This window comes from Clostridium novyi NT, assembly GCF_000014125.1.
Classification (GTDB): Bacteria; Bacillota; Clostridia; order Clostridiales; family Clostridiaceae; genus Clostridium_H; species Clostridium_H novyi.
Genome location: NC_008593.1, coordinates 2,018,000 through 2,075,670, shown reverse-complemented (window position 1 = coordinate 2,075,670; position 57,671 = coordinate 2,018,000). Strand labels below are relative to the sequence as shown.

The window sequence follows — 57,671 nt, the reverse complement described above, 5'->3', positions numbered from 1 at the left end:
CCAGAATCTCAAAGCAGATATAGTCAAATTTTATTTAACTCTAAAAATTGTACAGATTGTCATAGATGTGAAGTTGTTTGCAGGGAGAATGCTATAGATTTTAATAATAAATATAGGATATTAAGAGATAAATGTAATGAATGTGGAGAGTGTGTAGAGAACTGTTATCCAGGGGCAATTGTAAAAGTAGGAGAAGAAAAAAGTGTAAAAGAAGTTATTGATAATGTAAAAAAGGATTTTGTTCAATTTAGACGTTCAGGTGGAGGTGTTACCTTATCGGGGGGAGAACCACTAATGCAACCGTCTTTTGCATTAAATCTTCTTAAAGGATTTAAAGAATTAGGCATAAATACTGCTATTGAAACCACTTCATATACAAGCAAAGATATAATAGATGAAACAATGGAATGGATAGACTTAGTTCTATTAGATATAAAAACAGTAGATACACAAAAACACTTAGAATATACAGGAGTTAAAAATGATATTATATTAGAAAATGCAAAAAGAATATCTGAATTAGGAGTTAAAACAATTGTGAGAGTTCCTGTAATACCTGGTTTTAATGCAGATGAAAAAAGTATAGAGGATATAGCAAAGTTTGCTACAACTTTAAAGATGGTAGATGAAATTCATCTTCTGCCTTACCATAAACTTGGAGTAAACAAGTATGAATGTCTAGGAAAAGAATATAAAATAAGTGATGAAATTAAAACTCCTACTAATGAGTATATGGAAAAATTAAAGTCTGTAGTAGAAAATATAGGATTAAAATGCAACATTGGAGCAGTTTAGAAGTTATAAAGTTAAGCAGACTATATGTTATTTATATTACACATAGTCTGTTTTTAAATTAAAAAATAATATATTTATTTTTTATTAAATACATTGGGAACATTTATCGGTTATAAAATTTAGAGGGGTATAGAGTAGTTATGTTTTATTGACATATACAATAAAAAGTGTTACTATTATAGAAAAATAAAAGAAATTTACTAAAGTCCTTTAAGGTAGTCCGAGAGACTAATAAGGTGCTTATATTTATAATTTTAATATAGTTATGATATGGTATCCTTCTGTCTTAAAGCAGAAGTTTTTTTATACGGAAAAATAGAATATTAACCTTTAATTTAGTCCAGAGAGATTAGAAAGGTGGTACTTAGAGTGTGGATATTTACTATGCTATAAGTATGACGTTTATAATGATGGTAAATTTAAAAACCTTCTGCTCTGTGGCAGAAGGTTTTTTTATTATATTGACATGAAAAAATTAAGGTGATAATCTATGTATAAATATGAAATTTAATGTATAAAAATTCAAAGGGCTATTAAGAAGTTATAAATACGAGGGGGTAATAAAGAATGAATGGAATATTGTATCTTGAAGATGGAACGGTTTATAGTGGGAGATGTTTTGGAAAACATGGAACAGCTGTAGGAGAATTAGTTTTTAATACTTCAATGACTGGATATGGAGAAATTCTTACGGATCCATCTTACGCAGGTCAAATAATAAATATGACATATCCGTTAATAGGAAACTATGGAGTAAATGAAAAACATTTAGAATCAAAAAAAATATACGCTAGAGGACTTGTGGTTAGATCTATTTGCATGAACCCTTCAAATTATACATCAGAAGAAACTGTAAGTAGTATGCTTGAAGAAATGAACATCATAGGAATAGAGGCTGTAGATACAAGAAGTATTACAAAAAAAATAAGAAATAAGGGAACTATGAGATGTGTTATTACTAGCGAGGATTTAACAGTAAGACAACTTCAAAGTTACTTTGAAAATATAGAATATCCAAATAAATTTGTACAAAAAGTAAGTACAAAAGAAAGCTATCACATAGAAGGAAAAGGACATAAAGTTGTTTTAATGGACTTTGGTGCTAAAAAGAACATAGTTGAATGTTTAAAAGCTAAAGGTTGTGATATCACTGTAGTACCATACAATACAACTTTTGAAGAAATAATGAAAATAAATCCAGATGGAGTAATGCTAAGCAATGGACCTGGAGACCCAAAGGATGTTCCAGAAGTAGTAGAAACGGTTAAAAAAATAGTTAAAGTTAAACCTACATTTGGAATATGTCTTGGACATCAAATTTTAGCACTTGCATTTGGCGGAGACACATACAAAATGAAATTTGGACATAGAGGCGGAAATCATGGAGTTTATGATATAGAAAGAGATAGAGCATTTATAACATCTCAAAATCATGGCTATGCAGTAAATGAAAATAGCATAAAAGATAAAGATTTAAGCATCACTCATATAAATCTAAATGATAAAACTGTTGAAGGAATGAAACATAAAACTTTACCAGTATTTTCAGTTCAATTTCACCCAGAAGGTGCACCTGGACCTTGGGATACAGAATATTTATTTGATAAATTCATGGAAATTATGTAGAGATTATAGGAGGTAATTGTATGTCATTAGATAAAAGTTTAAAAAAGGTATTAATTTTAGGTTCAGGTCCAATAATAATAGGTCAAGCAGCGGAATTTGATTATTCAGGAACTCAAGCTTGTAAATCAATAAAAGAAGAAGGAATAGAAACTGTACTTGTAAATAGTAATCCAGCTACAATTATGACGGATTTAAACATAGCAGATAAAGTTTATATAGAACCATTAAAAATTGAGGCTGTAGAAAAAATAATAGAAAAAGAAAAGCCAAACGGAATACTTGCTGGATTTGGGGGGCAAACAGCTCTCAACATAGCTATGGAACTTCAAGAAAAAGGAGTATTAGAAAAGAATAATGTAAAACTTCTTGGAATAAATGGAGAATCCATAAAAAAGGCAGAAGATAGAGAAGAATTTAAAGAACTTATGCTTGAAATAGGAGAACCAATACCAGAGAGTACAATAGCTGTAAATATGGAAGAATGTAAAGCATTCGTAGAAAGACATGGATTACCTATAATAATAAGACCAGCCTATACATTAGGGGGAACTGGTGGTGGTATTGCAGAAACTATGGAACAATACCTTGATATTTGTGAGCTTGGATTAAAGATGAGTCCAATACATCAAATATTACTTGAACAAAGCGTTGCGGGATGGAAAGAACTTGAGTATGAAGTCATAAGAGATAAAAAGGACAACTGTATTATAATATGTAACATGGAAAATATAGATCCGGTTGGAGTACACACAGGAGATAGTATAGTAGTTGCACCTTCTCAAACTCTTACAGATAAAGAACACCAAATGTTGAGAAATTCAGCACTTAAAATAATTAGAAGTTTAAAAATTGAGGGTGGATGCAATATACAGTTTGCACTAGATCCTATAAGTAATAAATATATAGTTATAGAAGTAAATCCAAGAGTTAGTCGTTCAAGTGCTTTAGCATCAAAAGCAGCAGGTTATCCAATAGCTAAAATAGCATCTAAAATAGCAATAGGATATAGTCTTGATGAACTTAAAAACTATGTAACAGAAACATCAAGTGCTTGTTTTGAACCAGCTCTTGATTATATAGTAGTAAAAATGCCAAAATGGCCTTTTGATAAATTCAATACAGCAGAGAGAAGACTTGGAACACAAATGAAAGCAACTGGAGAAGTTATGGCAATCGATAGAAACTTTGAAAGTGCATTTTTAAAGGCTGTAACATGTCTTGAAAGTAAGATAATTGGATTAAAACTTCAAAATGGTGATGAGCTAACAGACGAAGAACTTATAAACAAAATTAATATGCAAGATGATGAGAGAATATTTGCCATAGGAGAAGCATTTAGAAGAGATTTTACAATAGACTTTATACATGATTTAACTAAGATTGATAAATGGTTCTTAAGCAAAATATACAACATCGTAAAAATAGAAAAAAGACTAGAGAGCAAAAATATAGATAATGAATTAATATGTGATGCAAGTACACTTGGGTTTACAGATGAGCAAATAAGTAAACTATCTAATATGGACGTAAAGAAAATACAAATAGTAAAAAAATTAAAAAATATATATCCAGTTTATAAAATGGTTGATACTTGTAGTGGAGAGTTTGAAGCTAAAACACCTTATTACTACTCATGCTATGAAAAAGAAGACGAAAATATAGTTACAGATAAAGAAAAGATAATGGTAATTGGTTCTGGTCCAATTAGGATAGGCCAAGGTATAGAATTTGATTACTGTTGTGTGCATGGTTCTTGGGCAATTAATAATGCTGGATACGAATCAATAATGGTAAATAACAACCCAGAAACAGTAAGTACAGACTTTGATACATCAGATAAACTATATTTTGAATCATTATTTATAGATGATGTTATGAATGTAGTAAGAAAAGAAAATCCAAAGGGAGTAATACTACAATTTGGCGGACAAACTTCTGTAAATTTAGCTGAAAAACTATCACAAAGGGGAGTAAACATACTAGGAACTAAGTTTGAATCAATAGATTTAGCGGAAGATAGAGAAAAATTTAGAGAATTACTTGAAGAATTAAATATAAAAACACCTACTGGAAATGCTGTAACTTCAATAGAAGAAGCATATAAAGTAGTTGAAAATCTAGGATATCCAGTAATAGTTAGACCATCATATGTGATTGGTGGTAGAGCTATGGAAGTTATATATGACGACAAAGCCTTAGAAAAATATATGAAAGAAGCTGTAAGTTTAAGCAGTGAACACACAATAATAGTAGATAAATATGTAAGAGGAACTGAAATTGAAGTAGATGCAATATGTGATGGAGAAGACATATTAATGCCTGGAATAATGGAGCATATTGAAAGAACAGGGGTACACTCAGGGGATAGTATAACAGTATATCCTTACATGACATTAAGTGAAGACACTGTAAAAAAATTAGTTGAAAACACTAAAAAAATAGCCACAGCATTAAATATAGTGGGACTTGTAAACATTCAATATGTCTTTGATGGAAAGGATATCTATGTAATAGAAGTTAATCCAAGAGCATCAAGAACAGTACCTATATTAAGTAAAGTAACAGGAGTACCTATGGTTAATATAGGAGTACAAACTATGCTTGGAGCTAAATTAAAAGATTTAGAATATGGAACAGGACTTTTGAAGTGGAGCGGATTACATGCTGTTAAAGTTCCAGTATTTTCTAATGAAAAATTAGCAGATGTAGATACTTATCTAGGACCTGAAATGAAGTCCACAGGAGAAGTTCTAGGAGTTGATTATGAACTGGATAAAGCTATATACAAAGGATTTATAGCAGCTGGAATAAACATAGAAACTAAAGGATCAATCTATGTATCACTTAAAGATGTGGATAAAGAAGAAGGAAGCGCTATAATTAAAAAATACTATGATTTAGGATTTAAGATATACAGTTCAGAAGGAACAGGAAAAATTCTCAGTGAAAATGGAATAAAAAATACAACTATAACTTTAGAGGAAGTATTTAAACTTATAAGTAATTCTGATATAAATTTAATTATAAATACACCCACAAAGGGAAATAATAGTGCTAGTACAGGATTTAAAATAAGAAGAAAAGCATCAGAATACAAAATACCAGTATTTACTTGCATAGATACAGCAAGAGTATTCCTAAAGACTATAGAATTAGTTAAACATAATAAAAATGTAGAATACAGATCTTTAAATGAGTATTTTGAAAAATAAAAACAAACAAAACATATAAATAGTAAAAAAAATCCTAAGAATGAAAAAAATCTTAGGATTTTTTTCATAATATATTTGGTAAAAAGGAGATAATATATTATAATTGTATTGTGTTGTTATAATAAATGTAGATATTAAAAATTTGTAAAAATGTATAGTTTTGGTTGGAGGTGAGAAAATGCCAAAGCCTAGTATTTTTAGTAACAACTACGATAAGCAAATGAAAAAACGAAGAAGAATTATAATAATGATAATAGTAGCTATAGTGATTGTTCTGGGAATTATAGTTAGTGGAGCATTTAAAAAATTATCCTCTAGGAATAAATCATCCAATAAAGAAAATATTAATAAAAATGTTGAAACTAATGAAAGTAAAAAAGTTGATGATACAAAAAAAGTTATTCCTAACAAGGAGCAAAATAACAATAAAAACTATACTGTAAAACTTTCTAATGGAACAGAAATTAAGTTACTATATAATATAGTAAATAATGAAAAAGAATATATAAAGGTTGAACCTAAAGATATAAAATATACAATTAGTCCATCTAAAAAGTATATATGTTTAGTAGAAAAAGAAACTCAAAAAATGATTCTATTTGATACTAATGGAAATCAAAAGGATATAACTAAAAATGAGTATGTATCTAGTAGTGGGCAATCGTTTATTAAAGATAATATATTAAAATCAAATTCAAATTATATATGGTGTGAAAATCCTATATTTTTAAATGATGATAACATAATATATGTTTCTCAGTTACCTTGGTTTAATAAAGCAGATATTAAATATGTATGGAAATATACTATTAGTTCAAATAACCATGTCAATAATTTTGATTCTGTAGGAGAAATCTTAGGTAAAGATATTCAATATGGAAATCTTACACAAGATGGATTAAAGATTACAGTTGATGGAGTAGAAAAAAATTTAACAATTCCAAAATAGAAATTTTGTGATATTTATATAAATACACTTAATTTTATTTTTAGTACCATATGTAGTTTATTAAATAACTAAAATGGTGCTTTTATTTTTATAAATATATTCAAAATGATTTTAAAGTTTAATTATTTTATAAAGCTATTAATTTACTAATATGAGGAGTAAGAGTATGATTTTAATGATAGATAATTATGATTCATTTACATATAATTTAGTTCAATATTTAAAATGTTTAAAAGAAGATGTGTTAATTTATAGAAATGATTCTATTACTTTAGATGAGATAGAGAAATTGAATCCTGATATGATAGTGCTTTCTCCAGGTCCTTGCACACCTAAAGAATCTGGGATATGCAAAGATATTATAAAAAGCTTTAAAACAATTCCTATACTTGGTATATGCCTTGGACATCAAACCATAGGATATTGCTTTGGTGCTAATGTTGTCAAAGCTAATGAACCTGTACATGGTAAAGTTTCACCTATAATTCATAAAAATACAGGAGTATTTAGAAATCTTCCTAATCCATTAAAAGTAACAAGATACCACTCTCTTATAATAGAAAGGGAATCTCTTCCGGATTTTCTGGAAGTAACTGCTGAAACGGATAAAGGTGAGATTATGGGAATTAGACATAAGGAATATTTAATAGAAGGGGTTCAATTTCATCCAGAATCTATATTAAGTGAGTGTGGCATGGACATATTAAAAAATTTTTTAATGGAAGCAAAAATTAAAGGTAAGAGGTTGGAAAAATGTTAATTAAAAGGATAAATACTAATTTAAATAGTCTTGAATTATATTCTCTTTTTAAGGATGAAGAGTATAGTTTTTTTTTAGATAGTTCAATGAATAATAATAAACTTGGACAATATTCTTTTATTGGATTTGATCCATTTTTAATATTTAAAAGTAAAGATGATAAAGTGACTATTTTAGATAAAGGTGTTCTTTCAGTTTATAAGAGTAATCCTTTTAATAAGTTAAAAGAGACATTAGATAATTATAAAATGGATTATAATACAAAAATCCCATTTATAGGAGGTGCTGTAGGTTATTTTGGATATGATTTATGTCATCATATAGAAAATATTACGAGAACAGCAGTGGATGATGTTAATATTCCAGATTGTTATTTTGGAATATATGATGGTGTAATAATTATAGATCATCAAAATAATGAAGTATTTATTGCAGCTTTAGGCATAAAAGATAAATCAGAAACTATTATAAAAAATATTGAAAATAAAATTTGTTTATGTGAAAAAAAATATACCAAAATAAATATATCAAAGAACGTTAATGTATCTAATATAACATCTAATTTTAGTAAAGAACAATACATAAATGCCATTGAAAAAATTAGACAATACGTTAAGGAAGGGGATATATATCAAGCAAATATGACACAAAGATTTGAGTGTAGTACGGATAAAAATCCATTTGATATTTATTCACAACTTAGAGAAATAAGTCCAGCACCTTTTGGAGGATTTATAGATTTTGGAGAAGGATATATTATTAGTAATTCACCTGAAAGATTTATAAAAATAAGAAATAGATACATTGAAACAAGACCTATTAAAGGTACTGCACCAAGAGGAAAAAATCATGTAGAAGATTTAAAAAATAAACAAATGTTATTAAATAGTGAAAAAGATAAGGCTGAGTTATTGATGATAGTAGATTTAGAGCGTAATGACATAGGGAAAATATCTAAACCTGGTACGGTAAAAGTAACTGAACTTTTTAAGTTGGAAACCTATTCAAATGTGCATCATTTAGTTTCTACAGTTACAGGAGAAATAGATAATGAGTATGATTCCATTGATTGTATAAAAGAAATGTTTCCGGGAGGATCTATAACAGGAGCACCGAAAATAAGAGCAATGGAGATAATTGATGAACTAGAGCCTACTCAAAGAAATATATATACAGGTTCAATGGGGTATATAGGGTTTAATGGTGATGTTGATTTAAATATAGTAATAAGAACTATAGTGTTTAAGGATAATAGGGCATATTTTCAAGCAGGTGGAGGTATTACATGGGATTCAGATGCAAAGCTTGAATATGAAGAAACACTACATAAAGCAAAATCCATAATTAAAGTACTTAAAAGTTAAATTTTAGACTGGAGTGGTATTATGTATTTTTTAGTAAATGGAAATATAATAGATTCAAAAAAATTTTACACAAATATTAATGGACAAGGACTTAATTATGGATACGGATTATTTGAAACATTAAAATTTGCAGGTAAAAAAGTATTTTTTATAGATGAACATTTTAGGAGAATTGTTAAAGGGTGTCACGAATTAAATATGAATTTAAAGTATGATATTAGGGAAATTCAGGAGTATTTAAATAAGCTAATACTTTTTACTAATACTCATTCTGGAGCGTTAAAGATTCTTTATCTTAAGAATAACGACAAATATGATTTAATCATTATTATAAAAGAAAATAGATATGTGGAAAAGATGTATGAAGATGGATTTAAGATATGTTTAGCATCTTCAAAAAGGAATCCAGATTCTAAATTAACTTATATTAAATCTAATAACTACTTAGAAAATCTTCTAGAGAAGGATAATGCATTAAAACAAGGTTATGATGAGGTTGTTTTCTTAAATACTAAGAATTTTATTAGTGAAGGTTCATATACAAATATATTTTTTATAAAAGGCGATAAATTATATACACCAGATATTTCATGTGGTCTTTTACCAGGTATTATGAGAGAAAAGATTATTTTATTAATAAATAAACTATCTTTAAAGTTAGAAATTGGTAACTTTTGTATAGAAGATTTAATTAATGCAGATGAGGTTTTCTTAACTAATTCATTAATGGAAATTATGCCTGTATCAAAAATAAAAAATAAAAGTTTTGATTTAAATAATAATAAAATAACTAAATTATTAAGAAAAGAATTTCAAAATATATATTATTAATTTAATAAAAACTAAAAATTAATGCACTATTAGGAAGGAGTTTTAAAATATGATAGATTATGAGAAGATAAAGAAGGCAGTGATAATGATAATTGAAGCTATTGGAGAAGATCCAAATAGAGAAGGACTTAAAGAAACACCTGATAGGATAGCGAGAATGTATGAAGAAATATTTTCTGGCATTAGAGAAACGCCAGAAAAACACTTAAGTAAAGTGTTTAAAGTTAACAATGATGATGTAGTAGTAGAAAAAGATATTCAATTTTATTCTATGTGTGAACATCATTTCCTTCCGTTCTTTGGAAAGGTGCATATAGCTTATATTCCTAATGGAAAGGTAGTTGGGCTTAGTAAATTAGCAAGAACTACAGAGGTTTTTTCTAAGAGACCCCAATTGCAAGAAAGATTAACATCACAAATAGCAGATTCATTAATGGAATATTTAAAGTGTAAAGGAGCAATGGTAATTATAGAAGCTGAACACTTATGTATGAGTATGAGGGGAGTTAAAAAGTGGGGATCAAAAACAACTACTATAGTTACTAGAGGGGAGTTTCAAAAAGATAACTCACTTAAGCAAGATGTTTTAAATATACTTAGATTATAAAGAGGTAGACATATTATGGAGAGAGTTAATAAAATTTTAAATCATAAAAAGTATATTGAATATGTTGAAAGAATAAAAAAAATAGAATCCAATAGGAAACTATGTCATCATGATATAAGGCATTTTATAAATGTTTCTCGTATTATGTATATAATTAATCTAGAAGATAAATTATCATTTAATAAAGAAATTATTTATGCTTGTGGTTTTCTTCATGATATAGGTAAATGGCAACAGTATGAGCGTAAAGTTCCACATGAGATAGCGTCAGCCAAATTAGCAGAACAAATTTTAATTGAATGTGATTTTAATAAAATAGAAATATATGAAATTTTAAAGGCAATTAAGAATCATAGAAACAAAGAAAATGAAAAGAATTCTTTAAGTGAACTTCTTTATAAAAGTGATAAACTATCTAGAGATTGTTTTAGATGTTTTGCACAAGAACAGTGTTATTGGTCAGAAGATAAGAAAAACTTAGAATTGAAATATTAATTGATTTAAGTATTTATTTTTAGGGGGTAGTTTTATGCGAATAGGTAATAAGATATTTGAATTAGGAAAAGAAACCTATATTATGGGGATTTTAAATGTAACACCGGATTCTTTTTCTGATGGAGGTAAGTTCAATAATGTAGAAAAAGCCATTAAGCATGCTAAAGAGATGATTAATGAAGGAGCTACTATTATAGATATAGGGGGAGAGTCTACAAGGCCTAATCACATTCCAGTAGATGAAGAAGAGGAAATTAAAAGAGTAGTTCCTATAATTAAAGCATTATCAAAGGTAGTAGATGTTCCTATATCTATAGATACTTATAAGGGCAGAGTGGCTGAGCTTGCAATTAAAGCAGGTGCATCTCTTATAAATGATGTTTGGGGATTTAAAAAAGATGAAAATATAGCAAAAGTAGCAGCTAAATATGATGTTGCATGTTGTTTGATGCATAATAGAGACAATAAAAATTATAGTGATTTTATGCAAGACGTTTTGTGTGATTTACAAGAAAGTATAGATATAGCGTTAAAGGCTGGGGTTAAAAAAGAAAAGATAATGATAGATCCAGGGTTTGGATTTGCAAAAACACCAGAACATAATCTTCAAATAATGAATGAACTTGAAAAGCTTCATAAGCTTGGATACCCTATACTTTTAGGTACTTCAAGAAAGTCTACTATAGGACTAGTGCTAGATTTGCCTGTAAATGAAAGAGTTGAAGGAACTATTGCAACTACAGTTGTGGGCATAATGAAAGGCTGTGATTTTGTTAGAGTACATGATGTTAAAGAAAACTTAAGAGCAGCCATTATGACAGATGCAATTATAAGAGGTAATAAATAATTTTAAAGTGGTGATGACTGTGGATAAAATATATATAGAAGATTTAGAGGTATTTGCTAACCATGGAGTATATGAAGAAGAAAAAAGGTTAGGACAAAAATTTTTGATTTCTGCTGAAGTTTTTATAGATTTGCAGCAAGCAGGCTTAACTGATAATTTAAATGAAACTGTTAATTATGGATTGTTGTGTTGTGAGATTGAAGAGTTATTTAAAAAAGATAGCTATGATCTATTAGAAAAAGTAGCCGAGCAAGTTGCAGATGATATTTTATTAAGGTATGAAGATATTCAAAGAATTAAACTAAAAGTAAAAAAGCCTTGGGCACCTATAGGAAAGCCTATAAAACATGCGGCAGTTGAAATAGATAGAAGCAAGCATACAGTTTATATTGGAATAGGATCAAATATAGGTGATAAAAATAAGAATCTAGAAAAGGCTATAGAAAAATTAAAAAATACTGATTTAACTAAGGTTACTAAAGTGTCTAAATTTTATATTACAAAACCTTATGGATATGTAGAACAAGATGATTTTTTAAATTGTGCAGTTGAAGTAGAGACGCTTCTTAATCCAGGTAAACTTATGAAAGTTTTACTTGATATAGAACAACAATTAAAGAGAAAACGTACAATTAAATGGGGACCTAGAATTATAGATTTAGATATATTATTGTATGATGATTTAATTTTATCTAATAAAGAAACAATAATTCCTCATCCATTAATGCATGATAGAATGTTTGTATTAGAGCCTTTAAATGAAATAGCTCCATATGCATTTCATCCTATACTTAATAAAAGAGTATTTCAATTAAAAGAAGATTTAAAATAATAAAAAAGGATGGTTAAAAAGTGGAAATAGGTATTTCGACAGCTTGCTTTTATCCGAGTGTTGCTTTAGAAGATAGTATACAACTTATGAAAAGTTTGGGATTTAATAAAGGAGAGGTATTCTTTAATTGTCCTAGTGAATTTAGTGATGAATTTGTTAAAATTATTAAGGAAAGATGTAATGAAAGTGATTTTAAAATAAATTCAGTTCATGCTTTTTCATCTGCATTTGAACCATATATATTTGATACATATAAAAGAAGAAGAGATGATATGATTAAATACTTCAAACAGGTATGTAGAGCGGGAAAAACATTAGGAGCCAAAACTTATACTTTCCATGGTATGAGAAAAATGGACAGTGAATTTGTAGACATAAATCATGTAATAGATGTATATAATGAACTTGTATACATATCAGAAGAAGTAGGTATAACTTTAGCACAAGAAAATGTATCTTGGTGTATGTCGGGAGATTTAAAGTTTTTAAAAGAAATAAAAGAGAGATGTAAGTATCCAATACATTTTACATTAGATTTAAAGCAAGCATATAGAGCAGATAAAGAACCAAATGACTATATAGATATAATGAAGGAAAAAATAGTTAATTTACATATAAATGACAGAACAAAAGAAAATTCTTGTTTAGTTCCTGGAAAAGGGGAAATAGATTACGCTAAACTTTTTAACAAATTAAGGGGATTAAATTATAAAGGAATGGGCATAATAGAAGTCTATAGTAGTAATTATTTACATTACGAGGAACTTAGAGAAAGTAGAAGGTATTTAAGTAAATTTTAAAGCTGTATCTATAACAAAATATTGTTGTTATAGATAAAATTTGGTATATTATATAGTATATAATTTATTTATAGTAAAAAAATATTTATATGTTTGTAAAAAAAATATAATGTATGTTATAATATATCATGTCAAAATAAGTATTTACGGTGATTGGGAGGAAAAACTTAATGAACACTAAAATTGAAAGAGTAGAAAATAATGTTGTAAAACTAGAGATAACAGTAGAAAAAGAAAAGTTTAATGAAGCTATAAAAAAAGCATATAAAAAGAATGTAAAAAGATTTAATGTACCAGGATTCAGAAAAGGAAAAGCTCCAATGAACATAATTACAAGATATTATGGAGAAGGAGTATTCTATGAAGATGCTATAAACACTTGTTGTGAAGAAGCATATCCAATGGCTGTAGAAGAACACAACTTACAACCAGTTGATTATCCTAAAATAGATATCGTTGAAATCGGATCAGGAAAAGATTTCGTATTTACTGCTGAAGTTGTAACTAGACCAGAAGTAAAACTTGAAAACTACAAAGGTGTAGAAGCTAAGAAAAATACATATGAAGTAACAGACGAAGATGTTGAAAAACAACTAAATGCTATGTTAGAAAAGAACGCTAGAATCATAACTAAAGAAGAAGGCGCTGCAGTACAAAAAAATGATATAGCTATAATAGATTTCAAAGGATTTGTAGATGGAAAAGCATTCGAAGGTGGAGAAGCAACTGACTATTCATTAGAAATTGGAACAGGTACATTCATAGATAACTTTGAAGATCAATTAGTTGGTTTAAAAGTTGGAGAAGAAAAAGAAGTAAATGTTAACTTCCCAGAACAATATGGAAGAGAAGAATTAAACGGAAAACCAGCTAAGTTTGAAGTTAAAATAAAAGAAATTAAAGTTAAAGAATTACCAGCATTGGACGATGAATTTGCTAAAGAAGTATCTGAATTTGATACAGTAGATGCATTAAAAGCTGATTTAAAAACAAAGTTAGAAGAAGCTAACAAAAACAGAGAAAAGGTGGAATATGAAGAAGCTGTAATCGAAGAAGTTTGTAACAGAGCAGAAGTAGAAATTCCAGAAGTTATGATAGAAAAAGAAATAGACATGATGCTTAAAGACTTAGAAATGAGATTAGGATATCAAGGATTAGATCTTGCATCTTACTATCAATACACAAACAGCTCAGAAGCAAAAGTAAGAGAATACATGAAAGAAACAGCTGAAAAGAAAGTTAAAACTGAATTAGTTCTTGAAAAAATAGTTAAAGATGAAAAAATAGAAGCTACTGAAGAAGAAATAAAAGAAAGAGCTAAAGAAATGGCTCAACAATATGGTGGCGGACAAGATGCTGACAAATTAGTAGAAGCAATAGTTGGAGCACAAAGAGAAGTTTTAGCTAGACAATTAGCTAACGAAAAAGCTATAGACTTTTTAGTTGAAAACAGTAAAGAAATTGCTTAATTAGACGTAATATAAAAGATAGAGTTAATTGCCAGGAAATTGCCAGAAAAACTTCTGGCAATTAATTTTACAATAAATTTTTAGGAAAATGAATATCATTACCAATATAGGCGATAATGTTAAAAGTGATATTTTAAAATATAGGTTTAATAAAAGGAGGAAAGTTTAATATGAGTTTAGTACCCGTAGTAGTTGAACAAACTAACAGAGGAGAAAGATCTTATGATATTTATTCAAGATTATTAAAAGATAGAATAATATTTCTTGGAGAGGAAGTAAATGATGTTACAGCAAGTTTAGTTGTGGCGCAATTATTATTTTTAGAGGCAGAAGATCCAGATAAGGATATATATCTTTATATAAATAGTCCTGGTGGTTCAATTACAGCTGGAATGGCTATTTATGATACAATGCAATATATAAAACCAGATGTATCAACAATATGTATAGGTATGGCAGCTTCAATGGGAGCTTTCCTTTTAACAGCAGGAGCAAAGGGAAAAAGATTTGCTCTTCCTAACAGTGAAATAATGATACACCAACCTTTAGGAGGATTCCAAGGTCAAGCAACTGATATTGGAATACACGCTAATAGAATATTAAAGATTAAAGATAAATTAAATAGTATATTAAGTGAGAGAACAGGTCAGCCTTTAGAAGTAATAAAAAAGGATGTTGAAAGAGATAACTTTATGGAAGCAGAAGAAGCTAAAGAATATGGTTTAATTGATGATGTTATAACTAGTAGAAAGAAATAACCCTTAGAGAGGTGTAGGAATGTCAAAATATGATGATAAAAAACAATTAAAGTGTTCATTCTGTGGCAAAAGTCAAGAACAGGTAAAAAGATTAATTGCAGGACCTGGAGTTTATATATGTGACGAGTGCATAGATTTATGCTCTGAAATTATAACAGACGAATTTGAAGAGAACACTCAAGTTGATCTTAGTTCACTTCCAAAGCCAAGTGAAATAAAGAATTATCTTGATGATTATGTTATAGGTCAAGATTCTGCTAAAAAAGCTCTAGCTGTTGCAGTATACAATCATTATAAGAGAATAAACTCAGATGTAGATGTAGATGATGTAGAACTTCAAAAAAGTAATATACTTCTTTTAGGTCCAACAGGTTCAGGAAAAACTTTACTTGCACAAACTTTAGCAAGACTTTTAAATGTTCCTTTTGCTATGGCAGATGCAACAACATTAACTGAAGCAGGATATGTTGGTGAAGATGTAGAAAATATACTTTTAAAATTAATACAAAATGCAGATTATGATATAGAAAAAGCTGAAAGAGGTATAATCTATATTGATGAAATAGATAAGATTGCTAGAAAATCAGAAAATCCTTCAATTACAAGGGATGTATCTGGAGAAGGAGTTCAACAAGCTTTATTAAAGATTCTTGAAGGAACAGTAGCTTCAGTTCCACCACAAGGTGGAAGAAAACATCCACATCAAGAATTCATACAAATAAATACTTCTAATATATTATTTATTTGTGGTGGAGCATTTGATGGACTTGATAAAATAATTGAAAAAAGAACAAGAAAAAGCTCTCTTGGATTTGGTTCTACTGTTCAATCTAAAGAGGAAAAAGATATTGGTGAATTATTAAAAGAAAGTGTTCCTGAAGATTTATTAAAATTCGGATTAATTCCAGAATTCATAGGAAGATTACCAATAATGGTAACACTTCAATCGCTTGATAATAGTGCACTTGTAAGAATATTAAAAGAACCTAAAAATGCATTAGTAAAACAATACAAGAAGCTTTTATTAATGGATAATGTTGAGTTAGAATTTGAAGATGAAGCCTTAAAGGCAATAGCAGATGAAGCTATTGAAAGAAAAACAGGGGCAAGAGGTCTAAGATCAATCATAGAAGAAACTATGAGAGATATAATGTTTGATATACCATCTCAATTTAATATAAAGAAGGTTATAATAAATAAAGATACGATAAAAAATAAAAAGCCTGAATTAGTATTAACTGAAGATGGAGAAGATAGACCAGAAATAGTTCAAACTAAACATAAGAGAAAGAGCATGGATCCAGAAACAGCTTAATTAAAATATAATTAATTGAAATAAAAAAAGTTTAGAATTTTAGGAGTTTGTTTACTTAAATTAATAACCTAAATTTCTAAACTTTTTATTTTATAAAAATATAGGGATTTGGAATATATTATTTCCATTTGTACAAAATATAAAAAGGGGATAAATACCTAAAATATGCAAAATAAATGGAGGATAATATGTCAGGATCATTAATTAGTTTCATTAGCTTAGGTGTAACTATTATTATGGGAATATATTTTTTTAATGCTTTAAAGGAACAAGGTAGTAATAGATACACTTTAAGTAAAGAAAATAAAAAAGAAGTTGAAAAACTAAAACAAATGAAGCAAATAAAACTAACTGAACCTTTGACAGAAAAAAGTAGACCAAAATCTTTTAAAGAAATAATAGGGCAAGAAAAGGGAATAAAGGCATTACAAGCAGCTATATGTGGACCTAATCCACAACATGTAATAATTTATGGACCTCCAGGGGTTGGCAAAACAGCAGCTGCAAGAATTGTACTAGAGGATGCTAAAAGTAAAGAATTTTCGCCATTTAGCGAAGATGCTAAGTTTGTAGAAATAGATGCAACCACTGTAAGATTTGATGATAGAGGCATAGCAGATCCATTAATAGGCTCTGTTCATGATCCTATATATCAAGGTGCAGGAGCATTGGGTTCAGCAGGAATTCCTCAACCAAAACCTGGAGCAGTTACAAAAGCACATGGTGGTATATTATTTATAGATGAAATTGGAGAATTACATCCAGTGGAAACTAATAAATTATTAAAAGTTATGGAAGATAGAAAAGTGTTTTTAGAGAGTGCTTATTATAGTTCAGAAAATCCAAATGTGCCTATGCACATTAAGGATATTTTTGAAAATGGACTTCCAGCAGATTTTAGACTTGTAGGAGCTACAACTAGAAGTCCGGAGGAAATGTGTCCTGCCATAAGATCAAGATGTGTAGAAGTATTTTTTAGAGCGCTTAATGCTGAAGAAATAGAAAAGATAGCTGAAGATGCAGTTAAAAAAATAGGATTTACAATAGAAGATAAAGCAAGAGAACTTGTTGGAGAATATTCTACCAATGGAAGAGACGCAGTTAGTTTAATACAACTTAGCTCAGGAATTGCTTTAAATGAAGGTAGAAAAAATATTCAGGTAGAAGATATGGAGTGGATAATAGAAAATGGTCAATATTCTAAGAGACCCGAAAAGAATGTACCTAAAGCTCCAGAGGTAGGTTATGTTAATGGTCTTGCAGTGTATGGTGCAAATATAGGAATACTTATGGAAATAGAGGCAACTGCCATAAAGGCTTTAAGTGAAAAAGGAAGCTTTAAAATAACGGGTATAGTAGAAGAAGAAGAAATGGATGGAAGAAATAAAAAGTTAAAAAGAAAAAGCACTGCAATGTGTTCAGGACAAAATGTAATTACTGTTTTAGAAAATATATTTAAAATAGACTGTAGTAAATATGATATACATTTAAATTTCCCAGGTGGTATGCCTGTGGATGGACCTTCAGCTGGTATAAGTATGGTTACAGCCATTTATAGTGCTATAAAAAAGATTCCTGTTAGTAACAAAGTAGCAATGACAGGAGAAATATCTATTCATGGATATGTAAAGCCAATAGGTGGAGTTAATGCTAAAATAGCTGCTGCAAAAAAAGCTGGGGCAAATATTATAATAATTCCAAGAGAAAATTGGCAAGAAACATTTAAAAATGAAAAAATGGTGAAAATAATACCAGTAACTCATATTAAAGAAGTTATAAGGTTAGCTATTATTTCAGAAGAAGATGAAAAGAGTAGTGATCATATATTAGATGTTAACACTAATATAGATGTTCTTACTGCCGAATCTGCTATTAACTCGTAACAGCTAAATTAATTGAAAAAAAACGATTTTATGGGTATAATAGCATAGTATAAATATTTTTATTGATAAAAATCGATATATAAACATAAAAGAAGTGGGGGGAAATTATGGAAAATAATCAAAAAGTTCTTCCTTTAATTCCGTTAAGAGGTTTAACTATATTTCCTCATATGGTTTTACATTTTGATGTAGGTAGAGAAAAATCTCTTCTTGCAATTGAAGAGGCTATGATGAATGGTCAAGAGATATTTTTAGCTTCACAAAAGGAAGCAAAAATAGAAGAACCAGATGAAAATGAAATTTATAATATAGGTACAATTTGTAATATAAAACAAGTGCTTAAATTACCTGGTGACACAGTTAGAGTTTTAGTTGAAGGGATAAGTAGAGCAAAAATACTTACGTATATACAAGAAGAACCGTTTTTTAAAACTGAAGTTAGTATTTTAGAAGATGTTTGTAGTGATGAAATGGAATGTGAAGCATTAATACGTTCTGTAAAGGATGCTTTCGAAGATTATATAAGATTATCTAATAATCCATCTTCAGAAGTTTTAATAAACATAGAGGAATTAGATGATCCAGGAAGATTTGCAGATGTTGTAAGTTCATATTTAATATTAAAAGAAGCTACAAAACAACAATTAGTAGAAGCTTATGATGTAAACGAAAGATTAGAAAAACTTTTACTAATAATAAAAAATGAAATTCAAGTTTTAGAAATAGAAAAGAAGATAGGTTTAAAAGTAAAAAATAAGATTGATAAATCTCAAAAGGAATATTTCTTAAAAGAGCAATTAAAAGCAATTCAAGAAGAACTAGGGGAAGAAGACGAAAATAAGAAAGAAATAGATGAATATGCAAAAAAGATAAAGAAAGCTAAGCTTCCAAAAGAAGCAAAAGATAAAGCTTTATATGAATTAAATAGATTAAAAAATATAGGAAGTTATTCATCAGAAGGTGGAGTTATAAGAACATATTTAGATTGGATCTTAGATATTCCATGGAATAAAAAGACTAAAGACAATTTAGATATAAAAAGGGCTAGACAAATTTTAGAGAATGAGCATTATGGACTTGAAGATGTTAAAGATAGAATAATAGAATTCTTAGCTGTAAAAAGTGTAAGTAATTCCTTAAAAGGACCTATACTTTGTTTAGTTGGACCTCCAGGGGTTGGAAAAACTTCTATAGCAAGATCTATTGCTAATGCACTTAATAGAAATTTTGTAAGAATGTCATTAGGTGGAGTTAGGGATGAAGCAGAAATAAGAGGACATAGAAAAACCTATGTAGGTGCAATCCCTGGTAGAATAGTTTACTCTATGAAAGAAGCTAAATCTAAAAATCCATTATTCTTATTAGATGAAATTGATAAATTAAGTGGAGACTTTAGAGGAGATCCTGCTAGTGCATTACTTGAAGTTTTAGATACAGAGCAAAATAAAACATTCAGAGATCACTATTTAGAACTAGATTTAGATTTAAGTGATGTTATGTTTATAACTACAGCAAATAGTTTAGATACTATTCCAAGACCTCTTTTAGATAGAATGGAAGTAATAGAAGTATCAGGCTATACAACAGAAGAAAAATTCCAAATAGCAAAAAGACATCTTATAAATAAACAATTAGAGGAACATGGCATAACAAATAAAAAGATATCTTTTTCAGATGGAGCTATATATAAGATAGTAGAAGATTACACTAGAGAATCAGGTGTAAGAAATTTAAATAGAAAAATAGCTACAACATTAAGAAAATGTATAGCAGAAATGTTAGAAAAGAATAAGAAGTCCGTTAACATAACTGCTAATCAAATAAGAAAGTATTTAGGACCAGAAATTTTTTCTTATGATAAGGCAGATAAAAAAGATAGAGTAGGAGTTGTCATGGGAATGGCATGGACTGCTTATGGTGGGGATACGCTTCCATTAGAAGTTACTGTTATGAAAGGTAAAGGAACATTACAATTAACAGGGCAGTTAGGTGATGTAATGAAGGAATCTGGTGAAGCTGGATATAGTTATGTAAGAAGTAATTGTAAAAAGTATGGAATAGATCCTGATTTTTATAAGAACACAGATATACATATTCATGCTCCAGAAGGTGCTGTGCCAAAGGATGGTCCGTCAGCTGGAGTTACAATGATAACAGCTATGGTATCTGCATTAAGCAATAAAAAGGTTAAACATAATGTAGCTATGACAGGCGAGATAACACTTACTGGAAGAGTGCTTCCTATTGGTGGATTAAAAGAAAAAACTCTTGCAGCATTTAGAGCTGGAATAGATACTATAATAATTCCAAAGGCTAATGAAAAAGATTTAAGAAACATACCTAAATCTATTTTAAGCAAAATAAATATTATACCCGCGGAAACAATAGAAACTGTTTTAGAAAATGCACTTGTAGAGGAGTAGAAAGATGATAATTAAAAATTCAGAGTTTATAATATCAGCAGTTAGACCATCACAATATCCTGTTGATAATAGAGTAGAGATGGCCTTTGTTGGAAGATCTAACGCCGGTAAATCATCACTTATAAATGTTATAACTAATAGAAGAAAGCTTGCTAAGACAAGTTCTACTCCAGGAAAGACTAGACAAATAAACTTTTTCTTAATAAATAACGAATTTTATTTTGTAGATTTACCTGGATATGGATTTGCCAAAGTTTCTAAAAGTGAGCAACAAAAATGGGGATCAATGATGGAACAATATCTAATTAACAGACATCAATTAAAGAAAATAGTTCTACTAGTTGATTCAAGGCATAAACCAAGCAAAGAAGATGTTCAAATGTATGAATGGATTAAATACTATGGATATGAAACTATAATAGTTGCAACTAAAAGTGATAAATTAAGAAAAAATGACTTCCAAAAGAATAGAAAGATCATAAAAGAAACTCTTAATATAAGAGATGAAGATAAGTTTATGTTCTTTTCATCTTTAAATAAGAGTGGAAAAGAAGAGTTGCTAGAAATTTTATCAGAAGGCATATTTGAAGAAGATACAATGGAATAGTTATAAATAAAGGATTAAGAAGTAATTTAAAAAAGTAATTTCAAAAATGAAATTACTTTTTTTTATTTTTTTGTGTCAAAAGTGAAGAAAAGTGAATAGTATATATTATCAACAAAAGATAAAAGAGGATGGGCAGAAAGGGGGAGGTAAAGTGGATCTAAACAACTTGGAGGGCGTAAGCTCAATGATAAACAATCTAATGGGCGGATCTGGTATTGAGGGTCTCGGCAACATTGGTAAAGTAGTTGGACTTCTAGGAAATGCAAGTAAAGGAGGATTCCCTGGATTCGGAGGTAGATATATACTACTTCTATTTATATTCCTAATAGCCTTGTTTGGCAATAATAGAAACAACTGCGTAAATACCAATAATAATTACCCACAATATTCATGTTATTGTTATAAACACAAAGACCATAAAGACCACAAGAAGAATTATTGTTGTTGTAGCTGCTATCCTAACGATAACTGTTGCTATAATTCCTATGGAAATGGCTACGGTAACTTTGGCGGATTTGGCAATATAATATTTATTGTATTAATCCTACTATTAGTTCGTGGTGGCAGAAGAGCTTGCGATATAGCAGAAGACACTTCAGACGATATCTTCAACTTTGATGCCAGAGATGTTAAAGTAACCGATGAGGAAGTTGAGTGTGTAGATGCGAATGAAGAAGAATAGATTACATTGAAACCATGGCCCAAGAAAGGGGGGTACGTCATGTCAAGAAAATGTAAATGCAATTGTGGTTGTAGTTGCAGATGTGCCTGTTTACCAGTAGCACCTCCAAAACCAGCCCCAATTCCAGTATCAGTAATAGGAGGATCAGGATGTGGTGGATTCGATCCATGTAGATTAGCATTATTCTTATTAATATTAAAAAGAGCATGCATAATCGACCACGAAACTGCAACAATCTTAATATTCTTATTCCTACTTTGCTGTAGCAGAGGATTTGGATCACGCGGTATCTGCGCATAAGAATAGATTGTAAATTTAATTGGAGGGCTTTTATAAGCCCTCTTAATTTATAGAGAGGTGATAATGTGTCAAAACATAGAAAGAGTAAAAAGTATAGCAGAAGTTACGATGAAATAAATGAATACAATGATTATGGATATAATGATGAATACGGAAATCAATATATGAATGGTGAAAATGACAGTGTATTTAATAAATTGTCTTCTATACTAGGAAATATAGATATAAATCAAATAACCTCTCTTTTAAATGTATTAGGTGTTATAGGTAAAACTAGTGGTAAATCAGTTGCAAAAAATGATGAAGAAAATAGTAATAAAGAGAGCGATAATTCATACGATAGTGATATAAATATATTTGAATTAGTTAGTCAAGCTAAAGCTGTCAATGATATGATAATGAATGAAAACGCTGAAATTTATAATGACGAGAATAATAAAGTAAATAATGAAGAAGTAGATAATGAATATTTGGAAGTTAAAGAAGACAATAATAAAAGAAGTAAGCATGGAAAAAAGAAATCACATAAAAATGAAGAAAGTAAAAGAGAAGAAGAAAAAGAAAAAGTAAACTATGATAATTCTGAGAATATCTATGAAAATAATTTAAAAGAGCATTCGGATGATCCTATAGTAGTATTGCTGAGTGCTATGCAGTCACTAGTAGTTGAGGACAAAGCTAGGATAATAAATAAGATATTAGAATTATATGTTGATGGGAAAATATAGGTGGGTAAATTATATAAACTTCCAAGTTGGGGAAGTTTATATTTTTAACCTAAAATGGTTACAGTACATAAATAAGTGGAAAAAAATAAAAATAAAATAGTATATATGAATAAATTTTAATGGATGGGTTAGTATATATAGTGTACAAAGGAGGAGTAACATTTTTTATAAGTTACCCTTCACTAGTGCTAAAACCCCCCCATCCCCCTTTTGATTGGGACCGCTAAAGCGGTCCATTTTTATTTGGGTAAAATAATTTTTAGTTTATTAATTGAAAGGAAATAATTTTATAATAATATTTTTCGGGGCAGTTTTTGCATCTCAGAAGATTGATTTTTAATGTATAGTTTTTAAGTTTATTAGGAGAATCTATAGGATTTCCTTTAAAGTTTAAAGTCCACTCTATATTTGTTGCTTCACCGGAATTATCTGATTGTGTATCTATAAAAAATGCATCTTGAAAAACATAGTTATTAGCATACCCGGCTAAGTTAGGAAGAAGATCAAGAGAAGATAAATCTATTCCTTCATGAAATATATTTTCATTGGTTGGCATATATTTTCCGTTCATAGAAGTTATTATATTTATAAAACATAAAATAGTGTCTTTTCCCATAAATGTATCCTTAATATCACTAGAGTATTTCTCAAGTTTATTATCTATAAGCATATAATTTTCAAAATAATAGCTATCACCATATACTTTTGCAGAAAGTATTTTTGGTGTTTTATTATTACTACAATCTATAAATCCTAAAATATTATTATAGCTACAAAATATATCTTTAAATTCATTATCTTTATAGGCAAAGATATGCTGTAGTGATACATTATCTTGAGAAGATTGAACAAATATTTCTGGTATATTATTTCGAGAAATATCCTTTAACTTTACTCGAATTGGCCAATAGGGATAGTTAGTACCCAAAGTCGCAACCTCTTTATTTGGTTTAAGATTAAATGTATTTTTAGATGTGTTTATTTGAAGCTGATATCTATTATTTTTGTTGGTCAATATGTAAAGCGTATCATCTTTACCATCTCCATTAAGGTCGGATTTAAAATTTTTAATATTAGAATTTGAATTAAAAGTTATATAAGATGACTTTCCGCTAGATAATATAGAAAATGCATAAAATATTAGTATAGCTAAAATAAAGAGAACATAATAGATATGTTTTCTTTTAAAGAAAAGAACTTTTAATTTCAAAATAATCACCTCCTTTTAATAATGTTTATGAGGAAAGTGATTAAATTATTTATAAAAAAAGAAACGGTGTTTACCGTTTCTTTTGGAAATATTATTAAATTTAAACATTCATTGCAGTATTAATGGGTATTTGTATTACAGTTTTTACATATACCATAAAAATATACTTTACTTGATAACACGTTATAATCTGTATATTCTGATGCTGTATCGTTTAAGTTGTCAAAAGTAACTCCAACAATGTCATCTACGCTTCCACAAGAAATGCATTGAATATGTGGATGAGAAGAAGTATTTGCGTCGTATCTAAAATTACCTTCACCTACGTTTAATTCTTGAATTAAATTAACTTCTACTAAAGTTTTTAGAGTTTTATAAACAGTAGCTAAACTCATAGTAGGATAAGTTTCATGTAATGCATTATATATAGTCTCAGCTGAAGGATGTTTTTTTGTAGAACACAAATACTTATAAACTGCAATTCTTTGAGGCGTTAGCTTTAATTTTTTTTCCTTAAATGTGGCCTTTATAGTATCCATAATGCCCACCCTTCTTAATTATATGAGTTAATTAATATTATATAATAAAAATTATTACTTGTCAATAATTCTTATATACATAAAAATATATTTTAAATCAATAAAAGTATTTTAAGTGATTTTTATACATATATAATCTTAAATGCTAAATATACTTATAGAAAAGGAGGGAGTGCGCGTTGAAAAAAACATATGTTTTAGATACTAATGTAATTTTATATTCACCACGTTCAATATTGTGTTTTGAAGATGCTAATGTAGTTATACCTGAAGTTGTTTTAGAAGAATTAGATGCATTAAAGAAAAAGCCAGGAGAACTTGGAGCAAATGCTAGAATGGCTGCCAGAATACTTGATGAATTAAGAATTCAAGGAAGCTTAATTGAAGGAATAAAATTGCCTAATGGTGGGAAGTTAAGGGTAGAAGTAAATCATCATAATATTGAAATTCCACCTTATTGGGATAAAAGTAAGGCTGACAATAGAATTATTCAAGTTTGTAAAGGCTTAAAAGAAAGAGGAGAAGATGTTTATTTAATTACAAAAGATATATTTGAAAGAATAAAAGCTGATACTATTGGTATAAATACGAATGATTATTATGAAAAGGTTGTACCAGAATATGACAATCAATATACTGGACGAATTTCAGTATATACGTCATCTGATAATATAGATTATTTTTATAAAAATAAATACTTAGATGTGAAACAGTTAAAGATATATGTAGATAAGTCTAAAGAGTATAAAAGTCCTGAGCTATATGTAAATGAATTTATTATAATGCATTCTTATGAAAATGCTAAAAAAACTGCATTAGGTAAATATGATGGACAAAAAATAGTGCCTTTAACTTATAAAGAGACTATTCCTATGGGGATATTGCCTAAAAATGTTGGTCAAAGATTTATGCAAGAGGCATTAATGATAAGCGCAAGAGAAGTTCCACTGGTTATTATAAAGGGACCAGCAGGTACTGCAAAAACTTTATTTTCTTTAGCTGTTGGACTTCATAAAATTTTAGAACAAGATAGCAGTGAATATAGGAGAATATTAGTTTGTAGACCTAATGTAACTATGGATGAGGAAATAGGATATTTGCCAGGAACGGAACAAGAAAAAATAGCTCCATATATGAGACCAGTTTTAGATAACTTAGAAATATTAATTGATTCTGATGAAAAAGAAAGATATAAAGATGAGAACGAATTAAATGATAAGATTAGGGAATTATTTGATAGAAGGATAATTACTACAGAAGCTGTAGCCTTTTTAAGAGGAAGATCCATCGTTAAAAATTGGGTGATAATAGATGAAGCTCAAAATTTATCTCCAAAGCAAGTGAAAGCCATTATAACTAGAGTTGGAGAAGGAAGTAAACTTATATTAATTGGGGATCCGGAGCAAATAGATCAACCATTTTTAGACTATAGATCAAATGGACTATGCTATGCTTCAGAAAGAATGAAGGGAAGTAAGTTATGCTGTCAAGTAACACTAAAATATGATGAATGTGAAAGATCAAAACTTGCTTATGATGCTTCAAAACGATTATAAAAGTATACTATACAAAATAAGTATTTACATTACTTGGAAAAAGAATGTATAATTGTATTAATTGATTGGTAAAAAATGAAAGATGAAACCATTAAATAATATAGGGGTGAAATCATTGGCAAAGCATGAGAAAAAGAGGAACGGTAAAAAAGTTATATTAAGCATATTTATGATTTTTTTAATTATTACTATGGCAGTATGTGGATATCTATACTGGGGATTTAGAAGCAATACTTATGTAAAAAATTATGGAAATGATGATGAGAGAAATTATGAAGAAGTTGATGGCATAAGCAATATTCTCTTAATTGGAAATGATGCTAGAAGCTTAGATGAAAAATCAAGATCAGATGCGATATTGATTCTTTCCATTGATAATATAAATAAGAATTTAAAATTGGTTTCTATTATGAGAGACAGTTATGTTGATATTCCTGGATATGGTGAGCAAAAAATAAATCATGCTTTTGCCTATGGTGGAGCAGAACTTTTAAAAAATACTATAGAAAAAAACTTTAATTTGAAATTACATGATTACGGAATAATAAATTTTAATGGTTTTCAAGAATTAGTAAACTCTATAGGGGGTCTCGATGTAGATGTAAGTGAAAAAGAACGTGTTGAAATGAATAAATTTATTCCAGAGGTGAATCCTAAAGATCCTCATTTAGTAAAAAAAGCTGGACTTCAGCATTTAGATGGACAGCAGGTATTAAGTTATTCAAGAATAAGAAAAATTGGTAATGGTGACTATGATAGAACAGAAAGACAAAGGGAGGTTATATCTCTTATTATAGATAAATTGAAAGATACAAATGTTTTAAAATATCCAATGCTTGCATCAAAGCTATTTCCATATGTGAAAACTAATATGGATATAACAGACATATTAAATTATGCATATACAGTATATAAAATACAAAATTATAAGCCACAGCAAATGTTAATACCAGTTCCAGAGATAACTTCTCCTAAAGTATTAGGAGATAAGGGGTGGGTTGTGCTTATGGATATAAAACAAAATGCACAAATCATGCATGATTTTATATTTCAAGACAAAATGTACAACAGTAACAATTTAGATTATGATTCATTTAAAAGAGCTATGGAAGAGTATAAAAGAGATGCTAATAATAGCACTAAACCTACAAATATCAAACAAGATATTTTTGTTAGAGAAGAGGAAAAAAATGCTTATGAGACTAAAATAGATATAACTAATAAAGAGACCAAAAAACAGATAAATAAATACAAGTATAAAAATAATATAAAAGTTAAAGAAAGCATAAACAAAAAAAATAATAACAATAATATCTCAAAAAATAATTCTAAAATTAGTGAAAAAATAAATAATAAAAGTAATATTAAATATAAAGATAATAAAATAAAAAATAATAACAAAAATGATATTAAAAACAATTTAAAAACTAAGGAAGATAAAAATATTGATGATAACACGAAAAAAGAAGATATTTTAAGTAAAGAAGATAATAAAGAAGATAATCATACTAAAAAGGAAAATAATGAGGAAAATTTTAAAATAAATAAAGATAATAACTAAAAATACCGATTATAGTAAAGAATAAAAGTTAAATATATGTAAAGTTTTTATGTCCCCCAAAATTTAAGTTTGAAAAACTTCAGATTTATTGTAAAATATAATTTAGGTCAATTAAACGATAAATACTGAAAAAGGATGATTAATAGATGAAAACTGTAAAAAACCAAAGCAATAAGAAGGGAAAAAGAAAATTTTCCTGGAAATTGTTTGCAGCCTTTATTGTTTTTGAGTTTGTATTTACTGCAATAACAGGGCCTTTTATGCTTTATTATGGTCCATTTAAAAATGCAAGGGATACCATGGTAGGAGCAGCAATGACCACAATGACTCATCAATGGATAGCCACAACTTTTTTATCAAATGAACGTATTAATGAAATTTTAAACAAGAATAAGGTACAAGATATATACCAAGATGGATTAGAAAATGATGAAATAAAAATAAATAGTAGACACGATGATACAATAGAGAGATATGATATAGATGGAAATACTTATAGGGGTTACCTTTTAGTAATTCATGATCCTACACGTGTTAGAGTAGGACACAGTAGTAAACTGCCAAGAGTTGGTGAGACCACAAGCAAAATTGCAAGAAACTATAAAGCTGTAGCAGCAGTAAATGCTGGAGGTTTTACTGATGAGTCTGCAAATGGACAACAATGGGCAGGTAATGGAGGACAACCACAAGGTATTATAATGTCCAATGGAAAGACTATTTATGATGAATATAAGAGCGAAAAAGAATTTAAAAAACATGATATTGTAGCTATGACTAAAGAAGGTATGCTTTTAGTAGGAAAGCATACACTTCAAGAAGTTAAAGAAAAGAATGTTACAGATATGATTTCTTTTGGTCCAGCATTAATAGTTAATGGAAAGAAAACTATTAAAAATGGTGATGGTGGATGGGGTAAGGCACCTAGAACCGCAATCGGTCAAACAAGAGACGGAAGTATATTGTTATTGGTACTTGATGGTAAACAAGTAAAGAGGTTAGCTGCTACTTTAAGAGATGTACAAGATGTTCTATATGAATATGGAGCAGTTAATGCAAGTAACTTAGATGGTGGATCATCAACTACTATGTATTATGAAGGTAAAGTTATAAATGAACCATCAAATGCATTAGGAGAACGTTCAATACCTTCAGTTATATACGTTGAACCTTAAAGGAGAGAAATTATGAAATCAGTAAAAAGAATAATTGCATGGATTTGTGTATCTTTAGGAGTGCAAATAGCTGTATTATATTATGTTGATACATATTTATTTTCCACAGAAAATGTAAGTAGCAAAATTGTATCTACAAAAGTAGAAGACAATAAGAAAAATAGAAAAAGTGATATAAATATAGAAGTACCAGAAAATGCTGAAAGAAAAGCTTTATCTTGTGATGGGCAATATTTAGCTTATATTGAAAATGACAGATTAAAGATAGTTGATACTTATAGTGGCGATGAAGAAAATATAGAATTACAACAAGGGCTTCATATGTCATTTTATAAATGGGCTCCTGACAGAAATATATTGCTTATAGCAGCAAGTAAGAAATCAGAGGAAAAATCTAAGTTTATATTCTATTCTTATGATGCTGAAAAAGGTGAAAAAGAAAAGTTACAAAATAAAAATGGAGAAGAAACATGTTTTACAGCTCCAAGAGGAACGGAAGTTAAAGACATAGAATTATCTCCATTTACGAATATGATATATATAAAATCAGGATTAGCAGGTGGAAAGAGCGAGCTTCATAAAATAAATATCATGCAAAAACTAAATAAAGTAGAAACAAAAATTGATATGATTGGAGATATAAAAATAATACCTAATGATGACAGTATTGCTTATGAATCTGTAAATCAAAACAAGGTATATATTACGGGATGCCAAAATCCTATAAAAGTTGATGGAGTAGATAAGGTTTGTCTTGTTGATGTGGACGATAATGATATTATTTATGTAGGTGAAATTGAAACAAGTTCGGAACAAGAAACCTTTAAAATAAAAAATATTTATCGTGGAGTTATGGAGAAACCACTTTTGGCAATGAAGCGTAAAGATACTGACAGAGACAAAGAAAAAAGTGGGGAAACAAAACACAAAGGAAAAAATAAAAATACTAGTACATCAAAGAAAAGAGAATCAGTAAAAGAAAGTAAACCTAAGATGAGAGAAAATATATCTTATAAATGGGATAGAATAGCCTTAGATAAAAGTGTGGACAAGAAGGATATATTTATATCAAGAGAAGGAAAAATATATATTAATGATAACTTAAAGGGTATTGTTATAGAATTAGGTTCCAATACAGAAATTAAATATAAAGGAACATTCCTTCAGATGTATGATGGTGGTATAGCTTCAATTAGTGATGGAAAATTAGTAGAAACTTTATTAAAATAAGAAAAAAATCTCCGAAAATTAAAGTCGGAGATTTTTTGATATGTTGTTAAAATAATTAATATTTTGATATAATAAAAAAATATTATAAAGATAGGAGAAAATTAATGTTTAGTGGTCAAAGTTTTTTACAATCGGTATTAAACATAATATTAATGATACCGTCAATATTAATAGCCTTTACGTTTCATGAATATGCTCATGCATTGGTAGCTTATAAGTTAGGAGATGATACTCCAAAGCATCAAGGACGACTTTCCTTAAATCCGCTTGTGCATATAGATATTATAGGGTTTTTAATGCTTTTATTTTTAAATTTTGGTTGGGCAAAACCAGTTGAAACTAATCCTAGAGCATTTAAAAACTATTATAAAGATGATTTAAAGGTGTCTATAGCTGGAGTAATAGGAAATTTAGTTGCAGCATTATTAGCATCAATAATCTTAGCGGGGTTAATAAGTATTAATAATAAATCGGATTCAATGGTAATAATTATAAGTATGATTATTTACGTTATTGAAACTAATTGTTTATTAGTATTCTTAAATTTATTACCTATCCCTGGATTTGACGGGTTTCATGTGTTAAGAGATTTATTTCCTAAATTTTTTTATGAGATTGAGGAGAAGTTATACACATATAGATACATGATTTTATTAGTTCTTTTAATACCTATTCCAGGATTAGGTGGTTCTATTATTAATTTTATTTTAGATGTTCCAGCTGAAAAACTTACAGATTTATTTATGAAAATAACATATGCAATTTCAGGTATACAATAATTAACTATACACATTTTAAGGAGGAAAGTTATGAGACTAAGAAAAAAGTGGTGGGCAAGACCAGAATTAGAAGCAAGTCCTATTTTTAAGTCTCTTGATGAAGCTAGAGAACTAAAGGGAAATTGGAAAGATGAATTTAAAAATAATAATGATATATATTTAGAGCTTGGTTGTGGTAGAGGTGGATTTGCTGTGCAAGCTGCAAGTAAATTTAATGACAAAAACCTAATTTCCATAGACCTTAAAGATGAAGTTTTAGTATATGCACTTAAAAATATAGTAGATGCAGAACTTGAAAACGTAAGACTTGTTGCAATGAATATAGGAATGATAGCAGAAATATTTGATGAAAATGAAATCAGTAGAATATATATAAACTTCTGTAACCCTTGGCCAAAGGATAGACATAATAAAAGAAGACTTACTCATACAAGATTTTTAACTGAGTACAAGAAATTCATAAAGCCAGGTACAGAAATTCATTTTAAAACAGATGATTTAGACTTATTCAATGATTCTTTAGTTTACTTTGAGGAAAGTGGTTTTGAACTATTATACAAAACATACGACTTACATAACAGTGATTATGCAGATGAAAACTTAATGACTGAATATGAAACTAAATTTAAAGAAAAAGGAATCAAGAGTAAATTTTTAATAGCTAAGTTAAAATAATAAATATTTGGTCGTAAGTATAGAATATAAATCTAAACTTACGACTTTTTTTCGTATATAATATGAAAGTGGAGAATAGTGTTTTATATTTAAATTAAAATATATAATATATATTAATATAGGAGAGTGTATATTGTGGAAAATAACAAAGGATATATACAAATATATACTGGAAATGGTAAAGGAAAAACTACATGTGCATTAGGGCTTTCACTTAGAGCGGTATGTGCAGGCCAAAAAGTTTTCTTTGGTCAATTTGTTAAAGGTATGAAGTATAGTGAGCTTGATGCTATTAAATATTTACCTGGATTTAAAATGAAACAGTACGGAAGAGATTGTTTTATATTCAATAAACCATCACAAGAGGATATAGATATAGCAAAAGAGGGATTAAAAGAAATAGAAAATATATTAAAAAGCGAAGAGTATGATATTGTTGTACTTGATGAATTAAATATAGCTATTTACTATAATCTTGTGTCATTAGAGGAAGTAATTGATATTTTAAAAAATAAAAATGAAAAAATAGAAGTAATAATTACGGGAAGATATGCAAGAGAAGAATTAATAAACCTAGCAGATTTAGTTACAGAAATGAAGGAAGTAAAGCACTATTATAAAAAAGGTGTAGAAGCAAGAGTGGGAATAGAAAAATAAAAGTATTAAAAAACTAAGGTGGTAATCATATGAACTTTGTAGGTAAAAGTGTTTTAATTACAGGAGGAAGCAGAGGAATAGGAAAAGCAATAGCTTTAGAATTTGCTAAAAAAGGAGCTTCTGTAATCATAAACTATAAAAATAATGATAAAGCAGCAGAAGAAACTTTAAAAGAAATAAAAGAGAATGGTGGATATGGAGACTCTATAAAAGGTGATGTTAGTAGTTACAGTTTTTCCAGGGAAATGATAGATTATGTTGTAAATAAATTTGGAAAAATAGATGTTTTAGTCAATAATGCAGGAATATCTAAAGTAGGACTATTTATGGATATGACAGAAGAAGATTTTGACTCTATGATGGATACAAATTTAAAAGGAGTTTTTAATACATGTCATAATGCTATAAAGTACATGATTAAAAATAAAAGTGGAAGCATTATAAATATATCATCTATATGGGGTGGAGTTGGAGCCTCTTGTGAAGTTATATATTCTGCATCAAAAGGTGGTATAAACTCATTTACAAAAGCGCTTGGAAAAGAAGTTGCATCATGCGGTATAAGAGTAAATGCAATAGAACCCGGAGTTATTGATACAGAAATGAATAAGTGGATGAGTAAAGAAGAAAGAAAAGCCTTAGAGGAAGATATACCTATGATGGAATTTGGTTCTGGAAGTGATATAGGGAAAATGGCTGTTTTTTTAGCTAGCGATGATTCTAAGTATATAACATCTCAAGTAATAACTGTAGATGGAGGATATTTATAATATTAATATTTAACAATAGGAGGAAAGAATATGAAGAAATTTAACAAAGGGTTATTTCTAGGTATTATCATTTCTATAATGATGATATTTACAGCATGTAGTGGAAGTAGTAGCACTGGAAATAATGCTTCAAAAGGTAAGAATTCAAAAAATAGTTCATCATTAGCATTAAAAAAATCAGCTAATGAATCAACAAGTGTAAATCCTAAAGATATCAAAGGTGATTTAAAAGTACATTTTATAAATGTAGGACAGGCTGACAGTATACTTATTACAGAAAAAGACCATAGCATGTTAATTGATGGTGGAAATAATGCTGACGGCACTATGGTAGTTGATTACTTAAAAAAGATGGGAATAAAAAAATTAGATTATGTAGTTGGAACACATCCACACGAAGATCACATAGGTGGACTTGATAATGTAATAAATGCTTTTAACATAGGAAAGATATACATGCCAAGTAAGATGAATAACACAAAAACATACAAAGATGTTATAACAGCTATAAAAAATAAGGGTATGAAAATTACATTACCAAAGCCAGGAGATACATTTAAACTAGGAGATGCATCATGCACAATAGTTGCACCTAAAGCTAATAAAGATTATGAAAGCGTAAATGATTATTCAATTGTAATCAAATTAACATATGGAAAAACAAGTTTCCTATTCACTGGAGATGCAGAAGCACTTTCTGAATCAGAAATACTACAAGGTGGATATGACATTAAAGCAGATGTATTAAAGATTGGACATCATGGAAGTAGAACATCTTCTACAGATGCATTTTTAGATAAAGTTTCTCCTAAATATGCAGTTATATCTTGTGAAAAAGGAAATGACTATGGACATCCACATAAAGCTACAATGGATAAATTAAAATCAAGAAACATACCAGTTTATAGAACAGATGAAGCTGGTACAATAGTTGCTACAAGCAATGGAAAAGAAATTGGTTTTAATGTTAAATCAGGAAGCTATAACTACAGTGATAATAACAAAGGAAAATCAGCTTCTAGTGAAACACCAACACCTGTAATACAAAAGAATGCAAATAACAACTTAACAAATAACGTTGGTAACATTAACAAAGGAACAACATATAAAAAAGATAACAATACAGGAAAAACAACTGTGGCTAAAAAAACAGTAAATAATACATCAAAGAAAACTGTGGTTAAACAAGTAAGTGGACAAGGAAAAATAAAAGGTAATATAAACAGCAAGGGTGAAAAAATATATCATGTTCCAGGAGGCGCATTTTATAATAAAACAAATCCAGAAGCATGGTTTAATACAGAAGCCGAAGCACAAGCAGCAGGCTATAGAAGATCTAAGAGATAGAAAAATTTAGTTGAATAATATACATTAGTGTGTTAGACTAGTAAGATAAAATATAATAGAGCGATATTGGTGTCATGGACATATTTTCGAATGAAAGTTTGATGAATCTATTGATGTGATAAAAAGTCGCCATTTAAAAGAGGAGAGTTTAAAATGGAAGATAAGACTATAGTATGTAAAGATTGTGGAAGTGAATTTGTATTCACTAAAGGAGAACAAGAATTTTACAAAGAAAAAGGATTCGAAAATAATCCAGTAAGATGCCCAGAATGTAGACAAAAAAGAAAACAACAAAGAAATAACAGAAACTTCAATAGATAATTCAAAGTAGACTAAAAAGGAGCTGAAAATCAGCTCCTTTTTTTATAAATTTCATAAAAAATAGAAAAAACATTCAATAATACCGAAATTTATCTTATAATAAAAGTGAGAATACATTTTAAAGTAAAGGAGAATAGTCATGAAGTTTTTTAATTCGATAAAGAAAATGGTTTTAAGAAAACACGAAGATGAAATACAAAATACTGAAAAAATAGATAACACAGAATTGGGAGTGCTTACTAAAGCTGTAAATTTTACTTTGGACAACTATAGAAAATCTATTGATAAAATATCAAAACAAGTTACTAGTGCAGAATTTGAAAATGATTTTTATAATTATAATTTAAATATTAAGAAAATTGAGGATATTGATGTAGATATAAAAGAAATCAAAGAAGAAATCAATACAATCAATAAAAATAATATTCAATTAAGAGAAAGTATAAAGTCAATAAGTGAAGAAATATTATCAAAAGAAGTATCACTACAAAAAATGCGCAATGAAGAAAATAAATTAAAAGTAAAGTTGAATTCAAATGAACTTGATGATGAAGATAAAGAAGATATTAAAGAAGATATATCCAATGTAGTTCAATCTATAAAAAAACTAGAAGAAAAAATAATAAATGAAAAAGTAAAAGTAGATGTAAGTACAATGGATATAAGAGCCAACGAAGAAAGCATAAACAACAAAAATAAAGAAATTCAAAATAAGAAAAATGAAAGATTGTGTTTAATGACTTTAAGTTATTCATTAGATGAATGTTTAAAATTTGCAGAAGAAATTAAAGAAAAAACTCCATTTATTCAATACTGTTTTCAAGGATTAATTGACTATGCCAATAGAGATTATAACAATGCTCTAAATAATTTTGATAGTTATTTCAAAAGAGAAGAAGAACCATATGAAAATTACTACATAAGACAGATATACTCAAAACTTTTAATAGAAAATAAAAGATATGAAGAGGCTAAGCAATACGCAATGGAAGCTTTAAAAGATAAGCCAGAAGAAGTTGAAATTCATAAGATTTTATCTAAGGTTCATGAAGCATTAGGAGAAAATGAAGAACAAGCATTAGAAAACTCTATTGTTTCTATGTTACAAGGATAAAAGTATAAAGGGAAGGAGTGATATTTATGAATATAGAAGAAAATATGTATAAACATAAATTAGAAGATGAATGTTTAAAAAATATGAAAAAAGCAATATTTTGTGAAGATACATTTGCAAGTTATCATGAAAATTTTATAGAAGAATCTATAAGACCAGATTTAGTTGGAAAAAATCTAAAGGTTACAGATAAACAATTACCTTATATTCATAATATGGTACAGGAAATGAGCAGTATTTTAGGAATAAAAGAACCTGAAGTATACATATATGAAGGGACTAATTATGATGTCCATGTTCAAGGGGTAAATAGGTCATGGATAGAGATATCTGCAAAAACTGTTGAAAACTTTTCTAAGAATGAATTGAAATTTTTAATAGGATCTCAACTAGCTCATATAAAAAGCAAGCATATATACTGGAAAATATTAATGGAGCAATGCATTAAGGCACCTAAATTAATTGAGAATGTTTATAATGAAGGAATGGCTGGAATTGCAAATGAAAGACAGATTTTACAGATGGGGCTAAAAGTAATAATGTATAAGTGGAGTAGAGTGGCAGAGTATTCTAGTGATGCTTGTGGATATCTTTTAGTTGGGGATATTGAAGCGTGTATAAGTGCAATAAAAAAGGTTATATTCAACAATGACTTTATATCAAATAATGTTAACTTGGGAGAATATCTAAAACAAGCTGATTTACTAGAAAACTACAATAGCGTCATGGCTAGGTATTCAAAATTGGATGAACAAATTCCATATGGTCCGCTTAGAATTAAGGAGCTTTTAAGATTTGTATCTTCAAGTAAAGCAAAAGAAGTGAGAAAGAAAATGAGACTCCTTAATTAAAAAATATATTTTAATATAAAAAGAAACAAGCTATATAAAAAGAAATAAAAAAATATAGAAGATATTTAAGATTAAAATATCTTCTATATTTTAGCTAAAATTATTAAAAATTATTTTCCGTAGTATTTCATTACCTTTTTAACATAGTCCCTTGTTTCAAGAGGAAGTCTACATATTCCACTTTCATCCTTAACGCCTCTTCTTCTTAGAGTACCACATCCAGCGTTATAAGCAGCTAATGCCATTTTTTTATTGTTACCGTATCTATTTAGCATATCTTTTAAATGACGAGTTCCACCATCTATATTTTCCTCTATATCATAAGGATTTTTTACATGTAGGTCTTCACAATTTACAGGCATTAATTGCATAAGTCCCATTGCCCCTGCGTGAGATACACATTTAGGGTTAAAATCTGATTCTTGTTTTATAACTGCCATTATAAGATCTTTGTCTATTCCATATTTTCTTGAGGCATTTTCAACAGCTTTATCAATTGTTATATTTCCTGATTTTACAGAAGATTTTACGTCTTTTCTGATATTTTGAACTCTTTCTTTAGCTGCATAACCAAGACTAGTCATGTCTTCTTCATTAAGGGAGAGCTTATCTAAAAAATTATCATCATAGTTATCTAAACCAGCATTTAATAAACTTTCCATTGCTACTTGAAATGCTGGTGAATCTCCGGCAGCTTGTTTAAGCATAGTAGTCATTAATTGAAACTTTAAAAATTCTTCTATTTTAGAATTATTTATTTCCATAATTTCACCAACCTTTTATTATACAAAATAGTATGTATTTGTTTTTTATCGTAATAATATGCTTTAATCTTTAGGGGGATAAAGTTAATATAAGAATAATAATTAAAAAATTTAATATATATGACAATAGTTGGATAGTATAAAGTATATACGCTTTTAAATAGTGAGACTTTTTTAAAAGTTGTAAAAATTGTTTGAAGGAAAAGTAAAAAAAAAAGCGAATTATTTATAGTACAGTATAAGTTTTAGTTTTGGTAAGATTTTATTCAAATTTATGTATTAGAGGAGTTGAGTATTATGATTAAAGTAAAAAACAAAGAAATCATTATAAAAAAAGGCGATATTACAAATGAATCCTCTGATGCCATAGTTAATCCAGCTAATGGTATGTTGAAGCATGGCGGTGGAGTTGCTGCTGCTATAGTAAAAAAAGGTGGACGTGAAGTACAAGAAGAAAGTAATAAAATAGTTAGAAAAGAAGGAATAATTCCAACTGGTGGAGCAGTTATAACTAAGGGATATAATTTGCCTTGTAAATATATTATTCATGCTGTAGGACCTAGAATGGGTGAAGGAGATGAAAAATTAAAGCTTAAAAATGCTGTTCTAAGTGCATTATGTTTAGCAGAACAACATAATTTAAAGTCAATATCAATACCAGCTATAAGTTCAGGAATATTTAGATTTCCTAAAGATGAATGTGCCAAAATATTAATAAACACTTCAATAAAGTTTTTACAAACAAGTGCTAAAAGTCTTAAAACTATAGTTATGTGTAATTTAGATGATAAAACGTATGAAATATTTTTACAAGAAGAGAAGGAAATATTAAAAGAAAAAAATATATAGTAACAAATAATATATTCATTATAAGAGCATAGAGTTTTATGATTATCTAAGTATATAAAAATATTAAGTTGTATAAGAATAGAATTATAGTAAAAAAGCAGCAGGAGTAAGCTGCTTTTTAAAATGAAGAAATACATATAATATTTTATATATTTTAAAAGAAAAATAAAGAAAATTAAATATAATTTTCAATAATTAATAAATATGTAGTTAATATATTATTTTACAAATTATAAATATATGTTATAATATAGATTGTCCAATGCATAATAAGCAATTATTTGGGGGTATAGCTCAGTTGGGAGAGCACCTGCCTTGCACGCAGGGGGTCAAGAGTTCGAATCTCTTTATCTCCACCATTATGGGTCTATAGCTCAGCTGGTTAGAGCGCACGCCTGATAAGCGTGAGGTCGATGGTTCGAGTCCATTTAGACCCACCAATTAAATATTATTATGCGGGTATGGTTCAATGGTAGAACGTCAGCCTTCCAAGCTGAACACAGGGGTTCGATTCCCCTTACCCGCTCCAAATAAAAACAACTTCAATATTGAAGTTGTTTTTTTATTTTTATTTTTGTTATAATTTGCTAATATATTAGTGTATAAAGTAAACTATAAAATGTATTATTGAAAATAAAAATAAGAGGTGCATTATGAAAACTTACATGAATTTTATAAAAGATTGTTGGAATCAATTCATGAAAAATGGTTATATAGACAGTAATGTAAGGAAGGAAATAGCCGATTCATGGATGAGATGTAGAGAATATAATGTAAATCCTATGAATGGTAGAGGGGTTGTTAAAGACGATCAATTTACTGTAAAAAAGATACAAGAAAATATAGAACTTATTTCTATTGCTAAACCTATAATGAAAGGATTATATGAAATAGTTAAAGGCTCTGAATTTGCTATTATATTGACAGATAAAGATGGATATGTTCTAGAAACCATAGGAGATAATTCTATGCTAAAAAGAATGAAGGAACTAAATTTTGTAAAAGGTGCTCTTTGGAATGAAGAAGTAGTAGGAACCAATGCTATAGGAACAGCTATTTATTTAGATAAACCTATACAAACAATTGGAGCTGAACACTATTGTATAGAACAACATTCCTGGACTTGTTCAGGGGCACCAATTCATAATGAAGAAGGAGAGGTTATAGGATGTATAAATATGTCTGGGAATTATTATAATGCTCATCCTCATACTTTAGGAATTGTTACATCGGCAGCCCAATCAATACAAAAACAACTAGCAGTTGCTGTTTCAAGTAACTTGATGAATATTACGTTTAATTCTATTTCGGAAGGAATTATAGTATTAAACAAAAATATGAAAATAAAAAAAGTAAATGGAAGAGCAGCACAGATTTTAAATTCTAATATAGATAAATTAATTAATACTGATATAAAGGATATAGTAAAAGATATTGATTTTGAAGCAATAATTAGTGGCAAATATAAATCTTTTAATAGTATTGAACGTAATTTTTGCGTAAAAAGAGATGAGATACAAATTGATGATAAAATTTATAAAGAAAATATAAAAAATATAAATAAAAAAGTTATTCCATGTATTCTAGATATAATTCCTATGAAAGTTCATGAAAAAGTAATAGGAATAGTTATAACCTTTACTGAAACTGGGCAAATACATAAGCTAGTTAATAAGGTTATTGGATATAAAGCTAAATATACTTTTGATGATATAATAACCCAAAATCAAAGTATGAAAAAAATGATAGAACGGGCAAAAAAAATAGCATTGAATGATTGTAATATATTAATAGAAGGTGAGAGTGGAACTGGAAAAGAGCTAATAGCTCAATCAATACATAACTATAGTAAAAGAAAAACAGGACCTTTTGTAGCGATAAATTGTGCGTCTATACCTAGAGAACTTGTGGAAAGTGAATTTTTTGGATATGAAAAGGGAGCATTTACAGGGGCATCTAAAGAAGGATATACTGGAAAGTTTGAACTTGCTAATGGCGGAACTATATTTTTAGATGAAATAGGAGAACTTCCTTTAGATGTACAATCTAAGCTTTTAAGAGTTTTGGATAATAATAAAATAACTAGAGTAGGCGGTAATTATGAAAAACAACTTAATGTAAGAGTTATAGGAGCAACTAATAGAAAATTAAAAGAAGAAATAAAGCAAAAAAATTTTAGAGCGGATGTTTACTATAGGTTAAGTGTAATGAATATAAAGACTATACCATTAAATGATAGGAAAGATGATATAGAGATTTTAGTGAATTATTTTATTAATATTTTAGATATGAAAAATAATAGGAAGAGTGAAAAAGTTAGTAAAAGCTATATAAAAAAGTTATTAAGTCATAGTTGGGGTGGAAATGTAAGAGAACTTAGAAATGTTATTGAAAGAGACTATTATTTAAATGATATAGATGAATTATTAGAAAGTGTAAAGGATGAAAAAGAAAATTCAGATAAACAAATTGAAAAGATAGGCATCAATTCTATGGATATGGTTGAATCTGAGGCTATAAAAAATGCGTTAAAAGAGTGTAATGGAAATAAAGTAAAAGCATGTAGGCTATTAAATATAGGCAGATCCACATTATATAGAAAGATAAAAAAATATAATATTAATGAGTATTAGTAAAAATGTACCTATATGATACAAATATAAAAAATGTATCATATAGGTACATTTTTGTGTGTCTATTTTATTTGAGTTTTTATTAAAAATAAGCATATAGGCTAGATGTACAAGTTGGTATTATAATTGCTTATAAAAATGAATAAGTTCACATGAATAAGAGTGAATTATATAAGGATAGGGGGAAACATATAATGAAAGCGGCATTATGGTATGGAAAAAATGATGTTAGAGTAGAAGAAGTTCAAGAACCAAAAGTAGAAAATGGAACAGTTAAGATTAAGGTTAAATGGTGTGGAATTTGTGGATCTGATTTACATGAATATTTAAATGGACCTATATTTATACCTGTTGAACAACCACATCCTTTAAGTGGAAATGTTGCACCTATAATATTAGGTCATGAATTTTCAGGAGAGATAGTAGAAGTTGGAGAAGGTGTTAAGAAATTTAATATTGGGGATAGAGTTATTGTTGAACCAATAGTAGCTTGTGGAAAATGTCCTGCATGTAAAGAAGGAAAGTATAATCTTTGTACATCATTAGGATTTCATGGTCTTTGTGGAAGTGGTGGTGGATTTGCTGAATACACTGTATTTCCAGAAGAATTTGTTCATAAAATCCCAGATAATATGACTTATGAACAAGCAGCGTTGGCAGAACCAATGACTGTTGCATTACATTCTATAAGAGTGGCAAACTTTAAAACAGGGGATACTGCATTGGTTTTAGGGGCTGGACCTATAGGATTAGCAACAATAGAATGTTTAAAAGCTGCAGGAGCTAAATCGGTTATAGTTTTCCAAAGAAAATCTATAAGACAAGAGTATGCTAAAAGGGCTGGGGCAGATATTGTACTTGATCCAAATGAAGTTAATGTTTCGGAAGAAGTTAAGAAAATTACAGGAGGACTTGGTGTTGATACTGCTTTTGAAACAACAGGAGCTCAAGTTGGTTTTGATGTAGGAATAGAAAGTTTAAAATTTGAAGGTACTATGGTAATAACGAGTATATGGGAAAAAGAAATTAAGTTTAATCCAAATACATTGGTATTTAGTGAAAAGAAAATAGTAGGAACTTTAGCATATAGACACGAATTCCCTTCAATAATTGCTCAGATGAATGATGGTAGAATAAAGGCAGAAGGATACATTACAAAAAAAATATCTTTAGACAATATAGTTGCAGAAGGATTTAATACTTTAACAGGATTAGAAAAGAAAAAACAAGTTAAGATATTAGTAACACCTGATGAAATGCTTTTAGATAAATAAAATAATATCTAAATTTATTTAATTGTATATAAGTTTTAGACTGTCGATAAGATATATAATTCAGCAGTCTAAAATTTTATTTAATTAAGATTTATTATATGCATAGGTACCTGTACCCACGTGTGTCTATATTAATAATTTAAAGAAAATAAAAGTAATTTGAAGTATATTTTATATAAATTAAGCACATAATGATTATGTGTATTATTAATCAATAAAATTATGATAAGATAGTCCATGTCGTCACGAGAGACGACAAGAAATCAGAAAAACAACTAAAAAACAAAATAGTTTTTAAATGAAAATTTAAGAATAAAAAGTTAAAAAAGTTGTTGACAAAGAGATTTCAAATTGATATAATAAATGAGTTGTCAAGAGATGGCGAAAGAAAATGGTCTTTGAAAATTAAACAGAATATAGGTAATAAACCAGTCAATAAATTTGAGTAAGATTAAACTTTTAAATTGAGAGTTTGATCCTGGCTCAGGACGAACGCTGGCGGCGTGCCTAACACATGCAAGTCGAGCGATGAAGCTTCCTTCGGGAAGTGGATTAGCGGCGGACGGGTGAGTAACACGTGGGTAACCTGCCTCAAAGAGTGGGATAGCCTCCCGAAAGGGAGATTAATACCGCATAACATTATTTTACGGCATCGTAGAATAATCAAAGGAGCAATCCGCTTTGAGATGGACCCGCGGCGCATTAGCTAGTTGGTGAGGTAACGGCTCACCAAGGCAACGATGCGTAGCCGACCTGAGAGGGTGATCGGCCACATTGGAACTGAGACACGGTCCAGACTCCTACGGGAGGCAGCAGTGGGGAATATTGCGCAATGGGGGAAACCCTGACGCAGCAACGCCGCGTGAGTGATGAAGGTTTTCGGATCGTAAAACTCTGTCATTAGGGACGATAATGACGGTACCTAATGAGGAAGCCACGGCTAACTACGTGCCAGCAGCCGCGGTAATACGTAGGTGGCAAGCGTTGTCCGGATTTACTGGGCGTAAAGAGTATGTAGGTGGGCATTTAAGTCAGATGTGAAATTCCCGGGCTTAACCTGGGAGCTGCATTTGATACTGGGTGTCTAGAGTGCAGGAGAGGAAAGTGGAATTCCTAGTGTAGCGGTGAAATGCGTAGAGATTAGGAAGAACACCAGTGGCGAAGGCGACTTTCTGGACTGTAACTGACACTGAGATACGAAAGCGTGGGTAGCAAACAGGATTAGATACCCTGGTAGTCCACGCCGTAAACGATGAATACTAGGTGTCGGGGGGTACCACCCTCGGTGCCGCAGCAAACGCATTAAGTATTCCGCCTGGGGAGTACGGTCGCAAGATTAAAACTCAAAGGAATTGACGGGGACCCGCACAAGCAGCGGAGCATGTGGTTTAATTCGAAGCAACGCGAAGAACCTTACCTAGACTTGACATCTCCTGAATTACTCGTAACTGAGGAAGTCCCTTCGGGGACAGGAAGACAGGTGGTGCATGGTTGTCGTCAGCTCGTGTCGTGAGATGTTGGGTTAAGTCCCGCAACGAGCGCAACCCTTATTGTTAGTTGCCACTATTAAGTTAAGCACTCTAACGAGACTGCCGCGGTTAACGTGGAGGAAGGTGGGGATGACGTCAAATCATCATGCCCCTTATGTCTAGGGCTACACACGTGCTACAATGGCTGGTACAACGAGCAGCAATCCCGCGAGGGGGAGCAAAACTTGAAAGCCAGTCCCAGTTCGGATTGTAGGCTGAAACTCGCCTACATGAAGTTGGAGTTGCTAGTAATCGCGAATCAGCATGTCGCGGTGAATACGTTCCCGGGTCTTGTACACACCGCCCGTCACACCATGAGAGCCGGTAACACCCGAAGCCCGTGAGGTAACCGTAAGGAGCCAGCGGTCGAAGGTGGGATTGGTGATTGGGGTGAAGTCGTAACAAGGTAGCCGTAGGAGAACCTGCGGCTGGATCACCTCCTTTCTAGGGAGAATGGAAGCAAAGCTTCCAGACTGGAAACCTGATTCTGTTTAATTTTGAAAGACTAAGTCTTTCAAAAAATTGTTCTTTGAAAATTGCACAGTGATAAAGAAACGAATTAATAAGATTAGAAATAATCTAAACCTAGACACTAATGAAAATTAGTAGATGATGATAGATCAAGCTACAAAGGGCGCACGGTGAATGCCCTGGCACTAGGAGCCGATGAAGGACGTGATAAGCTGCGATAAGCTACATGTAGGCGCACATAGCCTGTGATATGTAGATTTCCGAATGGGGAAACCCATCTAGCTTTGCTAGATACTGTATACTGAATACATAGGTATATGGAGGTACACCTGGGGAACTGAAACATCTAAGTACCCAGAGGAAGAGAAAGAAAATTCGATTCCCTAAGTAGCGGCGAGCGAAAGGGGAAGAGCCCAAACCAGGAACTTGTTCCTGGGGTTGCGGATAGATCACAACGCTTTGATTTCTTTAGTTGAAGAGAGCTGGAAGGCTCCGCCATAGAAGGTAATAGCCCTGTAAGCGAAAAGGAAAGAAAAGTAGATCTACTCCAGAGTACCACGAGACACGTGAAACCTTGTGGGAAGCTGGGAGGACCATCTCCCAAGGCTAAATACTACCTAGTGACCGATAGTGAAGCAGTACCGTGAGGGAAAGGTGAAAAGAACCCCGGGAGGGGAGTGAAATAGAATCTGAAACCGTGTGCCTACAATCGGTCGGAGCACATTAAAGTGTGACGGCGTACTTTTTGTAGAACGGGCCAGCGAGTTACGATGTGCAGCAAGGTTAAGCACTTATGGTGTGGAGCCGAAGGGAAACCGAGTCTGAACAGGGCAACTAGTTGCATATTGTAGACCCGAAACCGGGTGACCTATCCATGGCCAGGATGAAGCGGAAGTAAAATTCCGTGGAGGTCCGAACCACGTTGGCGTTGAAAAGCCATGGGATGAGCTGTGGATAGCGGAGAAATTCCAATCGAACTCGGAGATAGCTGGTTCTCCTCGAAATAGCTTTAGGGCTAGCGTCGGGTAATTAAGTAGTGGAGGTAGAGCACTGAATGGGCTAGGGGCTGACAACAGTTACTGAACCCTATCAAACTCCGAATGCCATATACTTGTACCCCGGCAGTCAGACTACGAATGATAAGATCCGTGGTCAAAAGGGAAACAGCCCAGACCATCAGCTAAGGTCCCAAAGTGTAAGTTAAGTGGGAAAGGATGTGGGATTTCTAAGACAACTAGGATGTTGGCTTAGAAGCAGCCACTCATTTAAAGAGTGCGTAATAGCTCACTAGTCGAGAGATCCTGCGCCGAAGATGTAACGGGGCTCAAACTTACCACCGAAGCTATGGATGTATACTTTGTATACGTGGTAGAGGAGCTTTCTGTACAGGTTGAAGCCATACCGTAAGGAGTGGTGGACAGTACAGAAGTGAGAATGCTGGCATAAGTAGCGAAAAACAAGTGAGAATCTTGTTGACCGAATATCTAAGGTTTCCTGGGGAAGGCTCGTCCTCCCAGGGTTAGTCGGGACCTAAGCCAAGGCCGAAAGGCGTAGGTGATGGACAACTGGTTGATATTCCAGTACCACCATAATGCGTTTGACAAATGGGATGACGCAGGAGGATAGGATGTGCGCACTATTGGATGTGCGTCTAAGCACTTAGGGTGTTAAGTAGGCAAATCCGCTTAACATTAAGCCTGAGGTGTGATGGGGAGTCATTTTTGACGAAGTATCTGATTCCACGCTGCCAAGAAAAGTCTCTATGGAGCAAAATGGTGCCCGTACCGCAAACCGACACAGGTAGATGAGGAGAGAATCCTAAGGTCGTCGGAAGAATTACTGCTAAGGAACTCGGCAAATTGACCCCGTAACTTAGGGAGAAGGGGTGCCTACGAGAGTAGGCCGCAGTGAATAGGCTCAAGCAACTGTTTATCAAAAACACAGGTCTCTGCTAAAGCGTAAGCTAATGTATAGGGGCTGACGCCTGCCCGGTGCTGGAAGGTTAAGGGGAATAGTTAGCGTAAGCGAAGCTATGAACTTAAGCCCCAGTAAACGGCGGCCGTAACTATAACGGTCCTAAGGTAGCGAAATTCCTTGTCGGGTAAGTTCCGACCCGCACGAATGGCGTAATGATTTGAGCACTGTCTCGGCAGTAAATCCGGTGAAATTGTAGTGCAAGTGAAGATGCTTGCTACCCGCGGTTGGACGGAAAGACCCCGTAGAGCTTTACTGTAGCTTAGCATTGAATTTCGGTATTGTCTGTACAGGATAGGTGGGAGACTTAGAAGCCAGGGCGTCAGCTTTGGTGGAGTCATCCTTGGGATACCACCCTGATAGTACTGGAATTCTAACTGGAGGCCATGAATCTGGTCACAGGACATTGCTAGGTGGGCAGTTTGACTGGGGCGGTCGCCTCCTAAAAGGTAACGGAGGCGCCCAAAGGTTCCCTCAGCGCGGTCGGAAATCGCGCGTAGAGTGCAAAGGCAGAAGGGAGCCTGACTGCGACACATACAGGTGGAGCAGGGACGAAAGTCGGGCTTAGTGATCCGGTGGTTCTGTATGGAAGGGCCATCGCTCAACGGATAAAAGCTACCTCGGGGATAACAGGCTGATCTCCCCCAAGAGTCCACATCGACGGGGAGGTTTGGCACCTCGATGTCGGCTCGTCGCATCCTGGGGCTGTAGTCGGTCCCAAGGGTTGGGCTGTTCGCCCATTAAAGCGGCACGCGAGCTGGGTTCAGAACGTCGTGAGACAGTTCGGTCCCTATCCGCCGTGGGCGTAGGAAATTTGAGAGGAGCTGTCCTTAGTACGAGAGGACCGGGATGGACCAACCTCTGGTGCACCAGTTGTTCCGCCAGGAGCATAGCTGGGTAGCTATGTTGGGAAGGGATAAACGCTGAAAGCATCTAAGCGTGAAGCCCACCTCAAGATTAGATTTCCCATAGCGTAAGCTAGTAAGACCCCTGAAAGACTATCAGGTTGATAGGTTGGAGGTGTAAGTACAGTAATGTATTCAGCTGACCAATACTAATAGGTCGAGGGCTTGATCAAATAAATTATTATCACTGTGCAATTTTGAAAGAACAATCTGGTGATTATGGCTTGAAGGTAACACCCGTTCCCATACCGAACACGATGGTTAAGCTTCAAAGCGCCGATGGTACTGCACTGGAGACGGTGTGGAAGAGTAGGTCGTCGCCAGGTAACTTAAAGCACTAAGCTAATTTGCTTAGTGCTTTTTTATCGTATTATTTATTATTATGAGATTGTTATAAAATCTTGAATTTATTAATTTTATAAATTGGTGGGGGAAATAAGATGAAGAATGTTTTAACTAACTCTATGAATTTAGCAAAAGAAATAGCTATTAAAAAACTTCAAGAGGGAGATATAGCAGTAGATGCTACAATGGGCAATGGAAATGATACAGTATTTTTAGCAAGACTAGTTGGAGAAAAGGGTAAAATTTATAGTTTTGATGTTCAAAGCACAGCTATAGAAAATACTAAAAAGAGAATTAGTGATAATAAAATTAATACAGAAATAGAATTAATACATGATGGTCATGAGAACATAGATAAATACATAAAAGAAAAAGTAAAATTAGTTATGTTTAACTTGGGATATCTTCCAAGTGCAGAACATAATATTACTACTAAGGCAGAAACAACAATAGTTGCTATAAAAAAATCATTAGATATGCTAGAGAAAAATGGTGTTATATTATTAGTAATTTATCATGGACATGAAAATGGTAAATTAGAAAAGGTGGCTATAGAGGAGTTTACATCTAATTTAAATCAAAAAGAATATAATGTTATGAAATTAGGTTTCATTAATCAAATAAATAATCCACCTATATTAATAGCAATAGAAAAAAGGTAAATTCATATATTGAGTTTATTGCTAAAATGTGATAACTTAAAAGTAGACAGTTCGTAAGCCTCCTGTCTATAAACAAAACTAAGGTAAACACGATAATATTTTTTGCGTTCTCTAATTTAATATTAGGGGCTTGTTTTGTCGTTTAACTACCTAGTTTTTAGGTAGTTTTTTTTATTATATAAAAATTAGCACTTGTATTGTAGTTATTAATAATAATATAAAATTAGTTTTGAAGATATGTAAGTATGCATTTTATAACAGAAAATCATGCATAAGATAGAGGCTTAAATTTTAAAATTTTATTAAGGAGTGAGATTATGGTGAAAAATATTACGGTTAGTAAAATAACAAAAGTAGCAATTGTTGCAGCAGTATATGCTGTATTAACAGCTGTAATAGCGCCTATAAGTTATGGGCCTATTCAGTTTAGAATTTCAGAGATTATGACTTTACTTGCATTTATAGATCCATTATATATACCAGGATTAGTTTTAGGATGTGCTATATCAAATCTATTTAGTCCACTAGGAATTGTAGATGTTGTAGTTGGAACTACAGCTACATTTATAAGTGTTTATATGATAAGTAAAAGTAAAAATTTATTTATAGCATCGTTATGGCCAACGATAAATTGTATTTTTATAGGAGCTGAATTATATTATCTTCAACATCTTCCATTTTGGCTTACATCATTAGAAGTGGCAATTGGAGAGTTTGTAGTTGTAACTTTAATAGGATATCCTATATTCAGAGTTTTATTAAAAAAAGGTGATATTATAAAATTGTTAAAGGTAAGTAATTAAAAAATAGCTAGTAACAATAATTTTGTATTATGTTACTAGCTATTTTACATTTCAATAATAATATATTTTATTTATATTAAGTAGTTATGTTTAACTTAATATAAATTATATATAAATATTAGTTTTAGTTAAAAGTATTAATAAGCTTTTCCCCAGTAAACCATGTGTTTAGCTTCTTTTCCACAACATATACATTTGTCTGTGATTTCTTCTTGTTCAAATGGCATACATCTAGAAGAAACCCCTGCAACTTCTTTAAGTTTTTCTTCGCAAGCAGTATCTCCACACCACATAGCTTTGATAAATCCTGGTTTAGTATCTGCAATTTCTTTGAATTCATCTAAAGTTTTAGCCGTGTAAGTATGTTCATCTCTATGAGTTCTTGCGTGTTCAAGCATAGAGTTGTGGATTTCATCTAAAAGTTCAGGGATTTTTGTTTCAAGTTCATCCATTGATACAAAAATCTTTTCACGAGTGTCACGTCTAACAAGGACAACTTGGTTGTTTTCGATGTCTTTTGGACCAACTTCAAGACGTACTGGAACACCTTTCATTTCATATTCATTGAACTTCCATCCTGGCATTTTATCGCTAGAATCAACTTTAACTCTAGCAACTTTAGCGATTCTTTGTCTAAGTTCTTCAGCTTTATCAAGAACTCCTTCTTTATGTTGAGCTATAGGTACTATAACAACTTGTAGTGGAGCTATTCTTGGTGGTAATTTAAGACCGCTATCATCACCGTGTACCATGATTATTGCTCCAATTAAACGAGTAGTTACACCCCAAGATGTTTGGTGAACATATTGAAGTTGACTGTTTTTATCGTTATATTGAATGTTAAATGCTTTTGAGAAGTTATCTCCAAAGTTGTGAGATGTACCAGATTGTAGTGCTTTACCATCATGCATTAAACTTTCAATTGTGTAAGTAGCTTTTGCACCAGCAAATTTTTCTTTCTCAGTTTTTTGTCCTTTTATAACTGGTATTGCTAAAACATTTTCGCAAAAGTTAGCATAAACATTTAGCATATCTATTGTTTCTTTAGCTGATTCTTCAGCAGTTGCGTGTGCTGTGTGACCTTCTTGCCATAGGAATTCAGTTGTTCTTAAGAAAGGACGAGTTGTTTTTTCCCATCTTACAACAGAACACCATTGATTATATTTTTTTGGTAGGTCATTGTGTGATTGAATGATTTTTGCATAGTGATCGCAGAATAAAGTTTCTGATGTTGGTCTTACGCATAATCTTTCAGCTAAAGTATCGTTACCACCTTGAGTTACCCAAGCAACTTCAGGAGCAAATCCTTCAACGTGATCTTTTTCCTTTTGAAGTAAGCTTTCAGGAATGAACATTGGCATATAAACATTTTCATGTCCTGTTTCTTTAAATTTAGTATCTAAGTATTTTTGGATGTTTTCCCATATTGCATATCCATAAGGACGGATAATCATGCATCCTTTAACACTTGCATAATCAACAAGTTCTGCTTTTTTTACGATATCAGTGTACCATTTTGCAAAATCTTCATCCATTGGTGTTATAGCTTCAACGAATTTTTTTTTCTTTGACATATCTATTCCTCCTAAATCATTTTTATCTATTAAATAGTTTATATTAAAATAAAGAGTGGCAAAAAATAAAAATAACTCAAATCCCCATAGGGACCGAGCTTACGGTGGTACCACCCTTATTAATATATTTAAATTAATATATTCTCTCAAATTTATAACGGTAAAATCCGCTGTATCCTACTATAATTTCAGTACAGAACTCAAAGGCTGGTTCAAAAGTATTCTTTTAGAAACATCTCACCAAATAGTTTCTTCTCTTTGAAAAGAATGAAATTTTACTATTCCTTATCTTAGTCATAAAAATATTAAATTATCATTATTATATGATAAGATTTTATTTAATTAATGTCAATAGCGGACAGGTTAATGACAAAGAATTTTTTCAATGGTATTATAGAAAATAAGGTTAATTATAGAAGATTGAAGGGGATGACAGTAGTGAAGGAACTAATAAAACTTAAAAGGGAAAAAATGAAGGAGTATATACAAGTACCACATGACAATGATAGGTTAAAACCTTACATTGAAAAACCACTTATAAGTGCTGATGGAATTTTTACAAGAACACAATTTTCAAGGGATAGGGATAGAATCAAATTTTCAAGAGCATTTAGAAGACTTGAACACAAGGCACAAATATATTCTCATGAAAAAGGGGATCATTTTAGAACAAGACTTACTCATACACTTGCAGTATCTCAGATTTCAAGAAGTCTTGCAAAAAATTTAGGATTAGATGAGGAACTAGTGGATGCTATAACACTAGGACATGATATAGGACATACTCCATTTGGTCATCAAGGAGAAAGGACATTAGATAAGATTATGTCTGGGGAAGATGATTTATCCGGAAAAATAAAATATAGCATTAACTATGGAGGATTTAAGCATAATTTTCACTCATTAAAGGTCCTTGATGAGCTTGAAGTAAAGCATAGATATCATAAAGGATTGAACCTTACATGGCAAGTTATGGAGGGCATATTAAAGCATACAAAGATTAGAAGGCATAAACCAAGTGAATGTACAAACTGTGGTGGATGTTGGGATATAAAAAGATTTATACAGGATGAAAACTTTTTAAAGGACTATATGGACTATAATTTTTCAGTTACATTAGAAGGACAAATAGTTGCAATGGCAGATGAAATAGCTCAAAGGCAACATGATATTGATGATGGACTTATGGATAAGGATTTAGGAATAACTTTAGATGATGTTTGTGATTATTCATTAAGTGAATTTAAAAAAATTGCAATGGAAATGGAAACTGGTGATATTGATACTATGGACAAGTATTCATTATCACATCTTGATAACTTAAAGTATTTAATAGAAGGTATTGAATACATAAACATGGATATAGGAATTGAAAGGGAGAATTTATATAAGGTAGGTACATTATCAACAAGGGTTCTTAATTTCTTTATTCAGGACGTAACTATAAGTTCACTAAAAAATATAGGAAGTATAACTGAAGATGATGTTGAAAGAAAAAATGATAGATTAATTATTAAAAAGAAGGTTATAGATTTTTCTTATGCTGCAAAAAAAGTAAATGATATTATTGAAAGCTACATAAAAAGAAAAATACTTAATTCATACAATGTAAATAGATTTGATGCTAAAGCTGTGTTTATTATAAAACAATTATTTAAGGCTTATTACTCAAATCCAAGACAGATGCCAGAATATATATTAGAAAGATTATTAAATAGAATAAAACCTATTTTAGACAATATATATGATGTTAAATTTGCTGATGGTAAGAAGTTACGAGATATAAATTTTGTTGATAGTAAACCAGATGAAGTAAATAGACTTGTGAATCTTATGAAGCTTAGAATAGATTTTAAAGAACTAGATATTCCAGAGGGATTTAATATGGAAAAAATAAAATCTCTCGGATATATAAATGAAGATAGAACTTTAAATAAGACTAAATTAACAAAACTTGCAAAAGCTAATTATAATGAAAAATTTGATAGTGCAGAATCTATGTTAAAGGCACTGGCAGAAATACAATATGCATATTTGTCAGTTATTTGTGATTATGTAGCAGGTATGACAGATAATTTTGCGTGTACTGAATTTAAAAAATTATATTTAGTTATATAGCAATTTATGTTTATGTTAGATATATAACTTGAGAGGAATGTTTTTATGGGCAAAATATTGATACTAGCAGAAAAGCCTTCAGTAGGAAGGGACATAGCAAGGGTTTTAAATTGCAAAAAAGGTGGAAATGGATTTTTAGAAGGAGATAAATATATTGTAACTTGGGCACTTGGACATTTAGTTACACTAGCTGATCCAGAAGCCTATGATAATAAATACAAATCATGGAATATTGAAGATTTACCTATGATTCCAAAGCATTTAAAGCTTGTTGTTATAAAAAAGAGTGGCAAACAGTTTAATACTGTAAAAGCACAGATGAATAGAAAGGATGTAGGAGAAATTGTAATTGCTACAGATGCAGGGCGTGAAGGTGAACTTGTTGCAAGATGGATAATTGAAAAAGCACATATTAAAAAGCCTATTAAACGTCTTTGGATTTCGTCAGTTACAGATAAAGCTATAAAAGATGGATTTAAAAATTTAAAGGATGGTAGAGAATATAATAATCTTTACAAATCAGCCATTGCACGTGCTGAAGCAGACTGGTTAGTTGGAATTAATGCAACTCGTGCTTTAACATGCAAATACAATGCACAATTATCTTGTGGAAGAGTGCAAACTCCAACTATAGCTATGATTGCACAAAGAGAAGAAGAAATTAAAAATTTTAAGCCGAAAACTTATTATGGAATAGAAGCTAAAAGTGATAAGTTAAAATTAGTTTGGCAAGATTCAAGGTCGAATGATATAAAAACATTTAATAAGGATAAGTGCGAAAATATAATTAAAAATATTAAAAATAAAGATGCTAAGGTTGTAGAGGTTAATAAGGTTAAGAAAAAGAAATTTTCACCTCAATTATATGATCTAACAGAATTACAACGTGATGCAAATAAAATATTCAATTTTTCTGCAAAAGAAACACTTTCTATAATGCAAAGATTATATGAAAATCATAAGGTGTTAACTTATCCAAGAACTGATTCAAGATATTTAACAGAAGATGTTGTAGATACAATTAAAGATAGGCTAAAAGCTTGTGGAGTTGGTGTATATGGTAAGTATGCAAATAAGCTTTTAAAAGGCACCATAAAGGGCAATAAGAGCTTTGTAGACAATACTAAGGTTTCAGATCACCATGCAATTATACCAACAGAACAAAAATTTGCATTAGCTTCATTAAGTGATAATGAAAGAAAAATATATGATTTAGTAGTTAAAAGATTCTTTGCAGTTTTATATCCACCATTTGAATACGAAAAGACAACAATAAAAGCAAAAATAGGAGAGGAAAACTTTATTGCTAAAGGAAAAGTTGTTTTAGCTAATGGATGGAAAGAAGTATATTCAAATGATTTTGAAGATGACATGGAAGATGAATTAAAAGAACAAATTCTTCCTAGCATAAACAAAGGAGATAGTATAAAAATAAATTCTATATCCAAAACAACTGGAGAAACAAAACCACCAAAGCCATTTAATGAAGCTACATTACTTTCTGCTATGGAAAATCCAGTAAAATATATGAGTGGAGAAAGCAAAGAGCTTAAAAAGACCATAGGAGAGACTGGGGGAATTGGAACCGTTGCAACTAGGGCTGATATTATAGAAAAATTATTTAATACTTTCTTAATTGAAAAAAGAGGTAAAGATATTTTTATAACATCAAAAGGAAAACAACTTTTAGATTTAGTTCCGGAGGAATTAAAGTCTCCAGCATTAACGGCAGAATGGGAACAAAAACTTACTGCAATATCTAAGGGAAAACTTAATAAAGATAAGTTTTTAAGTGAAATAAAAGATTACTCAAAAGATACTGTCAATGAAATAAAAAATAGTAAAGAAAAATTTAAACATGATAACATGACAAGAGTAAAGTGTCCAGAGTGCGGTAAATATATGCTTGAGGTTAATGGCAAAAAGGGGAAGATTCTTGTGTGTCAAGATAGGGAATGTGGATATAGAAAAGGAATTAGTAGAATAAGTAATGCAAGATGTCCTGAATGCCATAAAAAATTAGAACTTCGTGGAGAAGGAGAGGGACAAATATTTGTTTGTAAATGTGGATATAGAGAAAAATTATCTGCATTTAAAGAGAGAAAGAAAAAAGATAGTGGAAAAGTATCTAAAAGGGAAGTAAATAAATATTTAAGACAACAACAAAAGGAAAATGATGAACCATTTAATAATCCATTTGCAGAAGCATTTAAAAAATTAGGGCTAAAGTAAAATAAATAAAAAATCCATGGACTTTTAAAGTATCCATGGATTTTTTATGTTTATTTATTTAAATTACTTAAAAGGGTGTTAATTTCTTCAGCAGAATTTAAACTTAAAACTTTGTTACTAATTTCTTCAGCTTCTTTAAGAGAAAGAGAAGAGATTAATTTTCTAGCCGGTAGAATTGAAATAGCACTCATACTAAATTCATCTAAGCCCATTCCAAGTAGAACAGGTATTAATCTTTCATCACCAGCTACTTCGCCGCACATTCCAGCCCAAATACCAGCTTTATGTGCATTATCTATAACAAGTTTTATAAGTCTTAAAACAGCAGGATTCATTGGAGTATAAAGATAACTTATTTTTTCATTAATTCTATCTACAGCAGTAGTATATTGAATTAAATCATTAGTTCCTATACTAAAGAAATCTACATGTTTTGCTAGAATATCACTTATTATAGCGGCAGAAGGTACTTCTATCATCATTCCAACTTCTATGTTATCAGAAACTTTAACGCCTTCTTTTATTAAGGCTTCTTTAGTTTCATTTAATATATTTTTTGCATTTAATAATTCTTCAAGGCTTGATATCATAGGAAACATTATTCTAAGTTTTCCATGAACACTAGCTCTTAGTAAGGCTCTTAATTGAGTTATAAATAAATCTTTTCTGTCAAGACAAAGTCTTATAGCTCTATAACCTAAGAATGGGTTAGATTCTTTTGGAAGGTTAAGATAAGGAACTTCTTTATCTCCACCTATATCTAGTGTTCTAATTACAACAGGTTTATTTCCCATTGATTCTAAAACTTTTTTGTAAGCTTCATATTGCTCTTCTTCAGAAGGAATTTCATGCCTATTCATATATAAAAATTCAGTTCTAAAAAGACCAACACCTTCAGCATCATTTAAAAGTAAGCCTTCTACATCATCTGGAGTTCCTATGTTTCCAGCAAGTTCAACTACTTTTCCATCTTTAGTTATGCTTTGTTTACCAATTAATTCTTTTATTTCTTTTTTATAATTTTCAAGTTTTATCTTTTGTTCTTTATAATTATTAAGTTGTTCTTCACTTGGATTTATTATAATTTCTCCAGTTTTACCGTTAAAGGCTATAATATCACCATTTTTAACTTTTTCAGTAATATCATTAAGACCAACTACAGCTGGAATTTCTAATGTTTTTGCCATTATAGCTGTGTGAGAAGTTTTTCCGCCTATATTAGTTAAAAAACCTTTAACCATACGCTTATCCATAGAGGCAGTAACTGACGGAGTTAAATCTTCAGCAATTAGTATTACTTCATCAGGTAGAACAGATACATCTATAACTTCTTTACCTAAAAGATAAGTTAATACTCTTTTTGACACATCTCTAACATCTGCTGCTCTTTCTTTTAAGTATTCATCTTCTATAGATTCAAAAATTGCAATCATTTGAGATACAACTTCCTTAAAAGCAAATTCAGCATTTAATCCAGATTCTATTTTTTCCTTAGTTGGACCTATAAGTTCTGGATCGTTTAAAATAAGCATATGGGCTTGGAAGATTTGAGCTTTGTCATCACCAAGTTCTTTAAGTACAGTAGAGTGTATTTTTTCAAGATCATTTTTAGCTTTTAAAATAGCATTATCAAATTTAGTTTTTTCTTGTTCAATGTCTGTAATAGATTTTTTTTCTATAATTAATTCTTCTTCTTTTAAAATTAAAGTTTTTGCAATAGCTATACCAGGACAAACCCCGATTCCTTTAATCATAAAAATTACCCCCCATGTTTAAGTAATTATACTAATATTAAGCTAAAGTATTAAGTAATTCAACTAAAGCGTCCATTGCTTCTTTTTCGTCTTCACCAGATATAACTATAGTTATTTCGTCACCTTTTTTTATTCCACTACTCATTAAGTTCATTATTGATTTACCGTTACAATTATTTATTTTTATGTCACTTTTAAATTTATTACATAAAGTAGCTATATTAGCTGCTGGTCTTGCGTGAATTCCGTTTTCTGCTTTTAATACTAATTTTTTTTCCATTGTTAATTCCTCCTAAATAATTAAAAATTTATTTTTAAAAGATTTTCCTCATTTTTAATGTTTCCATCTTTCAGTTTTTCTATAGATTTAAATTGTTGATAATTAGTAATAATAATTGGAGTTATTATTGATTCTGCTTCTTTTTTAACTAAATCTAAATCAACTTCAAGTAATTTATCTCCTGTCTTAACTTTATCTCCTTGAGACACAAAAGCTTTAAAGCCACGACCTTCCATTTTAACTGTATCTATACCAACATGTATTAGTATTTCAATTCCGGAATCAGTTACAATACCAATTGCATGGTTAGTCCAAAATAGTTGAGCTACTGTACCATCTACTGGAGAAGTTACAATTCCAGAAGTTGGTTCAATTGCAATACCATCACCCATAAGTTTTGATGCAAATATTTTATCAGGAACTTCGGATAAATCTAAAA

The 57,671-nt window shown here is 30.4% G+C and carries 47 protein-coding genes, 3 tRNA genes, 3 rRNA genes and 1 other annotated feature (2 of these 54 running past the window's edge); of the genes, 46 read left to right on the top strand and 7 right to left on the bottom strand.

Annotation, left to right across the window (positions count from 1 at the left end; all coding sequences use genetic code 11):
* The 21 genes from NT01CX_RS09555 to NT01CX_RS09455 all read left to right on the top strand — a co-directional run.
* A protein-coding gene (locus NT01CX_RS09555) for a glycyl-radical enzyme activating protein (RefSeq protein WP_011722860.1) crosses the window boundary here: on the top strand, nucleotides 1-795 show its 3' portion. It extends 138 nt beyond the left edge of the window; the window shows 795 of its 933 coding nt (coding positions 139-933); the start codon falls outside the window, past its left edge; its stop codon occupies nucleotides 793-795.
* A gap of 567 nt (nucleotides 796-1,362) precedes the next feature.
* Nucleotides 1,363-2,421 carry a glutamine-hydrolyzing carbamoyl-phosphate synthase small subunit gene (carA, locus tag NT01CX_RS09550; protein ID WP_011722859.1) on the top strand — a complete coding sequence of 353 codons (1,059 nt, stop codon included), beginning with the start codon at nucleotides 1,363-1,365 and terminating at the stop codon, nucleotides 2,419-2,421.
* Nucleotides 2,422-2,441: 20 nt separating this feature from the next.
* On the top strand, nucleotides 2,442-5,633 hold the full coding sequence (gene carB / locus NT01CX_RS09545) for a carbamoyl-phosphate synthase (glutamine-hydrolyzing) large subunit (protein ID WP_011722858.1): 3,192 nt from the start codon (nucleotides 2,442-2,444) through the stop codon (nucleotides 5,631-5,633).
* A gap of 178 nt (nucleotides 5,634-5,811) precedes the next feature.
* On the top strand, nucleotides 5,812-6,582 hold the full coding sequence (locus NT01CX_RS09540; RefSeq protein WP_011722857.1) for a hypothetical protein: 771 nt from the start codon (nucleotides 5,812-5,814) through the stop codon (nucleotides 6,580-6,582).
* Between the two features lie 166 nt (nucleotides 6,583-6,748).
* Nucleotides 6,749-7,342, top strand: a complete 594-nt coding sequence (locus tag NT01CX_RS09535) for an anthranilate synthase component II (RefSeq protein ID WP_011722856.1) — start codon at nucleotides 6,749-6,751, stop codon at nucleotides 7,340-7,342.
* Nucleotides 7,336-8,706: an aminodeoxychorismate synthase component I gene (gene pabB, locus NT01CX_RS09530; RefSeq protein WP_011722855.1), complete on the top strand. Its 1,371-nt coding sequence runs from the start codon at nucleotides 7,336-7,338 to the stop codon at nucleotides 8,704-8,706. The genes NT01CX_RS09535 and pabB overlap by 7 nt, the downstream gene beginning before the upstream one ends.
* A 21-nt stretch (nucleotides 8,707-8,727) precedes the next feature.
* Nucleotides 8,728-9,537: an aminotransferase class IV gene (locus NT01CX_RS09525; RefSeq protein WP_011722854.1), complete on the top strand. Its 810-nt coding sequence runs from the start codon at nucleotides 8,728-8,730 to the stop codon at nucleotides 9,535-9,537.
* Between the two features lie 52 nt (nucleotides 9,538-9,589).
* A complete protein-coding gene (gene folE / locus NT01CX_RS09520) occupies nucleotides 9,590-10,144 on the top strand; it encodes a GTP cyclohydrolase I FolE (RefSeq protein ID WP_187146711.1) in 555 nt (184 codons plus the stop codon).
* Nucleotides 10,145-10,159: 15 nt separating this feature from the next.
* Nucleotides 10,160-10,639 carry an HD domain-containing protein gene (locus tag NT01CX_RS09515; RefSeq protein WP_011722852.1) on the top strand — a complete coding sequence of 160 codons (480 nt, stop codon included), beginning with the start codon at nucleotides 10,160-10,162 and terminating at the stop codon, nucleotides 10,637-10,639.
* A 34-nt stretch (nucleotides 10,640-10,673) separates the two neighbouring features.
* Nucleotides 10,674-11,486, top strand: coding sequence for a dihydropteroate synthase (gene folP / locus NT01CX_RS09510; protein ID WP_011722851.1), 813 nt, complete (start codon nucleotides 10,674-10,676; stop codon nucleotides 11,484-11,486).
* 13 nt (nucleotides 11,487-11,499) lie between these two features.
* Nucleotides 11,500-12,318 carry a 2-amino-4-hydroxy-6-hydroxymethyldihydropteridine diphosphokinase gene (gene folK / locus NT01CX_RS09505; RefSeq protein WP_011722850.1) on the top strand — a complete coding sequence of 273 codons (819 nt, stop codon included), beginning with the start codon at nucleotides 11,500-11,502 and terminating at the stop codon, nucleotides 12,316-12,318.
* Between the two features lie 20 nt (nucleotides 12,319-12,338).
* On the top strand, nucleotides 12,339-13,118 hold the full coding sequence (locus NT01CX_RS09500) for a sugar phosphate isomerase/epimerase family protein (RefSeq protein WP_011722849.1): 780 nt from the start codon (nucleotides 12,339-12,341) through the stop codon (nucleotides 13,116-13,118).
* A 170-nt stretch (nucleotides 13,119-13,288) separates the two neighbouring features.
* Nucleotides 13,289-14,587: a trigger factor gene (gene tig / locus NT01CX_RS09495; protein ID WP_011722848.1), complete on the top strand. Its 1,299-nt coding sequence runs from the start codon at nucleotides 13,289-13,291 to the stop codon at nucleotides 14,585-14,587.
* A 170-nt stretch (nucleotides 14,588-14,757) separates the two neighbouring features.
* The gene (gene clpP / locus NT01CX_RS09490; protein WP_011722847.1) at nucleotides 14,758-15,345 is read left to right on the top strand and encodes an ATP-dependent Clp endopeptidase proteolytic subunit ClpP; all 588 of its coding nucleotides are present in this window, start codon (nucleotides 14,758-14,760) and stop codon (nucleotides 15,343-15,345) included.
* Nucleotides 15,346-15,364: 19 nt separating this feature from the next.
* Nucleotides 15,365-16,660 (top strand): ATP-dependent Clp protease ATP-binding subunit ClpX, encoded by a 1,296-nt coding sequence (clpX, locus tag NT01CX_RS09485; protein WP_011722846.1) that lies wholly within the window; start codon nucleotides 15,365-15,367, stop codon nucleotides 16,658-16,660.
* A gap of 188 nt (nucleotides 16,661-16,848) precedes the next feature.
* Nucleotides 16,849-18,543, top strand: a complete 1,695-nt coding sequence (gene lonB / locus NT01CX_RS09480; RefSeq protein WP_039243160.1) for an ATP-dependent protease LonB — start codon at nucleotides 16,849-16,851, stop codon at nucleotides 18,541-18,543.
* A gap of 107 nt (nucleotides 18,544-18,650) precedes the next feature.
* The gene (lon, locus tag NT01CX_RS09475; RefSeq protein WP_011722844.1) at nucleotides 18,651-20,966 is read left to right on the top strand and encodes an endopeptidase La; all 2,316 of its coding nucleotides are present in this window, start codon (nucleotides 18,651-18,653) and stop codon (nucleotides 20,964-20,966) included.
* A gap of 4 nt (nucleotides 20,967-20,970) precedes the next feature.
* Nucleotides 20,971-21,573 carry a ribosome biogenesis GTP-binding protein YihA/YsxC gene (gene yihA / locus NT01CX_RS09470; RefSeq protein ID WP_011722843.1) on the top strand — a complete coding sequence of 201 codons (603 nt, stop codon included), beginning with the start codon at nucleotides 20,971-20,973 and terminating at the stop codon, nucleotides 21,571-21,573.
* Nucleotides 21,574-21,739: 166 nt separating this feature from the next.
* Nucleotides 21,740-22,255 (top strand): hypothetical protein, encoded by a 516-nt coding sequence (locus NT01CX_RS09465; RefSeq protein WP_223316927.1) that lies wholly within the window; start codon nucleotides 21,740-21,742, stop codon nucleotides 22,253-22,255.
* Nucleotides 22,256-22,294: 39 nt separating this feature from the next.
* Entirely contained in the window at nucleotides 22,295-22,555 is a 261-nt protein-coding gene (locus NT01CX_RS09460) for a hypothetical protein (protein WP_039227239.1), read from the top strand.
* A gap of 65 nt (nucleotides 22,556-22,620) precedes the next feature.
* Nucleotides 22,621-23,283, top strand: coding sequence for a hypothetical protein (locus tag NT01CX_RS09455; protein ID WP_011722841.1), 663 nt, complete (start codon nucleotides 22,621-22,623; stop codon nucleotides 23,281-23,283).
* A 259-nt stretch (nucleotides 23,284-23,542) separates the two neighbouring features.
* Here NT01CX_RS09455 and NT01CX_RS09450 read toward each other — a convergent pair whose 3' ends face one another.
* Nucleotides 23,543-24,502 (bottom strand): FG-GAP repeat domain-containing protein, encoded by a 960-nt coding sequence (locus NT01CX_RS09450; protein ID WP_011722840.1) that lies wholly within the window; start codon nucleotides 24,500-24,502, stop codon nucleotides 23,543-23,545.
* A gap of 110 nt (nucleotides 24,503-24,612) precedes the next feature.
* Nucleotides 24,613-25,032, bottom strand: coding sequence for a Fur family transcriptional regulator (locus tag NT01CX_RS09445; protein WP_011722839.1), 420 nt, complete (start codon nucleotides 25,030-25,032; stop codon nucleotides 24,613-24,615).
* 179 nt (nucleotides 25,033-25,211) lie between these two features.
* Here NT01CX_RS09445 and NT01CX_RS09440 point away from each other — a divergent pair, with 179 nt between their 5' ends.
* From NT01CX_RS09440 to NT01CX_RS09385, 12 genes are all read left to right on the top strand, one after another.
* The gene (locus NT01CX_RS09440; RefSeq protein ID WP_011722838.1) at nucleotides 25,212-26,588 is read left to right on the top strand and encodes a PhoH family protein; all 1,377 of its coding nucleotides are present in this window, start codon (nucleotides 25,212-25,214) and stop codon (nucleotides 26,586-26,588) included.
* 169 nt (nucleotides 26,589-26,757) lie between these two features.
* Nucleotides 26,758-28,149, top strand: a complete 1,392-nt coding sequence (locus tag NT01CX_RS09435; protein ID WP_242648485.1) for an LCP family protein — start codon at nucleotides 26,758-26,760, stop codon at nucleotides 28,147-28,149.
* 146 nt (nucleotides 28,150-28,295) lie between these two features.
* Complete coding sequence (locus NT01CX_RS09430; protein WP_039226866.1) at nucleotides 28,296-29,321, top strand: phosphodiester glycosidase family protein; 1,026 nt, start codon at nucleotides 28,296-28,298, stop codon at nucleotides 29,319-29,321.
* A gap of 12 nt (nucleotides 29,322-29,333) precedes the next feature.
* Nucleotides 29,334-30,551, top strand: coding sequence for a hypothetical protein (locus tag NT01CX_RS09425; RefSeq protein WP_011722835.1), 1,218 nt, complete (start codon nucleotides 29,334-29,336; stop codon nucleotides 30,549-30,551).
* Between the two features lie 104 nt (nucleotides 30,552-30,655).
* Complete coding sequence (locus NT01CX_RS09420) at nucleotides 30,656-31,330, top strand: site-2 protease family protein (RefSeq protein WP_011722834.1); 675 nt, start codon at nucleotides 30,656-30,658, stop codon at nucleotides 31,328-31,330.
* A 30-nt stretch (nucleotides 31,331-31,360) separates the two neighbouring features.
* Nucleotides 31,361-32,005, top strand: coding sequence for a tRNA (guanosine(46)-N7)-methyltransferase TrmB (trmB, locus tag NT01CX_RS09415; protein ID WP_011722833.1), 645 nt, complete (start codon nucleotides 31,361-31,363; stop codon nucleotides 32,003-32,005).
* Nucleotides 32,006-32,140: 135 nt separating this feature from the next.
* Nucleotides 32,141-32,662 (top strand): cob(I)yrinic acid a,c-diamide adenosyltransferase, encoded by a 522-nt coding sequence (cobO, locus tag NT01CX_RS09410; protein ID WP_011722832.1) that lies wholly within the window; start codon nucleotides 32,141-32,143, stop codon nucleotides 32,660-32,662.
* Between the two features lie 29 nt (nucleotides 32,663-32,691).
* Nucleotides 32,692-33,432 (top strand): elongation factor P 5-aminopentanone reductase, encoded by a 741-nt coding sequence (gene ymfI / locus NT01CX_RS09405; protein WP_011722831.1) that lies wholly within the window; start codon nucleotides 32,692-32,694, stop codon nucleotides 33,430-33,432.
* 30 nt (nucleotides 33,433-33,462) lie between these two features.
* Nucleotides 33,463-34,779, top strand: coding sequence for a ComEC/Rec2 family competence protein (locus NT01CX_RS09400; RefSeq protein ID WP_011722830.1), 1,317 nt, complete (start codon nucleotides 33,463-33,465; stop codon nucleotides 34,777-34,779).
* A 153-nt stretch (nucleotides 34,780-34,932) separates the two neighbouring features.
* Complete coding sequence (locus NT01CX_RS09395) at nucleotides 34,933-35,100, top strand: zinc-ribbon domain-containing protein (protein ID WP_011722829.1); 168 nt, start codon at nucleotides 34,933-34,935, stop codon at nucleotides 35,098-35,100.
* A 139-nt stretch (nucleotides 35,101-35,239) separates the two neighbouring features.
* On the top strand, nucleotides 35,240-36,214 hold the full coding sequence (locus NT01CX_RS09390) for a tetratricopeptide repeat protein (protein WP_011722828.1): 975 nt from the start codon (nucleotides 35,240-35,242) through the stop codon (nucleotides 36,212-36,214).
* Between the two features lie 26 nt (nucleotides 36,215-36,240).
* Nucleotides 36,241-37,065 (top strand): M48 family metallopeptidase, encoded by an 825-nt coding sequence (locus tag NT01CX_RS09385; RefSeq protein WP_011722827.1) that lies wholly within the window; start codon nucleotides 36,241-36,243, stop codon nucleotides 37,063-37,065.
* A 110-nt stretch (nucleotides 37,066-37,175) separates the two neighbouring features.
* On the opposite strand, the gene NT01CX_RS09380 is transcribed toward NT01CX_RS09385, so the two are convergent.
* A complete protein-coding gene (locus NT01CX_RS09380; RefSeq protein ID WP_011722826.1) occupies nucleotides 37,176-37,829 on the bottom strand; it encodes a lytic transglycosylase domain-containing protein in 654 nt (217 codons plus the stop codon).
* 297 nt (nucleotides 37,830-38,126) lie between these two features.
* On the opposite strand from NT01CX_RS09380, the gene NT01CX_RS09375 reads away from it, so the two are divergent.
* The 11 genes from NT01CX_RS09375 (at nucleotide 38,127) to NT01CX_RS09325 (ending at nucleotide 49,274) form a co-directional block, all read left to right on the top strand.
* Complete coding sequence (locus NT01CX_RS09375) at nucleotides 38,127-38,678, top strand: macro domain-containing protein (RefSeq protein ID WP_011722825.1); 552 nt, start codon at nucleotides 38,127-38,129, stop codon at nucleotides 38,676-38,678.
* 283 nt (nucleotides 38,679-38,961) lie between these two features.
* Nucleotides 38,962-39,037: transfer RNA gene (locus tag NT01CX_RS09370), tRNA-Ala, on the top strand.
* Nucleotides 39,038-39,041: 4 nt separating this feature from the next.
* Nucleotides 39,042-39,118: transfer RNA gene (locus tag NT01CX_RS09365), tRNA-Ile, on the top strand.
* A gap of 15 nt (nucleotides 39,119-39,133) precedes the next feature.
* A tRNA-Gly gene (locus NT01CX_RS09360) sits at nucleotides 39,134-39,207 on the top strand.
* Nucleotides 39,208-39,331: 124 nt separating this feature from the next.
* A complete protein-coding gene (locus NT01CX_RS09355) occupies nucleotides 39,332-41,311 on the top strand; it encodes a sigma-54-dependent Fis family transcriptional regulator (protein WP_011722824.1) in 1,980 nt (659 codons plus the stop codon).
* A gap of 194 nt (nucleotides 41,312-41,505) precedes the next feature.
* Nucleotides 41,506-42,585, top strand: coding sequence for a 2,3-butanediol dehydrogenase (locus tag NT01CX_RS09350; protein ID WP_011722823.1), 1,080 nt, complete (start codon nucleotides 41,506-41,508; stop codon nucleotides 42,583-42,585).
* 460 nt (nucleotides 42,586-43,045) lie between these two features.
* Nucleotides 43,046-44,558, top strand: a 16S ribosomal RNA gene (locus NT01CX_RS09345).
* A gap of 174 nt (nucleotides 44,559-44,732) precedes the next feature.
* Nucleotides 44,733-47,637, top strand: a 23S ribosomal RNA gene (locus NT01CX_RS09340).
* 36 nt (nucleotides 47,638-47,673) lie between these two features.
* A 5S ribosomal RNA gene (gene rrf, locus NT01CX_RS09335) occupies nucleotides 47,674-47,790 on the top strand.
* Together the 16S, 23S and 5S rRNA genes form the textbook arrangement of a ribosomal RNA operon.
* Before the next feature lie 114 nt (nucleotides 47,791-47,904).
* A complete protein-coding gene (locus NT01CX_RS09330) occupies nucleotides 47,905-48,471 on the top strand; it encodes a tRNA (mnm(5)s(2)U34)-methyltransferase (protein ID WP_011722822.1) in 567 nt (188 codons plus the stop codon).
* A gap of 317 nt (nucleotides 48,472-48,788) precedes the next feature.
* Nucleotides 48,789-49,274 (top strand): QueT transporter family protein, encoded by a 486-nt coding sequence (locus NT01CX_RS09325; RefSeq protein WP_011722821.1) that lies wholly within the window; start codon nucleotides 48,789-48,791, stop codon nucleotides 49,272-49,274.
* Between the two features lie 137 nt (nucleotides 49,275-49,411).
* Here NT01CX_RS09325 and proS read toward each other — a convergent pair whose 3' ends face one another.
* Complete coding sequence (gene proS / locus NT01CX_RS09320) at nucleotides 49,412-50,848, bottom strand: proline--tRNA ligase (RefSeq protein WP_011722820.1); 1,437 nt, start codon at nucleotides 50,846-50,848, stop codon at nucleotides 49,412-49,414.
* An 85-nt stretch (nucleotides 50,849-50,933) separates the two neighbouring features.
* Nucleotides 50,934-51,149 (bottom strand) — a binding site (T-box leader).
* 65 nt (nucleotides 51,150-51,214) lie between these two features.
* On the opposite strand from proS, the gene dgt reads away from it, so the two are divergent.
* On the top strand, nucleotides 51,215-52,966 hold the full coding sequence (gene dgt, locus NT01CX_RS09315; RefSeq protein ID WP_223316945.1) for a dGTP triphosphohydrolase: 1,752 nt from the start codon (nucleotides 51,215-51,217) through the stop codon (nucleotides 52,964-52,966).
* A gap of 45 nt (nucleotides 52,967-53,011) precedes the next feature.
* Entirely contained in the window at nucleotides 53,012-55,198 is a 2,187-nt protein-coding gene (locus NT01CX_RS09310) for a DNA topoisomerase III (RefSeq protein ID WP_011722818.1), read from the top strand.
* Between the two features lie 50 nt (nucleotides 55,199-55,248).
* Here NT01CX_RS09310 and ptsP read toward each other — a convergent pair whose 3' ends face one another.
* The 3 genes in view from ptsP to NT01CX_RS09295 are tightly spaced (at most 37 nt apart) and all read right to left on the bottom strand, a layout consistent with a single transcriptional unit that may run on beyond the window.
* Complete coding sequence (gene ptsP / locus NT01CX_RS09305; RefSeq protein ID WP_011722817.1) at nucleotides 55,249-56,952, bottom strand: phosphoenolpyruvate--protein phosphotransferase; 1,704 nt, start codon at nucleotides 56,950-56,952, stop codon at nucleotides 55,249-55,251.
* Between the two features lie 37 nt (nucleotides 56,953-56,989).
* Nucleotides 56,990-57,232, bottom strand: coding sequence for an HPr family phosphocarrier protein (locus NT01CX_RS09300; RefSeq protein WP_011722816.1), 243 nt, complete (start codon nucleotides 57,230-57,232; stop codon nucleotides 56,990-56,992).
* Nucleotides 57,233-57,252: 20 nt separating this feature from the next.
* A protein-coding gene (locus NT01CX_RS09295; RefSeq protein ID WP_011722815.1) for a glucose PTS transporter subunit IIA crosses the window boundary here: on the bottom strand, nucleotides 57,253-57,671 show its 3' portion. The gene runs 1,561 nt beyond the window's last position; 419 of the gene's 1,980 nt are visible here — the last part of the coding sequence; its start codon lies beyond the right edge, outside the window; it ends in the stop codon at nucleotides 57,253-57,255.

Bases quoted from the DNA above. Each gene is read 5' to 3' on its own strand.
- carA (WP_011722859.1), top strand. From the start codon at position 1,363: ATGAATGGAATATTGTATCTTGAAGATGGAACGGTTTATAGTGGGAGA.
- carB (WP_011722858.1), top strand. From the start codon at position 2,442: ATGTCATTAGATAAAAGTTTAAAAAAGGTATTAATTTTAGGTTCAGGT.
- NT01CX_RS09540 (WP_011722857.1), top strand. From the start codon at position 5,812: ATGCCAAAGCCTAGTATTTTTAGTAACAACTACGATAAGCAAATGAAA.
- NT01CX_RS09535 (WP_011722856.1), top strand. From the start codon at position 6,749: ATGATTTTAATGATAGATAATTATGATTCATTTACATATAATTTAGTT.
- pabB (WP_011722855.1), top strand. From the start codon at position 7,336: ATGTTAATTAAAAGGATAAATACTAATTTAAATAGTCTTGAATTATAT.
- NT01CX_RS09525 (WP_011722854.1), top strand. From the start codon at position 8,728: ATGTATTTTTTAGTAAATGGAAATATAATAGATTCAAAAAAATTTTAC.
- NT01CX_RS09515 (WP_011722852.1), top strand. From the start codon at position 10,160: ATGGAGAGAGTTAATAAAATTTTAAATCATAAAAAGTATATTGAATAT.
- folP (WP_011722851.1), top strand. From the start codon at position 10,674: ATGCGAATAGGTAATAAGATATTTGAATTAGGAAAAGAAACCTATATT.
- folK (WP_011722850.1), top strand. From the start codon at position 11,500: ATGACTGTGGATAAAATATATATAGAAGATTTAGAGGTATTTGCTAAC.
- tig (WP_011722848.1), top strand. From the start codon at position 13,289: ATGAACACTAAAATTGAAAGAGTAGAAAATAATGTTGTAAAACTAGAG.
- clpP (WP_011722847.1), top strand. From the start codon at position 14,758: ATGAGTTTAGTACCCGTAGTAGTTGAACAAACTAACAGAGGAGAAAGA.
- clpX (WP_011722846.1), top strand. From the start codon at position 15,365: ATGTCAAAATATGATGATAAAAAACAATTAAAGTGTTCATTCTGTGGC.
- lonB (WP_039243160.1), top strand. From the start codon at position 16,849: ATGTCAGGATCATTAATTAGTTTCATTAGCTTAGGTGTAACTATTATT.
- lon (WP_011722844.1), top strand. From the start codon at position 18,651: ATGGAAAATAATCAAAAAGTTCTTCCTTTAATTCCGTTAAGAGGTTTA.
- yihA (WP_011722843.1), top strand. From the start codon at position 20,971: ATGATAATTAAAAATTCAGAGTTTATAATATCAGCAGTTAGACCATCA.
- NT01CX_RS09460 (WP_039227239.1), top strand. From the start codon at position 22,295: ATGTCAAGAAAATGTAAATGCAATTGTGGTTGTAGTTGCAGATGTGCC.
- NT01CX_RS09445 (WP_011722839.1), bottom strand. From the start codon at position 25,032: ATGGATACTATAAAGGCCACATTTAAGGAAAAAAAATTAAAGCTAACG.
- NT01CX_RS09435 (WP_242648485.1), top strand. From the start codon at position 26,758: ATGATTTTTTTAATTATTACTATGGCAGTATGTGGATATCTATACTGG.
- NT01CX_RS09430 (WP_039226866.1), top strand. From the start codon at position 28,296: ATGAAAACTGTAAAAAACCAAAGCAATAAGAAGGGAAAAAGAAAATTT.
- NT01CX_RS09425 (WP_011722835.1), top strand. From the start codon at position 29,334: ATGAAATCAGTAAAAAGAATAATTGCATGGATTTGTGTATCTTTAGGA.
- NT01CX_RS09420 (WP_011722834.1), top strand. From the start codon at position 30,656: ATGTTTAGTGGTCAAAGTTTTTTACAATCGGTATTAAACATAATATTA.
- trmB (WP_011722833.1), top strand. From the start codon at position 31,361: ATGAGACTAAGAAAAAAGTGGTGGGCAAGACCAGAATTAGAAGCAAGT.
- ymfI (WP_011722831.1), top strand. From the start codon at position 32,692: ATGAACTTTGTAGGTAAAAGTGTTTTAATTACAGGAGGAAGCAGAGGA.
- NT01CX_RS09400 (WP_011722830.1), top strand. From the start codon at position 33,463: ATGAAGAAATTTAACAAAGGGTTATTTCTAGGTATTATCATTTCTATA.
- NT01CX_RS09395 (WP_011722829.1), top strand. From the start codon at position 34,933: ATGGAAGATAAGACTATAGTATGTAAAGATTGTGGAAGTGAATTTGTA.
- NT01CX_RS09390 (WP_011722828.1), top strand. From the start codon at position 35,240: ATGAAGTTTTTTAATTCGATAAAGAAAATGGTTTTAAGAAAACACGAA.
- NT01CX_RS09385 (WP_011722827.1), top strand. From the start codon at position 36,241: ATGAATATAGAAGAAAATATGTATAAACATAAATTAGAAGATGAATGT.
- NT01CX_RS09380 (WP_011722826.1), bottom strand. From the start codon at position 37,829: ATGGAAATAAATAATTCTAAAATAGAAGAATTTTTAAAGTTTCAATTA.
- NT01CX_RS09375 (WP_011722825.1), top strand. From the start codon at position 38,127: ATGATTAAAGTAAAAAACAAAGAAATCATTATAAAAAAAGGCGATATT.
- NT01CX_RS09355 (WP_011722824.1), top strand. From the start codon at position 39,332: ATGAAAACTTACATGAATTTTATAAAAGATTGTTGGAATCAATTCATG.
- NT01CX_RS09350 (WP_011722823.1), top strand. From the start codon at position 41,506: ATGAAAGCGGCATTATGGTATGGAAAAAATGATGTTAGAGTAGAAGAA.
- NT01CX_RS09330 (WP_011722822.1), top strand. From the start codon at position 47,905: ATGAAGAATGTTTTAACTAACTCTATGAATTTAGCAAAAGAAATAGCT.
- NT01CX_RS09325 (WP_011722821.1), top strand. From the start codon at position 48,789: ATGGTGAAAAATATTACGGTTAGTAAAATAACAAAAGTAGCAATTGTT.
- proS (WP_011722820.1), bottom strand. From the start codon at position 50,848: ATGTCAAAGAAAAAAAAATTCGTTGAAGCTATAACACCAATGGATGAA.
- dgt (WP_223316945.1), top strand. From the start codon at position 51,215: ATGACAAAGAATTTTTTCAATGGTATTATAGAAAATAAGGTTAATTAT.
- NT01CX_RS09310 (WP_011722818.1), top strand. From the start codon at position 53,012: ATGGGCAAAATATTGATACTAGCAGAAAAGCCTTCAGTAGGAAGGGAC.
- ptsP (WP_011722817.1), bottom strand. From the start codon at position 56,952: ATGATTAAAGGAATCGGGGTTTGTCCTGGTATAGCTATTGCAAAAACT.
- NT01CX_RS09300 (WP_011722816.1), bottom strand. From the start codon at position 57,232: ATGGAAAAAAAATTAGTATTAAAAGCAGAAAACGGAATTCACGCAAGA.